The organism is Lacibacter cauensis, assembly GCF_007830055.1.
In the GTDB taxonomy this organism is placed as follows: Bacteria; Bacteroidota; Bacteroidia; order Chitinophagales; family Chitinophagaceae; genus Lacibacter; species Lacibacter cauensis.
In genome coordinates, this window is record NZ_VLLE01000007.1 from 1 (window position 1) to 57,671 (window position 57,671).

At 42.1% G+C, this 57,671-nt stretch carries 60 protein-coding genes (1 of these 60 running past the window's edge); 49 read left to right on the plus strand and 11 right to left on the minus strand.

The window, feature by feature from the left end; genetic code table 11:
* Positions 1-1,988, plus strand: a 1,988-nt coding sequence (locus IQ13_RS19305; protein WP_144888360.1) for a T9SS type A sorting domain-containing protein, incomplete at its 5' end; no start/stop codon positions are given.
* A 109-nt stretch (positions 1,989-2,097) separates the two neighbouring features.
* Here the strand turns inward: IQ13_RS19305 and IQ13_RS19310 are convergent.
* Entirely contained in the window at positions 2,098-3,600 is a 1,503-nt protein-coding gene (locus tag IQ13_RS19310; RefSeq protein ID WP_144888362.1) for an Ig-like domain-containing protein, read from the minus strand.
* Between the two features lie 596 nt (positions 3,601-4,196).
* Between IQ13_RS19310 and rpsJ the strand changes: the two genes are divergently transcribed.
* The 32 genes from rpsJ (at position 4,197) to IQ13_RS19470 (ending at position 26,669) form a co-directional block, all read left to right on the plus strand.
* The gene (gene rpsJ, locus IQ13_RS19315) at positions 4,197-4,502 is read left to right on the plus strand and encodes a 30S ribosomal protein S10 (protein ID WP_129132889.1); all 306 of its coding nucleotides are present in this window, start codon (positions 4,197-4,199) and stop codon (positions 4,500-4,502) included.
* 281 nt (positions 4,503-4,783) lie between these two features.
* A complete protein-coding gene (rplC, locus tag IQ13_RS19320; protein WP_144888364.1) occupies positions 4,784-5,401 on the plus strand; it encodes a 50S ribosomal protein L3 in 618 nt (205 codons plus the stop codon).
* A gap of 22 nt (positions 5,402-5,423) precedes the next feature.
* On the plus strand, positions 5,424-6,056 hold the full coding sequence (gene rplD, locus IQ13_RS19325) for a 50S ribosomal protein L4 (RefSeq protein WP_144888366.1): 633 nt from the start codon (positions 5,424-5,426) through the stop codon (positions 6,054-6,056).
* Positions 6,057-6,088: 32 nt separating this feature from the next.
* Positions 6,089-6,388 carry a 50S ribosomal protein L23 gene (gene rplW, locus IQ13_RS19330; RefSeq protein WP_144888368.1) on the plus strand — a complete coding sequence of 100 codons (300 nt, stop codon included), beginning with the start codon at positions 6,089-6,091 and terminating at the stop codon, positions 6,386-6,388.
* Positions 6,389-6,449: 61 nt separating this feature from the next.
* A complete protein-coding gene (gene rplB / locus IQ13_RS19335) occupies positions 6,450-7,289 on the plus strand; it encodes a 50S ribosomal protein L2 (RefSeq protein WP_144888369.1) in 840 nt (279 codons plus the stop codon).
* Positions 7,290-7,321: 32 nt separating this feature from the next.
* A complete protein-coding gene (gene rpsS / locus IQ13_RS19340) occupies positions 7,322-7,594 on the plus strand; it encodes a 30S ribosomal protein S19 (RefSeq protein ID WP_129132884.1) in 273 nt (90 codons plus the stop codon).
* Positions 7,595-7,633: 39 nt separating this feature from the next.
* A complete protein-coding gene (gene rplV / locus IQ13_RS19345) occupies positions 7,634-7,978 on the plus strand; it encodes a 50S ribosomal protein L22 (RefSeq protein ID WP_144888371.1) in 345 nt (114 codons plus the stop codon).
* A gap of 25 nt (positions 7,979-8,003) precedes the next feature.
* Positions 8,004-8,774, plus strand: coding sequence for a 30S ribosomal protein S3 (gene rpsC, locus IQ13_RS19350; RefSeq protein WP_144888373.1), 771 nt, complete (start codon positions 8,004-8,006; stop codon positions 8,772-8,774).
* A 71-nt stretch (positions 8,775-8,845) separates the two neighbouring features.
* A complete protein-coding gene (gene rplP / locus IQ13_RS19355; protein WP_144888375.1) occupies positions 8,846-9,265 on the plus strand; it encodes a 50S ribosomal protein L16 in 420 nt (139 codons plus the stop codon).
* 34 nt (positions 9,266-9,299) lie between these two features.
* Entirely contained in the window at positions 9,300-9,509 is a 210-nt protein-coding gene (gene rpmC / locus IQ13_RS19360) for a 50S ribosomal protein L29 (protein ID WP_144888378.1), read from the plus strand.
* Positions 9,510-9,561: 52 nt separating this feature from the next.
* On the plus strand, positions 9,562-9,819 hold the full coding sequence (rpsQ, locus tag IQ13_RS19365) for a 30S ribosomal protein S17 (RefSeq protein WP_144888380.1): 258 nt from the start codon (positions 9,562-9,564) through the stop codon (positions 9,817-9,819).
* Positions 9,820-9,918: 99 nt separating this feature from the next.
* The gene (rplN, locus tag IQ13_RS19370; RefSeq protein WP_129132878.1) at positions 9,919-10,287 is read left to right on the plus strand and encodes a 50S ribosomal protein L14; all 369 of its coding nucleotides are present in this window, start codon (positions 9,919-9,921) and stop codon (positions 10,285-10,287) included.
* A 101-nt stretch (positions 10,288-10,388) separates the two neighbouring features.
* Positions 10,389-10,721 carry a 50S ribosomal protein L24 gene (rplX, locus tag IQ13_RS19375; protein WP_144888381.1) on the plus strand — a complete coding sequence of 111 codons (333 nt, stop codon included), beginning with the start codon at positions 10,389-10,391 and terminating at the stop codon, positions 10,719-10,721.
* 27 nt (positions 10,722-10,748) lie between these two features.
* Positions 10,749-11,318, plus strand: a complete 570-nt coding sequence (rplE, locus tag IQ13_RS19380) for a 50S ribosomal protein L5 (RefSeq protein ID WP_144888383.1) — start codon at positions 10,749-10,751, stop codon at positions 11,316-11,318.
* A 9-nt stretch (positions 11,319-11,327) separates the two neighbouring features.
* The gene (gene rpsN, locus IQ13_RS19385) at positions 11,328-11,597 is read left to right on the plus strand and encodes a 30S ribosomal protein S14 (protein WP_144888385.1); all 270 of its coding nucleotides are present in this window, start codon (positions 11,328-11,330) and stop codon (positions 11,595-11,597) included.
* A 92-nt stretch (positions 11,598-11,689) separates the two neighbouring features.
* Entirely contained in the window at positions 11,690-12,088 is a 399-nt protein-coding gene (gene rpsH, locus IQ13_RS19390; protein WP_144888387.1) for a 30S ribosomal protein S8, read from the plus strand.
* 84 nt (positions 12,089-12,172) lie between these two features.
* Positions 12,173-12,727: a 50S ribosomal protein L6 gene (gene rplF, locus IQ13_RS19395; protein ID WP_144888389.1), complete on the plus strand. Its 555-nt coding sequence runs from the start codon at positions 12,173-12,175 to the stop codon at positions 12,725-12,727.
* 53 nt (positions 12,728-12,780) lie between these two features.
* A complete protein-coding gene (gene rplR, locus IQ13_RS19400) occupies positions 12,781-13,140 on the plus strand; it encodes a 50S ribosomal protein L18 (RefSeq protein ID WP_144888391.1) in 360 nt (119 codons plus the stop codon).
* Positions 13,141-13,168: 28 nt separating this feature from the next.
* Positions 13,169-13,687 (plus strand): 30S ribosomal protein S5, encoded by a 519-nt coding sequence (gene rpsE, locus IQ13_RS19405; protein ID WP_144888393.1) that lies wholly within the window; start codon positions 13,169-13,171, stop codon positions 13,685-13,687.
* A 55-nt stretch (positions 13,688-13,742) separates the two neighbouring features.
* On the plus strand, positions 13,743-13,925 hold the full coding sequence (gene rpmD / locus IQ13_RS19410; RefSeq protein WP_144888395.1) for a 50S ribosomal protein L30: 183 nt from the start codon (positions 13,743-13,745) through the stop codon (positions 13,923-13,925).
* 125 nt (positions 13,926-14,050) lie between these two features.
* Entirely contained in the window at positions 14,051-14,500 is a 450-nt protein-coding gene (gene rplO, locus IQ13_RS19415) for a 50S ribosomal protein L15 (RefSeq protein WP_144888397.1), read from the plus strand.
* A gap of 76 nt (positions 14,501-14,576) precedes the next feature.
* On the plus strand, positions 14,577-15,917 hold the full coding sequence (gene secY, locus IQ13_RS19420) for a preprotein translocase subunit SecY (RefSeq protein ID WP_144888399.1): 1,341 nt from the start codon (positions 14,577-14,579) through the stop codon (positions 15,915-15,917).
* A 62-nt stretch (positions 15,918-15,979) separates the two neighbouring features.
* Positions 15,980-16,786, plus strand: coding sequence for a type I methionyl aminopeptidase (gene map / locus IQ13_RS19425; RefSeq protein WP_144888401.1), 807 nt, complete (start codon positions 15,980-15,982; stop codon positions 16,784-16,786).
* Positions 16,787-16,831: 45 nt separating this feature from the next.
* Positions 16,832-18,367, plus strand: a complete 1,536-nt coding sequence (locus IQ13_RS19430; RefSeq protein WP_199758316.1) for a M20/M25/M40 family metallo-hydrolase — start codon at positions 16,832-16,834, stop codon at positions 18,365-18,367.
* A complete protein-coding gene (locus tag IQ13_RS19435) occupies positions 18,367-19,605 on the plus strand; it encodes a BaiN/RdsA family NAD(P)/FAD-dependent oxidoreductase (protein ID WP_144888403.1) in 1,239 nt (412 codons plus the stop codon). The genes IQ13_RS19430 and IQ13_RS19435 overlap by 1 nt, the downstream gene beginning before the upstream one ends.
* Before the next feature lie 90 nt (positions 19,606-19,695).
* Positions 19,696-20,985 (plus strand): aminotransferase class V-fold PLP-dependent enzyme, encoded by a 1,290-nt coding sequence (locus IQ13_RS19440; protein ID WP_144888405.1) that lies wholly within the window; start codon positions 19,696-19,698, stop codon positions 20,983-20,985.
* Positions 20,986-21,033: 48 nt separating this feature from the next.
* A complete protein-coding gene (locus IQ13_RS19445; protein ID WP_144888407.1) occupies positions 21,034-21,594 on the plus strand; it encodes a PepSY-like domain-containing protein in 561 nt (186 codons plus the stop codon).
* Positions 21,595-21,715: 121 nt separating this feature from the next.
* On the plus strand, positions 21,716-22,630 hold the full coding sequence (locus tag IQ13_RS19450; protein WP_144888409.1) for a 1-acyl-sn-glycerol-3-phosphate acyltransferase: 915 nt from the start codon (positions 21,716-21,718) through the stop codon (positions 22,628-22,630).
* Between the two features lie 47 nt (positions 22,631-22,677).
* Positions 22,678-23,460 carry a TspO-related membrane protein gene (locus IQ13_RS19455; RefSeq protein WP_144888411.1) on the plus strand — a complete coding sequence of 261 codons (783 nt, stop codon included), beginning with the start codon at positions 22,678-22,680 and terminating at the stop codon, positions 23,458-23,460.
* A gap of 259 nt (positions 23,461-23,719) precedes the next feature.
* On the plus strand, positions 23,720-25,618 hold the full coding sequence (rpsA, locus tag IQ13_RS19460) for a 30S ribosomal protein S1 (protein ID WP_144888413.1): 1,899 nt from the start codon (positions 23,720-23,722) through the stop codon (positions 25,616-25,618).
* A gap of 168 nt (positions 25,619-25,786) precedes the next feature.
* Entirely contained in the window at positions 25,787-26,293 is a 507-nt protein-coding gene (locus tag IQ13_RS19465; RefSeq protein WP_144888415.1) for a shikimate kinase, read from the plus strand.
* Positions 26,286-26,669, plus strand: a complete 384-nt coding sequence (locus IQ13_RS19470) for a DUF423 domain-containing protein (RefSeq protein ID WP_144888417.1) — start codon at positions 26,286-26,288, stop codon at positions 26,667-26,669. Before IQ13_RS19465 ends, IQ13_RS19470 begins: the two co-directional genes overlap by 8 nt.
* On the opposite strand, the gene IQ13_RS19475 is transcribed toward IQ13_RS19470, so the two are convergent.
* Positions 26,670-28,583, minus strand: a complete 1,914-nt coding sequence (locus tag IQ13_RS19475) for a sensor histidine kinase (RefSeq protein WP_144888419.1) — start codon at positions 28,581-28,583, stop codon at positions 26,670-26,672.
* A 102-nt stretch (positions 28,584-28,685) separates the two neighbouring features.
* On the opposite strand from IQ13_RS19475, the gene IQ13_RS19480 reads away from it, so the two are divergent.
* Positions 28,686-31,229, plus strand: coding sequence for an FtsK/SpoIIIE family DNA translocase (locus tag IQ13_RS19480; protein WP_144888421.1), 2,544 nt, complete (start codon positions 28,686-28,688; stop codon positions 31,227-31,229).
* A 175-nt stretch (positions 31,230-31,404) separates the two neighbouring features.
* A complete protein-coding gene (lolA1, locus tag IQ13_RS19485) occupies positions 31,405-32,070 on the plus strand; it encodes an outer membrane lipoprotein periplasmic chaperone LolA1 (RefSeq protein ID WP_144888423.1) in 666 nt (221 codons plus the stop codon).
* Between the two features lie 77 nt (positions 32,071-32,147).
* On the opposite strand, the gene IQ13_RS19490 is transcribed toward lolA1, so the two are convergent.
* Entirely contained in the window at positions 32,148-33,404 is a 1,257-nt protein-coding gene (locus tag IQ13_RS19490; protein ID WP_144888425.1) for an aminotransferase class I/II-fold pyridoxal phosphate-dependent enzyme, read from the minus strand.
* Positions 33,405-33,549: 145 nt separating this feature from the next.
* Here IQ13_RS19490 and pafA point away from each other — a divergent pair, with 145 nt between their 5' ends.
* From pafA to porQ, 3 genes are all read left to right on the plus strand, one after another.
* Positions 33,550-35,199, plus strand: a complete 1,650-nt coding sequence (gene pafA / locus IQ13_RS19495; RefSeq protein ID WP_144888426.1) for an alkaline phosphatase PafA — start codon at positions 33,550-33,552, stop codon at positions 35,197-35,199.
* Positions 35,200-35,315: 116 nt separating this feature from the next.
* Complete coding sequence (lon, locus tag IQ13_RS19500; RefSeq protein ID WP_144888428.1) at positions 35,316-37,721, plus strand: endopeptidase La; 2,406 nt, start codon at positions 35,316-35,318, stop codon at positions 37,719-37,721.
* A 188-nt stretch (positions 37,722-37,909) separates the two neighbouring features.
* On the plus strand, positions 37,910-38,974 hold the full coding sequence (gene porQ / locus IQ13_RS19505; protein WP_144888430.1) for a type IX secretion system protein PorQ: 1,065 nt from the start codon (positions 37,910-37,912) through the stop codon (positions 38,972-38,974).
* A 79-nt stretch (positions 38,975-39,053) separates the two neighbouring features.
* Here the strand turns inward: porQ and IQ13_RS19510 are convergent, their stop codons facing one another.
* The 5 genes from IQ13_RS19510 to nusB form a co-directional block, all read right to left on the minus strand.
* Positions 39,054-39,725 (minus strand): CPBP family intramembrane glutamic endopeptidase, encoded by a 672-nt coding sequence (locus IQ13_RS19510; RefSeq protein ID WP_144888432.1) that lies wholly within the window; start codon positions 39,723-39,725, stop codon positions 39,054-39,056.
* Complete coding sequence (coaE, locus tag IQ13_RS19515) at positions 39,722-40,324, minus strand: dephospho-CoA kinase (protein ID WP_144888434.1); 603 nt, start codon at positions 40,322-40,324, stop codon at positions 39,722-39,724. The genes IQ13_RS19510 and coaE overlap by 4 nt, the downstream gene beginning before the upstream one ends.
* 103 nt (positions 40,325-40,427) lie before the next feature.
* Positions 40,428-40,760, minus strand: coding sequence for a preprotein translocase subunit YajC (yajC, locus tag IQ13_RS19520; protein WP_144888435.1), 333 nt, complete (start codon positions 40,758-40,760; stop codon positions 40,428-40,430).
* 11 nt (positions 40,761-40,771) lie between these two features.
* On the minus strand, positions 40,772-41,212 hold the full coding sequence (locus IQ13_RS19525) for a DUF1573 domain-containing protein (protein ID WP_158637445.1): 441 nt from the start codon (positions 41,210-41,212) through the stop codon (positions 40,772-40,774).
* Between the two features lie 46 nt (positions 41,213-41,258).
* On the minus strand, positions 41,259-42,185 hold the full coding sequence (gene nusB, locus IQ13_RS19530) for a transcription antitermination factor NusB (protein WP_144888437.1): 927 nt from the start codon (positions 42,183-42,185) through the stop codon (positions 41,259-41,261).
* A 142-nt stretch (positions 42,186-42,327) separates the two neighbouring features.
* Between nusB and IQ13_RS19535 the strand changes: the two genes are divergently transcribed.
* From IQ13_RS19535 to IQ13_RS21660, 5 genes are all read left to right on the plus strand, one after another.
* Positions 42,328-46,410, plus strand: a complete 4,083-nt coding sequence (locus IQ13_RS19535; RefSeq protein WP_144888438.1) for a T9SS type A sorting domain-containing protein — start codon at positions 42,328-42,330, stop codon at positions 46,408-46,410.
* A gap of 37 nt (positions 46,411-46,447) precedes the next feature.
* Positions 46,448-46,936, plus strand: coding sequence for a hypothetical protein (locus IQ13_RS19540; protein WP_144888439.1), 489 nt, complete (start codon positions 46,448-46,450; stop codon positions 46,934-46,936).
* A gap of 177 nt (positions 46,937-47,113) precedes the next feature.
* Positions 47,114-47,395 carry a co-chaperone GroES gene (locus IQ13_RS19545; protein WP_129132843.1) on the plus strand — a complete coding sequence of 94 codons (282 nt, stop codon included), beginning with the start codon at positions 47,114-47,116 and terminating at the stop codon, positions 47,393-47,395.
* 111 nt (positions 47,396-47,506) lie between these two features.
* On the plus strand, positions 47,507-49,144 hold the full coding sequence (gene groL, locus IQ13_RS19550; protein WP_144888440.1) for a chaperonin GroEL: 1,638 nt from the start codon (positions 47,507-47,509) through the stop codon (positions 49,142-49,144).
* 148 nt (positions 49,145-49,292) lie between these two features.
* A complete protein-coding gene (locus IQ13_RS21660; RefSeq protein ID WP_262711298.1) occupies positions 49,293-49,415 on the plus strand; it encodes a hypothetical protein in 123 nt (40 codons plus the stop codon).
* 33 nt (positions 49,416-49,448) lie between these two features.
* Here IQ13_RS21660 and IQ13_RS19555 read toward each other — a convergent pair whose 3' ends face one another.
* From IQ13_RS19555 to IQ13_RS19565, 3 genes are read right to left on the minus strand one after another with little or no spacing between them, the layout of a single operon-like run.
* Positions 49,449-50,015: a hypothetical protein gene (locus IQ13_RS19555; protein WP_144888441.1), complete on the minus strand. Its 567-nt coding sequence runs from the start codon at positions 50,013-50,015 to the stop codon at positions 49,449-49,451.
* A 16-nt stretch (positions 50,016-50,031) separates the two neighbouring features.
* Positions 50,032-50,700, minus strand: a complete 669-nt coding sequence (locus IQ13_RS19560; protein WP_144888442.1) for a lysoplasmalogenase — start codon at positions 50,698-50,700, stop codon at positions 50,032-50,034.
* A 1-nt stretch (position 50,701) separates the two neighbouring features.
* A complete protein-coding gene (locus IQ13_RS19565) occupies positions 50,702-51,613 on the minus strand; it encodes a hypothetical protein (RefSeq protein ID WP_144888443.1) in 912 nt (303 codons plus the stop codon).
* Between the two features lie 139 nt (positions 51,614-51,752).
* Between IQ13_RS19565 and IQ13_RS19570 the strand changes: the two genes are divergently transcribed.
* The 6 genes from IQ13_RS19570 to IQ13_RS19595 form a co-directional block, all read left to right on the plus strand.
* Positions 51,753-52,094 (plus strand): hypothetical protein, encoded by a 342-nt coding sequence (locus IQ13_RS19570; RefSeq protein ID WP_144888444.1) that lies wholly within the window; start codon positions 51,753-51,755, stop codon positions 52,092-52,094.
* A gap of 26 nt (positions 52,095-52,120) precedes the next feature.
* Positions 52,121-52,651, plus strand: a complete 531-nt coding sequence (locus IQ13_RS19575; RefSeq protein ID WP_144888445.1) for an FKBP-type peptidyl-prolyl cis-trans isomerase — start codon at positions 52,121-52,123, stop codon at positions 52,649-52,651.
* 80 nt (positions 52,652-52,731) lie between these two features.
* Positions 52,732-54,159, plus strand: a complete 1,428-nt coding sequence (locus IQ13_RS19580; RefSeq protein WP_144888446.1) for an L-serine ammonia-lyase — start codon at positions 52,732-52,734, stop codon at positions 54,157-54,159.
* A gap of 246 nt (positions 54,160-54,405) precedes the next feature.
* Positions 54,406-56,079, plus strand: a complete 1,674-nt coding sequence (locus IQ13_RS19585; protein WP_144888447.1) for a peptidase domain-containing ABC transporter — start codon at positions 54,406-54,408, stop codon at positions 56,077-56,079.
* 33 nt (positions 56,080-56,112) lie between these two features.
* Entirely contained in the window at positions 56,113-57,474 is a 1,362-nt protein-coding gene (locus IQ13_RS19590; RefSeq protein WP_242009592.1) for an HlyD family secretion protein, read from the plus strand.
* 20 nt (positions 57,475-57,494) lie between these two features.
* A protein-coding gene (locus tag IQ13_RS19595; protein WP_158637446.1) for a TolC family protein crosses the window boundary here: on the plus strand, positions 57,495-57,671 show its start. The gene runs 1,230 nt beyond the window's last position; the window shows 177 of its 1,407 coding nt (coding positions 1-177); its start codon is at positions 57,495-57,497; its stop codon lies beyond the right edge, outside the window.

The following is a 57,671-nucleotide window of genomic DNA, read 5'->3' on the forward strand; positions in this document are numbered from 1 at the left end:
CACCATACAGTGCAGCTTCATCCGGTAAGTACACCATCGTTGCAACTGATGCAAATGGTTGTACAGATACCAAAGAAGTAACGATTACGATTCCAGATCGGGTTATTGTTACAGCAAATGACGCATCTGTTTGTACAGGATCAAGTAAGCAACTTACTGCAAGCCCTGCAGGTGGAACATGGAGTGGAGCAAACGTTAGTGCTTCAGGTCTGTTCAATGCGTCTAATCTTGCTGCGGGTATGTATGAAGTAACTTATACCTACACCAATGAGAATGGCTGTATTAATTCAGATAAGGCAACTGTGACAGTAAATGCTTTGCCGGTTGCTGTATGTAGCGCAACACCTTCATTAATTGATATCAAATCAGCAGCGCACAGTTCACAGCTCGATGTTGATTTAAGTGGTAATGCAGATACAGATCCTACGCATTATACCTATTCATGGACAGAGGATGGTGCAGGTTCGTTCAACTTCAGCAACATCAAGAACCCTGTTTATACAGCAGGCGTACTTGATGCTGGACAAACCGTAAGCTTTACTGTAACTGTTACAAATACTATTACAGGTTGTGTAACTACATCCAATTGTTCTGTTAATGTAAGTACGACAGGCAGTTGTCCGGAAGTTCCGACTTCAGAAGTATGTAACGGTTCAACCAATACATATAAAGCAGGAAGAGCTCCAGGTGCCAATGAAACATGGAAGTGGACAGTAAATAACGGCGCAACCATAGTTGGTGCAGATAACGGCCAGTCCGTAACTGTAACAGCAGGTGGCCAGAACTTTACATTAACACTGACTGTAACTTATGCAAACACAGACTTAAGTCCAACAGAATGTAAATACGATGTTACAGTTACACCTTGTGGTGGTTATTGTACATACACACAAGGTAAGTATGGTAACACCAGTCCTGCATGCGATGGTGATGGCGTAAACGGCAGAGGCCCTGCAATTACTTATCCAACAGTGCTGGATATGATCAAGGCTATGCTTGGCGTTGGCGGTTCAGCTAATCCATTGGTTATTGGAAGTGGTAGTAATACCGTAACGATCCCTGCAACTGCAACTGCAGCAGCATTGCTGAACAAGTCAATGCCGGGCGGTGGTGGTGCAAGAGAACTGTTAAGTGGAAATTGCGTGGTTGACAATGTGCCAAGTCTGTCATCTTGCTGGACTCCTGGTACAAACACCGCAACAACTTATATTACAAAACAGGGAAGGATTAATAACGTGCTCTTGTCACAAACAATCACCCTTGGATTGAATATGCGTGTAAGTTCCGGCTTAACAAACTTTGTACTGCAGGCTGGCACATTTGCAACAGCAGCGGGCGAAGGTGGTTGTGGTTCAACTATACCAAAACAACGCAGCTGTTATTACAACGAACTGGGGCAACTGGTAGTTGTAAATGAGTACACTTACAAGTCCATTCCTCAAAGCGTTATTAATGCACTCAATAACAAAGGCTATGCACTTACTGTAGGTGGCTTATACCAACTAGCAAATGATGCGTTGGGTAATGCAGATGGAACAAAAGGTACAGAAGGCGGCGCAAGCTTGTCTGATATTAACCAGGCAGTTTCATCCATCAACGAAGGATTCGACGAATGCAGAATCTTTATTGGTTGGGATGTAAAACCATGTTCAGTTCCATCAACAAAAGTAAATCTTGGTGGTTTAGGTCTGGTAACAACGCCAACTGTTACAGCTGAGCCAATTACTAAGCTTACGGTTGCAGCTTATCCAAATCCATTCGTGGATAAAGTGAATTTCGTGATTGCAACTCCTGTTTCAGGTAAAGCATCGCTCGAAGTTTACAGCATCTTCGGACAGAAATTGCAAACTGTTTTTGAAGGCTACCTCACTGCGGGAAGATCGCAGGTGGTAGAATTCAGACCGGGAGCAATTGCTGCAGGAACCTTGGTTTATCGTTTCACCATAAACGGCAAACAGGTTACCGGTAAAGTAATGAGTACCAGATAAAAATCAGCGAAGAAAAACCGACTGATAAGGCTGCCCGAAAGGGCAGCCTTTTTTGTAAAAGAAAACCCCGGTAAGCTACCGGGGTTTGTTAATTTATATCGTTGCTGTTTTAATTGATTGCATAGCAATAGGTACCTGTTCTTGTGAGGAAGAAATCATAGTCGATCCAGCTGTAACCGGCATCGCCCCAACCTGTTCCCCATGAGTTCATTACCAGGTACGCATTTTTAGCATCATCGTAACCGCAGATAACAATACAATGTGCCAGTGAACCAGAGCCGGAATAGGTTTTCCAGATAAAGCCCGGTTGTGCTGCAATAAACGAATTATCTGCAATTACATTAATGATCACTGGATGCTTTTGTGCAATCATCGATTGTATAGCGGCACGATCAGTACAATACATTTTTACATAGCTGCTGATCTTGAAATTAGCAGCTTCGGCACTTTGTGTAGCTGATGGAAGCAAAGAGCAGCCGTTGGTACTGCTGTACGGCATAGACTGATAGGTGCAAATGCCATTTAGTTTCAGAAAATCGAGTGCTGTTTGCATAGCTGAACCAGAACCACAATCGGTACTGAATTTGATCTGGTTGTACAGAAACTCGGGGCTGAATATGTTGCTGCTGTTGCTATAGCTTGAAGCCCCGGTTCTGTAAAATTGCTCGGCAGAACGGGTTGCATAACCTACTGCAAATGCCACACAGGATCCCTCGCTGCCCTGGTTTAAAACCGGCGGCATTGTTAAACGTAAGCCTGAAACGGGCGTAGGCTCTATAACTACTGTGTTAATAGTAACAGAAACCGTTTTTGATGATTGGTTGCCAGCGGCATCTTTTGCAGTGGCAGTAATCTTGTGTACGCCGCTTGCCACGGTACCGGTATTCCACGAATATCCGATTGAGGAAGTGGAGGATGCCGCAACAACAGTACCATCAATACTGAGACTGAGAGCGGTAATGCCCACATTGTCAGAACCGGAACTGTTTATTGAAATCGTTGTGTTTGCATCGTACGAAGTACCATCGCCGGGTGATGAAATGTTTACAACCGGGGCTGTAATATCACCCACAGTTTGGTTGCTTACGGTTACCTGAACAGAAGCTGATGTTTTGTTACCTGCAGCATCTCTGGCTGTAACAGTTAAAGTATGAAGTCCGTTACTTACCGTTGCAGAGTTCCAGGTATTGGTAAATGGTGAGCTGGTGCTGTTGCTTACAGCTGTTCCGTCAACACTTAAAGCAACTGCAGAAACACCGATGTTATCTGTAGCCGAAACCGTTACGCTTACTGCGCCGCTTACTGTAGCGCCGTTTTCGGGAGTTTTAATACTCACTACAGGTGCAATAGCATCTCTGCGACCTTTTCCTGAAATACCCGGATAGGCTGCGGTAGTTGAAATATTTCCATTTTTCAGGAATCCTGAAGAAACGATCATGGGAACTTTCGCCTGGAGGGCAGAATCATCGTCGATCGCCCCACCGGTACGAACCTGAAAAACAGCTGGCTCTTCTGGTGCCTGTTGAGCAGATTTCTCTTTCGAACAGGAAATTAAAACAGCCGAGAACAGGAATAGGGATGCCAGGGAATTGGGTCGGATTAAATTTTTCATTTACGGATTTTTTGGATATTGAAATTAAGATTCTCCTTTTTGGGTATTACCCGGGTGTTCGTTGCGCCTCTTCGGGGATAGCCATCAGAAACGCCGCAGCTTTCAAAACTGCATCAACCAATAAATTGCTGTAAAACTGAAATTGAGCCAGTGGAGAATGGTTCTTCTTGGGGTTCGGATATTGGGCTATCGATTCTGAATGTAAAGGTAGAGAACCTTCATTTTCTGCACAAGTTTATGCCCTAGGACAAACTACGTCGTTTTTGTCGTAGAAAAACGAATTGTATTTAAGGGGCGGAGAGGGCTTTTACTAATTGTTCTTCTCTATTTTTGCGGCCCGGCTAAACAAGGCGCTCCTATTTATTATAATAGAGCAAGCGCTAAGGGAGACATGTTCGGCTGCAGGAGCTTGTATTTTTAGATCTCGATGCCATTTTGGGGAGATGGAGCTTGTGCCGAAAAGCCCTTGCCCGGAACTTTTTAAAGAAAATGGGCCATTATTGCTGAATTTTGCAAAAAAACTTCCTCAAACTTTTTGCAGGGAATATTTGAAACCCTACCTTTGCGCTCCCAATTGAAAATTTGGGACAGATCTTATGGCTCAACGTATCAGAATTAAATTGCAATCATACGACCACAATCTGGTCGATAAATCTGCAGAAAAAATCGTGAAAACGGTTCGTAGTACAGGTGCAGTAGTAACAGGTCCTATTCCTTTACCTACTCGTAAAAGAATCTTTACTGTGTTACGTTCACCGCACGTAAACAAAAAGAGCCGTGAGCAATTCCAATTGTGCACGCACAAGCGTTTGCTGGATATCTACACCAGCAGCAGCCGTACAGTTGATGCACTGAGCAAGCTCGATTTGCCAAGTGGTGTTGACGTAGAAATCAAAGCATGATGAATGTCCGCCCGGCGGACAACTCGTGTAAGTTCTTAAAATAGAATTCTGTTTCATCTCTCAATCATTCCGCTGCGGTGGAAGCGAAAAAAGAGCTCTGAATAAAAAATATTTCCGGATAAAACCGGAAACACATATAAACTAGCCCTTCGTGGTTAGTTTACCATCGGTACTTCCGATCCGAAGTGGAAAAAAGGAAAAGGTCGATGGTAAACGGGGATTGAATGACGCTCGCCGGCGTTATGTCTCAACAACCTTACAGGGCATAAACTGTAAAAAAAATGAAAGGTATTATTGGTAAAAAGATCGGCATGACCAGCATCTTCAGTCCCGATGGTAAGCAACAAAGCTGCACCATCATTGAAGCTGGTCCCTGTGTTGTTACGCAGGTTAAAACACAAGAAGTTGATGGTTACACCGCACTTCAATTAGCTTTTGGCGAAAAGAAAGAAAAGAACACTACTTCTGCTGAAAAGAATCACTTCGCAAAAGCAAACACTTCTCCTAAGAAATTCGTAAAAGAATTCCGCAACTATTCTCTCGAAAAAAATATTGGTGAAACTGTAACTGCAGAAATTTTCGCAGAAGGCGAAAAAGTTGATGTAGTTGGTACCACAAAAGGTAAAGGTTTCCAGGGTGTTGTTAAACGCCACGGCTTTAGCGGTGTGGGTGATGCAACACACGGTCAACACGATCGTCAGCGTGCCCCAGGTTCACTCGGTAACTCTTCTGATGCTTCACGTGTAATGAAAGGTATGCGTATGGCTGGCCGTATGGGTGCAGAAAGAGTGAAAGTAAAAGGATTGAAAGTCCTGAAAATTTTCCCTGAAAAGAATTACATCCTTGTGAGCGGTTCTGTACCGGGTCATAACGGTTCAATCGTATACATCCAGAAGTAATCACAAACTAATTTAAGAAGTCATGCAAGTTGAAGTTTTAAATAAAGCAGGAAAGGCAACAGGTCGTACGATCGAATTACCGGAAGAAATCTTCGGTATCGAACCTAATGACCACGTTATTTACCTTGCTGTTAAGCAATACCAGGCTGCACAACGCCAGGGTACTCATAAAGTAAAGACACGTGCTGAAGTAAAAGGTGCAAGCCGTAAGCTTCACCGCCAGAAAGGTACGGGTGGTTCACGTAAGGGTAATATCCGTAACCCATTATACAAAGGTGGTGGTACTGTATTCGGACCTAAGCCACACGGTTACGATTTTAAATTGAACCGTAAAGTAAAAGACCTCGCTAAAATGAGTGCTCTCTCTTACAAAGCAAAAGAAAACGCTATCGTTGTTGTTGAAGATATCAACTTCGAAACTCCAAAAACCAAAGAATTTGTGAGTGTGTTGAACAACCTCAATATCGGTAACAAAAAAGCACTGGTGGTTATTCCTGATTACAACGATAACCTTTACCTCAGCCTCCGTAACGTTCCTTCTGTAGTTGGTTCTTTACTGGCCGATGTAAATACATACGACCTCATCAACAGCGATGTACTCGTATTAACTGAAAGTGCTGCTAAAGTTTTTTCTGAAGAAGAAGCTGCAGCTTAATTGAATCATTGAACTGAATAAACAACGTCCAGATGAGACAGAGTGAAATTTTAATAAAGCCGATTGTTTCTGAAAAAAGCAATCGTTTAACAGAAAAGAAAAACACATACGCTTTCCGTGTTGGTCGTAAAGCTAACAAGCTCGAGATCAAAAAAGCTGTAGAAGAATTCTACAATGTGAAAGTGGCTGATGTGCACACCATGGTGGCTCCTCGTAAAGCGAAGAACCGTATGACCAAAGCAGGTTATATCCAGGGTAGCAAACCGGCTTACAAGAAAGCTTATGTAACTGTTGCCGAAGGCGAAACAATTGACCTGTACGGTACAGTATAATTCTGAAACAAAGAATGGTAGATCAACTACCGCAAAAGTTGAACAATAAAAGTTTTTTAAAATGGCATTAAAGAAATACAAACCGGTAACCGCAGGTACCAGATGGAGAATCGGGAATGCGTATGCCGAGATTACTACAGATACTCCTGAAAAGTCTTTGCTTGAATCAGTAAAAGCCACAGGTGGTCGTAACGCACAAGGTCGTCGTGCAATGCGTTACATCGGCGGCGGTAACAAAAAGAAATACCGTGTAATTGATTTCAAACGCAGTAAAAAAGATGTTCCTGCTAAAGTAGCATCTATTGAATACGATCCAAACCGTACAGCATTCATCGCATTGCTGAACTACGTTGATGGTGAAAAGCGCTACATCCTTGCTCCAAACGGTTTACAGGTTGGTGCCACAGTAGTAGCAGGTGATGCAGTAGCACCTGAACTGGGTAATGCTCTTCAAATGAAGAACATGCCTTTGGGTACTATGATTCACAACATTGAAATGCAGCCTGGTCAAGGTGGTAAGTTGGTACGCAGTGCAGGTACAAGTGCACAGTTAACCAACAAAGAAGAGAAATACGCTGTATTGAAAATGCCAAGTGGTGAATTGCGTAAAGTACTCATTAACTGTTATGCAACAGTGGGTGTAGTATCAAACAGCGATCACAGCCTTGAAACAGCCGGTAAAGCGGGTGTTAACCGTTGGAAAGGTATTCGTCCTCGCAACCGTGGTGTAGCGATGAACCCTGTAGATCACCCGATGGGTGGTGGTGAAGGCCGTAGTAGCGGTGGTCACCCACGCAGCAGAACCGGTAAATATGCAAAAGGTGAAAAAACACGCTCTAAGCATAAGGGTTCTAACAAGCTCATCATCCAACGTAAGGATGGTAAAAAACTGGCTAAGTAATTCAATCAGCAAATCGAAAACTAAAATAAATCATGGCTCGTTCGATTAAAAAAGGTCCTTATGTAGCAGCTCACCTCGAAACAAAGGTGCTCGCTATTAACGAAGGCAAAACAAAAAGAGGTGTAATTAAAACCTGGAGTCGTCGTTCAACAATCACTCCTGATTTTGTAGGTCACACTTTTGCAGTGCACAACGGAAATAAATTTATCCCTGTTTACGTAACAGAATTTATGGTAGGTCATAAACTTGGTGAATTTGCTCCTACAAGAAACTTTAAAGGACACTCAAGCAAAAAAGTAGGTTAATGGTAAAAGGCCAATGGTCTTAACCTTAAAATAAAAGAAATGGAAGCAGTAGCAAAACTCAGAAATTATCCCACATCGCCCCGCAGAATGCGTTTGCTGGCTGATGAGATCCGTGGAATGGATGTTGAAAAGGCATTGGCTTTATTGGATTTTCATCCTCAACACTCTGCCACTCCGCTTGGTAAACTTTTAAAAAGTGCTATCAGCAATTGGGAACAAAAGAACAATGGTCAAAGTGCAGCTGATGCATCATTGGTTGTGAAAACAATTTATGTTGATGGTGCACGTATGATTAAGCGTTTGCGTCCTGCACCACAGGGCCGTGCTTACCGTGTAAGAAAGCGCAGCAATCACGTAACCATTATCGTAGACACAAAAAATTAATTGATAAAATTTTATAAACCATTCTATGGGTCAGAAAGCAAATCCAATTGGTAACAGGTTAGGGATCATCCGCGGATGGGAGAGTAACTGGTATGGTAGCAAAAAAGACTTTGCCGGTAAATTGATCGAAGACAACAAGATCAGAACCTATCTCAATGCCCGTATCAATAAAGGTGGTATCGCTAAAATTGTGATTGAGCGTACACTCAATAAATTGATTGTAACTATTCACACTTCTAAGCCTGGTATCATCATCGGTAAAGGTGGTGGCGAAGTAGATCGTATTAAAGAAGAGTTGAAGAAATTGACTGGTAAGGATGATGTACAAATCAACATCCTCGAAATCCGTCGTCCGGAAGTAGATGCAACCATCGTTGCAGATACTATCGCCCGCCAGATTGAAAACCGTATCAATTACAAGCGTGCTGTAAAGATGGCGATTGCTTCTGCATTACGTATGGGTGCTGAAGGTATCAAAGTAAAAGTAAGCGGTCGTTTGGGTGGTGCTGAAATTGCACGTACTGAAGAAATTAAACAAGGACGTACTCCTCTGCATACATTCCGTATGGATATCGATTATGCAAACCTGTATGCATTAACTGTTTACGGTAAAATCGGTATCAAAGTATGGATTTGTAAAGGTGAAGTTTTAACCAAGCGTGATTTGAACCCCAACTTCGTTGGTGGTAAGAGCGACGTGAGCGACAGAAAAGATGATCGCCGTGGTGGTGGAGACAGAAGAGATGACCGTCGTGGTGGTGGTGGCGGCCAGCGTAGAGACAGCCGTAAAGGATAATAATCAAGTACCAATTACGAAGTAAGAAGTACGAAGCAAACAACAAACAGTAACAAGAAACATATAAAGCAATGTTACAGCCGAAAAGAACAAAACACAGAAAATCACAGAAAGGACGCATCCGTGCTGTGGCTAAGCGTGGTACCAGCATTTCATTTGGTTCTTACGCACTGAAAGCGTTGGAGCCAGTATGGTTAACCAACCGCCAGATTGAAAGTGCCCGTCAGGCAATGACACGTGCCATGAAGCGTGAAGGTAATGTGTGGATCCGTGTGTTCCCCGATAAAGTAGTAACCCGCAAGCCTGCAGAGGTACGTATGGGTAAAGGTAAAGGTAACCCAGAAGGTTGGGCTGCTATTATCGAGCCAGGACGTATTTTGTTTGAAGCTGATGGTGTTCCTGAAACAGTAGCAAAAGCTGCGATGGAACTGGCAGCACAAAAGCTCCCCATCAAAACAAAATTCATTGTACGCAGAGACCTGGTTGCGTAATTAACAAGTTGAAGAACTGAATAAACTGATTAACATGGCAAAGACAACTGATTTTTTAAAGAGCATAAAAGAGCTGAACGTTACAGATCTGGCTGCACGCATCAAAGAAGATGAGCTGCGTTTGAAGAAGCTGGAATTTGCACACGCTATTTCTCCGCTGGAGAATCCCGTGAGCATCCGTGGCCTTCGCCGTGATATAGCCCGTTTAAAAACAGAGTTAAGAAAAAAGCAACTGGGTATTTAATCCATTTGAATAACTGTGACGCTTTTCGTCATCAACTGAAAAATAGCAAAAAATGTTAGAAAGAAATTTGCGCAAAACGAAGACAGGTGTTGTAACCAGCAGCAAAATGGATAAAACCATTACCGTAGCTGTTGAACGTAAAGTAAAGCACCCTATCTATGGAAAGTTCGTTAAGAAAACGACTAAGTTCCACGCACACGATGAAAAGAACGAGTGCGGTGTAGGTGATACTGTACGTATTATGGAAAGCCGTCCTCTGAGCAAAACAAAGCGTTGGAGACTGGTAGAAGTAGTAGAAAAAGCGAAGTAATATTCTACGCATGCTTCCGGTACGCAGCCGCAAGCCTCTGCACACAACCAGATTTTTTAAATACTCAGTGTTAATAACCCGAGTTAAAAGTTTAAGAAAATGATTCAGCAAGAAAGCAGATTAAACGTAGCCGATAACAGCGGTGCAAAAGAAGTGCTTTGCATCAAAGTATTGGGAAACAGCGGCCAGGACTATGCAAAGATTGGCGATAAGATTGTGGTAACTGTAAAAGATGCATTACCAGGCGGCGGTATCAAAAAAGGTACTGTAGCAAAAGCTGTAATTGTGCGTACTAAAAACAAATTGCGTCGTAAGGATGGTTCTTACATCCGTTTCGATGACAATGCGGTAGTAATCCTCAACGCTTCAGACGAGCCACGTGGTACACGTATCTTCGGGCCGGTAGCAAGAGAGCTCCGTGATAAGGGTTACATGAAAATTATTTCATTAGCACCGGAAGTACTTTAAAGCCAAGAGCTGATAGCTGAAAGCTTTCAGCCACGAAATAAAGAAATTAATCAGCCGGGTTATTAGCAAGGCTAGTAGCTCAAAGCTCAAAGCATAAAAAAATGAGTAACAGATTTAAACCCAAGTTTAGCATCAAAAAAGGCGATACAGTAGTTGTAATTGCCGGTGATGATAAAGATGTAAAGAAGCCTCGTACGGTTCTGGAAGTATTTCCGGATGATGCACGTGTATTGGTTGAAGGTGTAAACATCGTAACCAAGCACACAAAGCCGAGTGCTCAAAATACAAAAGGTGGTATTGTAAAGAAAGAAGCACCTATCCACATTTCTAACGTGATGTTGTGGGATGGCAAGCAAGCCACTAAAGTAAAGCGTACACGTGAAAACGGTAAGCTGGTAAGGGTTTCAAAAAAATCAGGTCAGCCTGTAAAATAATTGAACGAAGGTTAAAACATTAAGAAAATGAGTACTGTAAAATATACACCCCGTTTGGCAAGCAAGTACAAAAGCGAAGTAGTACCTGCTTTAATGAAACGTTTTGGTTACAAAAGCATCATGCAGGTTCCCAAGCTGGAAAAAATCTGCCTGAACCGTGGCGTGAACGGTGCGGTGAATGATAAGAAACTGGTTGATATTGCAATTGATGAATTGACTACCATTACAGGTCAGAAAGCAGTTGCAACAATGTCTAAGAAAGACATTTCAAACTTTAAGTTGCGTAAGAACATGCCAATTGGCGCACGTGTTACATTGCGTGGTGTAAACATGTACGAATTTTTAGACAGATTGATTTCTGCTTCTTTACCTCGTGTACGTGACTTTAAAGGTATCAACGATAAATCGTTCGATGGTCGTGGTAACTACACTATGGGTGTTACCGAGCAGATCATCTTCCCTGAAATTGATATCGATAAGGTGAACAAAATCACTGGTCTGGATATCACTTTCGTAACTACCGCTACAACTAACGAAGAAGCGTATGAGTTGCTGAAAGAACTGGGTATGCCTTTTAAAAATGCTAAAAAAGACTAATCATAAGTTATGGCTAAAAAATCAGTAACAGCCCGTCAAAACAAAAGAGAAAGAATGGTAGCTCAGTATGCTGAAAAGCGTGCTGCATTGAAAGCTGCTGGTGATTATGCTGCTTTGGATCAATTACCAAAGAATGCATCGCCTGTACGTTTGAAAAATCGTTGCCAACTCACCGGACGTCCGAAAGGTTACATGCGTTACTTCGGTATTTCCCGTGTTATCTTCCGTGACATGGCGCTGAACGGTAAAATTCCAGGTGTAAAGAAAGCAAGCTGGTAATACCGGGCTGCAAAACAGCAGTTGTGCAGGTATTGAATATGATGCACAACAAGTAAACAATATTTCAAAAAAATCATTCAATTACAAATACAATGGTTACAGATCCTATTGCAGATTTCCTTACCCGTGTTAGAAATGCCCAAATGGCAGGACACCGTATTGTAGAAATTCCTGCTTCCAACCTGAAAAAACGTATTACCGAAATCTTGTACGATCAAGGTTATATTCTTAAATACAAATTTGAAGACGACAGCAAACAAGGCGTTATCAAAATCGCTTTGAAGTACGATCCACAAACACGTGTTCCGGCTATCCAGTCTTTGGAGCGTGTGAGCCGTCCGGGTCTTCGTCAATATGCTAAGCCAGAAGAGTTCCGTCGTGTGAAGAATGGTTTGGGTATCGCTATCATCAGCACATCAAAAGGTGTTATGACTGATAAGCAGGCGAAAGCAAACAATGTTGGTGGCGAAGTACTTTGCTACATTTATTAATCTTAACCGTTGCTGATACATTAAGCTGAGACTATACTAAGCTGACCGGTTAGCAACAAACTCAAAATATAAAACTAAGATACTATGTCTCGTATAGGTAAAAAACCGGTAGCAGTTCCTCAGGGTGTTACTGTTACAGTTGGTAAAGACAACGTGGTTACTGTGAAAGGACCAAAAGGTGAATTGACAGAAGCAGTTGATCGTGATATCATCGTAGAAGTAAAAGATGGTGAAGTTACTTTCGGTCGCCCTACAGATCAAGGTCGTCATCGTGCAATGCATGGTTTATACCGTGCACTCGTTGCCAACATGGTAAAAGGTGTTACTGATGGTTTCGAAAAGAAACTTGAACTGGTGGGTGTGGGTTATAAAGCTGCAAACCAGGGTAACCTCCTCGATCTTTCTTTAGGTTATTCACATAACATTGTTGTTGAAGTGCCTAACGAATTAAAAGTTGCTACTGCACAGGAGAAAGGTCAAAACCCAACAATTACACTTACAGGTATTGATAAGCAATTGTTAGGTGCTGTTGCAGCAAAAATCCGCAGCTTGCGTAAGCCTGAGCCATACAAAGGAAAAGGTGTTAAATACGTTGGTGAGTACATCCGTCGTAAGGCAGGTAAAGCAGCTGGTAAGTAATAAAATTTTCAAATTCGTCTTCCGGCAGCATCGGAAGAACTAAATAAAGAAAGATGAAAACAGATAACAAATTAGTCAGAAGGCAAAAGATCCGCTACTCAATTCGCAAGAAAGTAGCAGGTACATCTGCAAAGCCACGTTTAAGCGTGTTCCGCAGTAACTCTGATATTTATGTTCAGTTGATTGATGATGTTACAGGTGTAACAATTGCTTCTGCATCTTCAAGAGACAAGGATATTCTGGCACAGAAAGTAACCAAAATTGAGAAAAGTAAACTGGTAGGTGCTGCAATAGCACGCAAAGCAACTGAGTTGGGTTTAACAACTGTTGTATTTGACCGTGGTGGTAACTTATACCATGGCCGTGTGAAAGCGGTTGCTGATGGCGCACGTGAAGCCGGTTTAAATTTCTAATCAATCGTAAACATTTAATAACAGATAAATGTCGAAAGTAATTACAAACAAAGTAAAAGCAGGTGACCTGGAACTGAAAGAAAAAGTAGTTGCCATTAACCGTGTTGTAAAAACAACCAAAGGTGGCCGTGCCTTCAGTTTCTCTGCACTGGTTGTAGTGGGTAACGAAAATGGTGTTGTAGGTCATGGTTTAGGTAAAGCCAAAGAAGTACAGGAAGCTATTTCTAAAGGAATCGAAGATGCGAAGAAAAATCTCATCAAAGTTCCTGTAATGAAAGGTACTATTCCTCACGATCAGCTGGCGAAAGAAGGTGCTGCAAAAGTACTCATTAAGCCTGCTGCACATGGTACTGGTGTAATTGCCGGTGGTAGCATGCGTGCAGTATTGGAAAGCGCTGGTGTTACCGACGTATTAGCAAAATCACTTGGTTCTGCTAACCCGCACAACGTGGTAAAAGCAACGTTCAAAGCATTGGCGTTATTACGTGAGCCGATCTCTGTATCGAAAGTGCGTAACCTCGGATTAAAGAAAGTATTTAACGGGTAATTGAATACAGTCGTCAGTCGTCAGCCGGCAGTCGACAGTTTAAAAAGACGGAGATATGAAAAAATTAAAAATCACTTTAGTAAAGAGTCCAATTGACAGACCAGAGCGTCAGAAGTTAACGCTGAAAGCACTTGGTTTGAACAAAACAAACTCAAGCAAAGAAGTAGAAGGTACTCCTCAGGTTCTTGGTATGATTCAGAAAGTGAATCACCTGTTGAAGGTTGAAGAAGTAGCTTAAGAATAATTGATAATTGGTTAATGGATAATTTGAGAAGATCGGTTAGCATTATCAATTATTAATTTCAGAATTATCAATTAACAAATGCGAGGGGTGATTCCCCGAAAGTTCAAAATCATTTACAAATGAAACTGCACAATTTAAAACCTGCTGAAGGTTCTACACACAAGGAAAAACGTTTAGGTCGTGGTGAAGCATCTGGTAAAGGTGGTACATCAACAAGAGGTAACAAAGGTGCGCAGAGCCATGCGAGCTTTAAGCGTAAAATAGCTCACGAAGGTGGTCAGATGCCAATTCAGCGTCGTGTACCAAAACGTGGTTTCAAAAATCCGGATCGTGTTGAATACCGTGTGTTCAACCTCGGACAAATTGAACAACTTGCTGAAAAATATAGCCTCACTGAATTTTCTCTCGAAAGCCTGTACATTAATGGTCTTACCAACCGTACAGATAAAGTGAAAATTCTTGCAAATGGTGAGCTTAAAAGCAAACTTACTTTCAAGGTAAATGCACTGAGCGAAAAAGCCAAATCGGCAATTGAAGCAGCAGGCGGTACCGTTGAAATTGTAAAGTAATTTTTCCCGATATTTGCCCGACGCATGAAAATGCGTCTTTTTTCTTTTCAGCAAATTTTTAAAAAGATTTTTTCCAGTGAAAAAACTCATTCAAACCCTAAAGAATATCTGGAGCATCGAAGAGTTACGCAGTAAAATTGTGTACACTCTTTTGTTGCTTTTGGTATACCGTGTGGGTTCTCATATTGTATTGCCAGGTGTTGACCCCAATGGATTAGAACAATTAAACTCTAAAGCAAAGGAAGGTATCCTCGGTATCTTCGATTCATTTGCCGGTGGTGCCTTTTCAAGCGCTTCTATTTTTGCATTAGGTATTATGCCTTATATCTCTGCATCAATCTTTATGCAGCTGATGAGCATTCTTGTTCCGCAACTGCAGAAAATGCAGAAGGAAGGAGAGAGTGGTCGTAAAAAAATCAATCAATGGACACGTTACCTCACTGTAATTGTTACCATCTTCCAGGCGAGTGCTTATGTAACTTACCTGAAGAGTCCTGAAATTGCAGGTGCAGCTATCATTCCTTCGTTCACAAGTTTCTTCTGGTTATCAACTACCATCGTATTAACTGCAGGTACATTGTTTGTAATGTGGTTAGGCGAGCGTATTACCGATAAAGGTTTGGGCAACGGTACTTCACTCATCATCATGATCGGTATCCTTGCACGTTTCCCCGCATCTATTGCAGCAGAATTTACTGCAAAGAGCGGTAGTGCCGGTGGTGGTTTATTGAAGTTCACAATTGAAATTGCGATCCTTATTGCAATCGTAATGGGACTCATCATTCTTGTACAAGGTGTACGCAAAATCGCTATCAACTATGCGAAGCAGATTGTTGGCAACCGCCAGTTTGGTGGTGCACGCCAGTTCTTACCAATTAAGGTAAACAGTGCGGGTGTAATGCCAATCATCTTTGCACAGGCAATCATGTTCTTACCAACCTTGCTTACCGGTTTCAATGCAACAAAAGGTATTGCAGCCACATTGAGCGATCATGGTAACATCTGGTACATGGTAGTGTATTCAATTCTCGTAATTGGGTTTACATTCCTGTATACAGCGTTAATCTTCAATCCTAAACAGATTGCAGATAACCTGAAGCAGAACAATGGTTTTATTCCGGGTGTTCAGCCTGGTCAGCCTACAGCTGATTATATTGGTCACATCATGGATCGTATTACTTTACCCGGTGCGGTGTTTCTTGCAATCGTTGGTATTTTACCGGGTATTGCTAAGAACTTAGGTGTATCAAGCGGTTTCTCTACTTTCTTCGGTGGGACTTCATTGTTAATCATGGTAGGTGTAATCCTCGATACCTTACAGCAAATTGAAACACATTTGTTGATGAGACAATACGATGGCCTCATGAAAGGAGGAAAGATCCAGGGACGCCAGACCGTATCTTCATCTGCTATTTAATTGAACACATTTACATAGAAACCCTGGCCAAAAAGCCGGGGTTTTTTAATACAACTGATTTTATGATTCATTACCGTTCACCTTTAGAAATAGAATTGATCCGCAAAAGTGCATTGCTGGTTGGCGATGCATTAGCCGAAGCAGCAAAAATGCTGAAGCCCGGCGTTACAACAATGCAGGTTGATGCACGTATTGAACAGTTTATCCGTGACAATGGCGCTGTGCCATCGTTTAAAAATTACCAGGGAACGTATCCTTTTGCTACCTGTATATCGGTAAACGATGCAGTGGTGCATGGTTTTCCTACAAACAATGTATTGAAGGATGGTGATATTGTTTCTGTTGATGTGGGTGCTTTTATGAATGGTTATCATGGCGATAGTGCTTACACATTCATCATTGGTACAACAACTGATGAAGTAAAGAAACTGCTGCGTGTAACCAAAGAATCGTTGTACAAGGGCATTGAAAAGGCTGTACACGGCAATCGTGTTGGTGATATTTCTTTTGCGATACAGGATTATACAGAAAAGCAACATGGCTATGGTGTGGTGCGTGAACTGGTAGGGCATGGATTAGGACGTAACCTGCATGAAGATCCACAGGTGCCTAACTATGGAAAACGGGGAACAGGAACTAAGCTGAAAGAAGGAACAGTGATAGCTATTGAGCCAATGATCAACTTAGGCAAGAAAGATATTTATCATGATGAAGATGGCTGGACAATCCGCACTGCAGATGGATTACCATCGGCACATTACGAACATGATGTTTGTATTAAGAAAGGTAAGGCAGATATTCTTTCATCCTTTGCATCTATTGAAGCTGCAGAGAAAGCAAATGCAAACTTGGATGCAACGTATTATTGATGCACGTTGAAGTAAATATTTAACTTACAGAAACAATACAACTGTATGATGCGAAAATTAATATTGATGAGTGTTGTGGTTTGCAGCACTCATTTTTTATTGGCACAAAGCCCTGATGTTTTAAAGATCAGGCAATACCGCCAGGCAAATGAGCATGCCATCATTAACGAGTTTGTTTCTTTTTTGAAGTTACCGAACATTGTTGGCGATTCTGTGGGCATTTATAAAAATGCAACATTCATTATGGATGCAATGAAGAAGCGGGGAATTGCCAATGTTCAATTACTTACTCCCGCATCCAATAGAAATGTACCTGCTGTTTATGGCGAAGTAAATACACCCGGTGCTACACAAACCATTATCTTTTATGCGCACTACGACGGGCAACCGGTGAATGCGGCACAATGGGCAAAAGGTCTTTCGCCGTTTGAACCAAAGTTGCTGACTAATTCGCTGGAGCAAAACGGAAGCATGATTGATTTTCCAACTACTGATAAAGCATTTGATCCTCAGTGGAGAATATATGGCAGAAGTGCAAGCGATGATAAAGCAGGAGTAATGGCTATTTTAAATGCTTACGATGCCATCGTTAAAAGTGGTATGAAGCCAACCGTAAACCTGAAGTTCTTTTTTGAAGGTGAAGAAGAAAAGGGATCTGATTTTCTGCATGAAATTTTGCAGCAGTACAAAAGTTTATTGCAAAGCGATCTGTGGTTGATTTGTGATGGACCTGTTCATCAATCGGGTAAAAAGCAAGTGGTGTTTGGCGTAAGAGGCGATGCGCATGTTGATCTAACTGTGTATGGTTCTAAGCGCCCGCTGCATAGTGGTCATTACGGCAACTGGGCACCTAATCCGGCAATGATGCTGGTTCAATTATTAGCATCAATGAAAGATAAAAACGGAAGGGTTACAATTAAAGATTTTTATGCCGATGTAATTCCGTTGAGTGAAATGGAAAAGAAAGCACTTGCAGCAGTGCCACCCGTAGATGAACAAATGAAAAACGAACTGGGCTTTCGTAAACGGGAAATGACGGATTACAATCTTGCACAGTCAATTGGTTTACCATCGCTCAACATTAATGGAATGAACAGTGCCAATGTAGGGAAGAATGCCAGCAATGTAATACCTACAACTGCAACAGCTGTTCTGGATCTGCGCCTTGTTGCGGGTAACGATTGGAAAAGGCAACAACAGCGTGTTGTTGAACATATCAAAAGCCAGGGCTATTATGTTACAACAGCAACACCTACTGAAGAAGAAAGGAACAAGTACGATAAAATTGCGAAAGTAGAATTGAGCAGTGGTTATAATGCACAGAAAACAGCGATGGATCTGCCGATTGCAAAAAAAGTAATTGCGGCAGTACAATCAACAACAACAGAACAAATTGTTTTACTGCCGACAGCTGGTGGCAGTCTGCCGTTATTTTTATTTGAACAATATCTCAAAGCAAAAACAATCTCTGTTCCTATTGCCAATCACGATAACAATCAACATGCAGAAAATGAAAATATCCGTTTGCTGAATTTGTGGAATGGTATTGAAACAATGGCTGCTTTAATGATGATGAAGTAATGAGTGCTGCAACACATCAACAAACATTATTGGTAATCGGTGGAGGTGCTGCCGGTTTTTTCTGTGCCGTCAATGCTGCAAGAATGAATCCGTTACTGCGTGTGATTATTCTTGAAAAATCAAGCAAGGTATTATCGAAAGTAAAAGTAAGTGGCGGTGGCCGCTGCAATGTTACGCATGCCTGTTTTGATGTACAGGAGTTGAGTAAGCGCTATCCACGTGGCGAGCATTTTGTTCGCAAAGCGTTTCATCAATTCTTTACAAAGGATACCATTGCGTGGTTTGAAGAAAGAGGCGTAAAGCTGAAAGCAGAAGCCGATGGAAGAATGTTCCCGGTTACTGATTCTTCGCAAACGATTATTGATTGTTTACTGCGTGAAGTAAATAAGTATAAAGTAGAATTATTACTGAACAGGGAAGTGAAAAAACTGGAAGTGGAAAATGAGAAGTGGAAAGTTGAACTAAACAACAGTGACAGTATTACTGCCGATTATGTTTGTATTGCCAGTGGTGGTTTCCCTAAACTGCAGCAATTCGATTGGTTAAAAGGAACAGGGCATACGATTGTGCCGCCTGTTCCATCACTGTTTACGTTTAATATTCCGCAACATCCGATCACACAACTGATGGGAGTGGTTGTGCCTGAAGCCACGATAAAAATTCAATCAACGAAATTGAAAAATACCGGGCCATTACTCATTACACATTGGGGCATGAGCGGACCATGTGTATTAAAACTTTCAGCTTGGGGTGCGAGAGAATTGCAGGAACGGAACTATGATTTTACGATCAACGTTAACTGGCTCAATGATGCAAAAGAGCAGGACGTAAAAGAAGAGCTCCAGCTCATTCGCAATACGAATGGTTCACAAAAAATAGTGAATAACAATCTGTTTCATTTGCCCAACCGTTTGTGGGCATTCCTGTTGCAGGAGGCAGGCATTAAAGACGAAGGACGTTGGGCCGATCTTCCATCGAAAGAACAGAATAAGTTGATTCAGCTTTTGTGTAATCATCCATTCCACGTAAAAGGTAAAACCACCTTTAAAGAAGAGTTTGTTACTGCAGGCGGTGTAGACTTGAAACAGGTTGATGCGAATACGATGCAGAGTAAACTGCATCCCAATCTTTTCTTTGCAGGCGAAATACTGGATGTGGATGGCATCACCGGTGGCTTTAATTTTCAACACGCATGGACCAGTGGATTTATCGCTGCCAAAACAATTGCTCAGCTGTAAGCAACACAGTTATATAGTTAGAATACTCGCTCAGTTTTTTTGTAAAACACAGTTTGTTTAAATAAGTACCTTTAATTAAACCCAACTGCGATGTCATCGAGACGAAATTTTATACAGCAGCTTACTGCAGCAACAGGTGCATTCACTTTTTTACCATTTACCAATAAAGCATTTGCAAACGAAGCGGAATCCCGGTATGCGCAGTTTCGTGCAATGAATGATGCAGATGCGGTAGCCGATGAAGATTTCTGGGGTTGGGTAAAAGAACAATATACTGTATCGCCCAATTTATTAAACCTCAACAACGGCGGGGTTAGTCCGCAACCGAAAGTAGTACAGGATGCACACATCCGTTTTTATCAGTATGCCAACGAAGGACCTTCGTATTACATGTGGCGTATACTCGACGATGGCCGTGAAGCATTGAGAGGTAAACTGGCAGATCTTGCCGGCTGCGATGCAGAAGAAATAGCCATTAACCGCAATGCAACAGAAGGATTGAATACGGTGATCTTTGGTTTGAATTTAAAAGCAGGTGATGAGGTTGTATTGACAAAGCAGGATTATCCGAACATGATCAACGCATGGAAGCAACGTGAAAAACGTGACGGCATTAAATTGATTTGGCTGAACCTGGAATTGCCTATTGAAAATGAAGATGCAATTGTGCAGCAGTATGTCAATGCATTTACCTCACGAACAAAAATTGTACATGTAACACATCTCATTAACTGGACGGGACAAATTCTGCCCATCCGAAAAATTGCGGATGAAGCACATAAACGTGGCATCGAAGTAATTGGCGATGGTGCCCATACATTTGCACATATAGATTTTAATATTCCTGATCTTGGATGCGATTATTTTGCCAGCTCTTTACATAAATGGTTGTGTGCTCCATTTGGCAGCGGGTTGTTATGGATTAAAAAAGAGAAGATCAAAAATATTTGGGCATTACTCAGCAATAACGAGCCTGATGGTACTGATATCCGCAAATTCGAATCGCTCGGTACAAGATCGTTTGCCAGCGAAATGGCTATTGGTAATGCAGTAGATTTTCACAATGTCATTGGTTCGAAACGAAAAGAAGAACGACTTCGGTATTTAACCGATTACTGGAACAATAAAGTAAGCGATCTGAAACAGGTTTCATTTCTTCAGCCAAAATACAAAGCGGGTTATTGTGCCATTTCTAATATTGCCATTGAAGGAATAAAGCCATTTGCATTAATGGATACGCTGCATAAAAAGCATAAAATTCATACTGTAGCGATCGATTGGGAAAATGTACACGGTGTAAGGATAACACCGCATGTATACACCTCCATCAAAGATCTCGACAGGTTGGTAAATGCTATCCGCACAATTGCTGTTGGTTAATTCCTCTTATTTGTTTTGCTGTTTGTAACTTTAACTAAAACAAAGCATATGAAAAAGCTATTGATTGCTGCATTGTTTATCTTTTCTTCTGTTGCAGTTTTTGCGCAGGCAGGTAAAGAAAAATCGAAAGCCAAAGAAAAAGGTAAACCGGCTACAGAAAAAGTAAAAAAGCAAACCGATAATGATGCCGACAACGGTAATAAGCAAGATGCAGATGGTAAGCAAACCGGCAATACCAAAACACGTGTCAATCTTCCAACAAAAGTAAAAAGTTCGTTTGCTGCAGAATATCCCAATGCTGCCAATGCTACGTGGACAAAAAACAGAGGCGACTGGACAGTTGTATTTGGTAACGGTGTGTGGCGCTCAACTGCTACTTACCACAGCAATGGCGACCGTGTAGATACCCGTACGCCCATGACCAGAGAACAGGCACCACGACCAGTACTTGACGAAATACTCCGTCGTTATCCAAAACAAAATCCGAAGGATATTATCAAAATCGAAAAGCCCAAAAATCCGAATCTGTTCCAGATCATTGTTGAAGAAGCAGGTAAGAAACGAACATTACTGCTGGATGAAACCGGTAAGCTGGTTTCTGAACAATAAAACGCTGAGGCCATCGTAAATGATGGCCTTTTTATTTACAGAAATGACGGTTGGTTCATTACAGTTTTAAGCAGATGCGTATTTTTTCAGTTACTTTGCCGCACTTAATTACCAAGAGCCGATGTACGTTTTTACCAAACTCCTCACCAATCTCTATTTCTGGATTTTTGCAAAGCGATTGGGCATTTTTAATCCTGCCGCAAAAAAGATTACCACTCCAATGATCCTGGGAGTGAACCATCCCAATTCATTTCTTGATGCAATTATTGTTGGTGCTGTAATGGATCACCGGGTGCATTTTATTACAAGAAGCGGTGTGTTTAAAAATCCGGTTGTACGAAAAATTTTACGCTCGGTTAATATGATTCCTATTTACCGGATGACGGATGGTAAAGATCAGCTGGCAAACAATGATGCCACTTTTGAAGAAGTGCGTGCAATCTTAAAACGTGGTGAGCATGTGTTGATATTTGTGGAAGGATTCTGTCGCCACCAAACCACGCTTCAGCTGCCGTTAAAAAAAGGTGCACCACGTATGTTGCTGCAAGCCTGGGCCGATGGGTTGGATGTTACCTTTTTACCGGTATGGGTGCGTTACAATTCCTTTGTCGATTTTCCTAAATCGTTCGACATCAATTTCGGTAAGCAGTTTGGAAAAGAAGTAGTGCGGGAAGGAATGGAAACAGGTGCTGCCATGATGGCTATCAATAAAGCCGCCGAAGTACAGTTGCAACATCTGTCGGAAAAAATAAATGCAGATACACGCATTAAGATTCCGAAGTTCTTGCTGTTTATACCCGCCATGTTAGGTGTACTTACACATTTTCTGTTTTATGTGCCGTTAGAACGGTTAGCCTGGAAGCTGCGTGGCGAACAGTATTACGATAGTATTTTGTTTTGCCTGATGGCTTTTCTTTATCCTGTTTATCTGCTGCTTGTATTTTTTGTGGTGAAAGCATTTGCAGGCACAGCTATTGCACTCGCTTCAATTGTTGCGTTACCGCTGTTAGCTAAGAGTTATGTGATGTGGAAGTAATGAACATCTGCAGCTTTCTTTTGTTTTAACGTAGTAACTTCAACGGTATGATTACAAATACAAAGGCACTGGTTGTTTATCAATGGGTATTTTTTGCATACATGCTTACCATGAATGCGTTGGCCAATGGCTTACCGTTAAACGGATATACGACTGCCGATGTAAGTGCCATGTACCCGAATTTATTTGTACCTGCAGGCTTTACATTCAGTATATGGGGAATTATTTACCTGCTGTTGTTGGGGTATATGGTTTACAGTACATCGTTATTGTGGAAAGGCAACACGGGTGACTCCTTGTTACAACCAGTTACTTACATCGCCAATTATTTTACACTTACTTGTGCATTAAACGGCACTTGGATTATTACGTGGCATTTGCTGCAGATCGAATTATCATTGCTGTTTATGCTGGCTTTGTTGGTAACACTGCTCGTTATTTATCGAAAGTTGCAACAGGTAAGAGAACAAGTGAACGGCATGCAGTATTTGTTGCTGTACGTACCTTTTGTTGTTTACCTTGGCTGGATCAGTGTAGCAACCATAGCCAATACAACGGCCTTGCTGGTGCATTATAACTGGAATGGCTTTGGGGTGGGTGCTGTTATGTGGAGCTGCATCATGATTACTGTTGCAGCATTGCTGGGTGCTTATTTTTCTATTTTCAGAAAAGATATTGCTTACACATTAGTTGTTGCCTGGGCGTTATATGGCATTTCGTTTTCGCAGCAGGCGCACAGCGAAATTGTAACCATTGCTTACGGCGGTATTACCCTTTGCCTGGTGATGGTTGTTATTGCATTGATCCGTAAACGAGCCCTTGCCCGATAGCTGGTTGGACGGTTCTGATGCCTGGCTGTTGCATTTTTTGATGTTGCTCAAAGGCTGCCGGACAGCAGCGGTAGCTCCAGCCTGAAAGAGCGGGACTACAAGCGAATGGCCGGAACCACTGCTTAAACAAGGCCTTATTTACCGAAAGCCCCGATTTTCTTGTGTTTTAGCTTAAAAAACAGCTCCAAAGCCCTTGCCTGCACGGCTTTTTGGCCTACCTTTGCCGCCCCGAATCAATTAAACAAATCGGGGTTATTTTATGTCAGAAAATCAAATTGTTAACTCAAACGCTGATGCACAGGAGAATGTTCCTGCAACTGAGGTTGCCGAAACATCTACAGCGACAACAACTGCACCTGTGGCTGTGCAAACTGCACACGATGATTTTGATTGGAGCGTTGACAAGCGCAACGTAGCAATCTACAGCAAAGAAGAGCGTGAAAAGTATGATGCTGTTTACGATGGCACTTTCAAGCAAGTAAACGATGCTGAAATTGTTGATGGCCAGGTTGTGGCATTAACAAAAACAGATGTTGTAGTAAACATCGGCTTCAAGAGCGATGGTCTTGTTTCTTTGAACGAGTTCCGTGATTTGCCAGGTTTAAAAATCGGCGATACTGTTGAAGTAATGGTGGTAGAGAAAGAAGACAGAGAAGGTCACTTACACCTCAGCCGCAAGCTTGCACGCATCACTCGTGCATGGGAGCGCATTATGGAAGTACATAAGACAGGTGAAATTGTTACAGGTACTGTTACCAGCAAAACTAAAGGTGGTTTGATCGTTGATGTTTTCGGTATGGAAACATTCTTACCGGGGTCACAAATTGATGTGAAGCCTGTAACAGATTACGATCAGTTTGTAGGTAAAACAATGGAGTTTAAAGTGGTAAAGATTAACGAGACCATTAAGAACGCTGTTGTGAGCCACAAAGCCCTCATTGAAAGCGATATCGAAGCACAACGTGCGGTGATCATGGGTAAACTGGAAAAAGGTCAGGTACTGGAAGGTACTATCAAGAACATTACCGACTTCGGTGCGTTCCTTGACCTGGGTGGTGTTGATGGTCTGTTGTATATCACTGATATCAGCTGGGGCCGTATCAACCATCCTTCAGAAGTACTGAAGATGGATCAGAAGTTGAACGTTGTAGTTCTCGACTTCGATGATGATAAGAAACGTATCAGCCTTGGTCTGAAGCAGCTCACTCCGCACCCATGGGATACACTCAGCGAATCAATCGTTGAAGGTAACACCGTGAAAGGTAAAGTGGTGAACATTGAAGACTACGGTGCGTTCCTCGAAATCATGCCAGGTGTTGAAGGTCTGGTTCACGTAAGTGAAATCAGCTGGGCTAACACACCGGTTAATGCAAAAGAATTCTTCAAAATGGGTGATGAGCACGAAGCAAAAATCGTTACGCTCGATAAAGATGCCCGTAAGATGAGCTTGAGCATTAAGCAAATGAGCCAGGATCCTTGGAGCACTATCGAAGAAACTTTCCCAGTAGAAAGCAAGCACAAAGGTTTGGTGAAGAACATTACTCCTTACGGTGTGTTTGTTGAACTGAAAGCAGGTATCGGTGGTATGATCCACATCAGCGATCTTAGCTGGACCAAGCGTTTCAACCACCCAAGTGAATACACAAAGGTTGGTCAGGATATCGAAGTAATGATCCTCAGCATCGATAAGGAAAACCGTAAGCTGCAGTTAGGTCATAAACAACTCGAAGAAGATCCCTGGAATGCATTGGAAGAAACATTCGCAATTGGTACAACACACGAAGGTCATGTAACGAAGAAGGATGACAAAGGTGCAATTGTACAATTACCTTACGGTATCGAAGGTTTCGCTCCAAACCGTCATCTGAACAAGGAAGATGGTAAACAAGTACAGGCTGATGAAACTGCACAGTTCGTAGTGATCGAATTCGATCGTAACGAAAAGCGTGTGGTAGTAAGCCATGCACGTTTGTGGGAACAGGCGATCATTGAAGAAAAGAACGCTGAGCTGAAAGAGAAGAAAGCAGACGCTGCACGTACTAAGAAAGCAGTGAAAGACGTACAGAGCAAAGTAGAGAAAGCTACACTTGGTGATCTGGGTGTTCTTGCTGATCTGAAGAAAAAGCTCGATGGCGGTTCTGATGCTGCTGCTGAGTAAGACAGTTATAACTGATCTTTATACAGGCCCATCGTTGCAAAACGATGGGCTTTTTTGTGATCAGTAATGAGTAATGAATGATGAGTATGCAGGGTGTTGATAACTCATCATTCATCATTCATCATTCATCGTCCATCGCTCATTACCTTCGTAACAAACAACAACTTCATGCGGTACTTCATTATTGGGTTTATGGGCAGTGGTAAAACATATTGGGGTAAGCAATGGAGCGAGGCAAGTGGTCTGCCTTTTTACGATTTGGATGAAGAGATTGAAAAGAAAGAAGGCAAATCTGTATCGGCTATTTTTGCAGAGAAAGGCGAAGACGCTTTTCGCAAAATGGAAGCAGAGATGCTTGCGTTGTTTTATAAAAAAGAGGATTTTATTTTAAGCTGTGGTGGTGGTACACCTTGCTTTCATAATAACATGAAGCAGATGAATAACCACGGTGCTACCATTTACCTGCAAAGCACAGTAGAAGAACTGGTGCAACGCCTTCATGCAGAAAAAGAAACCCGGCCATTAATTGCAGGTATGAATGACGAAGTGCTGGCAGAATTTATCAGCAATAAACTCAACGAACGCAGTTCGTTTTATAACCAGGCCATGTATCATTTACCAACCCGGTACATGCACATCGACAACTTTCAGAAAATTATTCGCAGACATGGGTAAACAAACATTGTCACTCGCTTTTTTACTGGGTGCACTTGCTGTTGCATTGGGTGCATTTGGTGCACATGCTTTAAAAGAAATGGTAGATGAAAAAGCAGTACAAACCTATCAAACAGGAGTACAGTATCACTTCTATCATGTACTGGCACTTGTACTAACAGGCATCTTGTTGAACAGTAATGCAAACAGCTGGTATAAGCGTGCAGCAGGGTTATTTATTGCAGGTATTTTTATCTTCAGCGGATCGTTATATACGCTTACTTTTTTTAAAGCAGCAGGTGTTACCGGTATGAACTGGTTAGGCGCAATAACACCAATAGGAGGTGTATGCTTTATTGCCGGCTGGCTTTGTCTTTTTGTTGGAACAAGAAAGTAATTAAAGCGGAACTTCCAGCGTTACACGTGTACCGTTGGTGCCGGTAATAGTAAATGTGCCGCCAATGCTTTCCATCCGTCGTTTCATATTTTTTAAACCATTGCCAAACTGGTTTAATTTTTCTGCATCAATTCCTTTTCCGTTATCTGCAATTTCAACAATCAGCTGGTTGTTGTCGCTGAAGTGAACATTGATGGTAACCTCTGTTGCACCAGCATGTTTCATAACGTTGTTAATGGACTCTTTCAGCACAAGGAAAATATTTCTACGCTTTACCCCCGATACTTCCAGCTTGGGTAAGTTGGAAGGTGTGTTGATGCGATATAGCATATCAAAATTATCGAGGTATTCAGATGCATAAGAGCGGATATAAGCAACAAGACTATCAACGGTATCATTGCCTGCGTTCATACTCCAGATGATGGCGTTCATCTTTGTCATCAGCTCATTGGCGTTGTAAGAAATTCTGTCTATTTCCTCAACCGGACGATCTTTGGTTTTCTTCCTTGCAATTTCACTCAACAGTCGAATGGCGGTAACGCCACTTCCCAATTCGTCGTGCATATCGGCAGAGATGCGGCTCCGTTCATCCTGCTGTGCACTGAGTACAGCAATCTGTTTGGCATACTCCTGTTTCTCTGCTTCCAGCTTCATGGCTTCATCCATCTTTACTTTTTCAATCAGCTCAATTTTGTTTTTATACACTAAACCCAGAAGGAAAAAGATCAGTTCAAGGAAAATGCCAACTTCAAAATACACAAGCGATTGACGGAATAATGGCGCATCGGGAAATAAGTTAGAACTCGGGTAGCTGATGAGGTATTGCGACATACCGCCAAACAGCAGGTTAGCGACATTACCGGCGAGTAAATAATTCATTAACCTGTTGCGTTTTACAATACCAAGAATCACATACATGATACCCAGGAAAATCAAAAAGTATTTACTGGAATTTTCTACGGCAACGAGGTTGGGGTAAGCCGATCCTGTAAAATACAAAGCAGAAAATACTGCCAGGAATAAGCCAAGCACAATTTCTGCAATCACAAACATTTTATTGAGAGTAGGATATTGCACAGGGGTATTTAAAAACATGCGTGTGAAGCCGATGTAAAAGATATACCCACTCATTTGCAGAAAGTAATCCAGGTATTCTTCGTAAAAGAAATTAAATGGCGTTGAACGTTCGTGGAGTGCCGCTTTTAAAAACAACAACGCACCGATGAGCAATGAGTAGAGAGAGTAGTAAAGAAACGAACGCTTCAGGTTTTGTACATAGTTGGCAAAGGAATATAGCATCATCATCAGCAATAATCCACAGAGTAAATATGTAAATACGTTTACACCATGCCATTCGTTGTGGTTTTTGCTGATGTGATCGTCAAGATATATTGGGTTAATGAGGTAAGGCTTAAAAACAATAACGTTTGTGCGGGCATAACTGCAGCGCACCAATATCTGCATTTCGGTGCCGGGAGGTACGGTAAAATAACGGTAAGCATTTTCGTTTTTATCGGGAACAACCTGTCCGGGAATTTCTTTCCACGGGTAATCGTTATTAATGCGTGTGTACAGAATACATTCTTTGGCGTAAATGCCCGGGGTTACAAAAAAATCACGTGGTTTATCCTCATCGTTATTGATCCAGAAAAGAAGATACATTTTCGAATCGATCATGTATTTCTTAAAGCCCTTGGGTCTGGGCCGTTCGTTGAGGTGCATAAACATAATTCCCCGTAACAGCTGCAGATCAACATTGTTATTGGAGTCGATGAACACATGCATATTCTTATCGAGGTAATGCAGGTTCTTAACCGATGACGTATAGATAACGGAAAGGCTCGTGTCCTCGTGGGCAAAGAGTTTTGTAAACGACGTAAGGAAAAGGACGCTGAGCAGCCAGTATTTTTTCATGAACAGGGAGCAATGAGTTGCCTGTTAAGATAGATATTTTTTACAGAAACAGACAGGGTTTTGGCAGTTGGTGGGTTACAGGCATTCTTTATCTTTGTTTTTATGGCTGCAAACCGCACAAAAGAGAAGAAGAAAAAGGAAAGCCCTGTGGAGGAACTGAAACAGGAAAAAGAGGAGCAGGTATCTGTGAAAGAACTTGTGAAGGATGAACGCACCCACAAGATTACCGGGATTGCCTTTTTAATCATTTCGCTCATTTTATTTTTTGCTTTTACATCATACCTCTTTACCTGGAAAGAAGACCAGGATAAAGTACTGCAGAATGCTTCGGGTGTTTTGTTTAATGATGAGTTGCTTGTATCAAACTTGCTGGGCAGGTTTGGCGCATGGATATCGCACCTGTTTTTCTACAAAGGTTTTGGAGTTGCTTCCTATCTTATTTGCAGTATCTTTTTCATTGCAGGTGTAAACTTTTTATTCGGTAAGAAAATATTCTCGCTACCCCGCAACCTGAAGTATGTGTTGGTAGGGTTGTTGGTTTTACCGGTGAGCTTTTCATTCTTTCTTAATGCATTTGGTTTTCCATGGGGTGGGGCATTCGGTAATTATGCTGCCGGTTGGTTAAGCGGTTTCCTTGGTAAAACTGGTACAGGTCTGTTGTTGTCATTAGCGGCTATTTCATATATCATCTGGCGTTTTAATCCAGTGTTTAGTTTACCGCAACGTAAACCCAAAGAAGTAACCGTTGAGCCTCTGCCCGAAGAAATTATTGAGCGCATCGATTTAAATGAACCGGTGGTTAAAGAAAAGCCTGTACCCGTTAACCAGTTGAAAAAAGAATCGGGCTTTACGCCAATACCATTACAGCAGGAAGAAGAGAATCCGTTACATAGTTTTTCTGTAACGGAGAAAGAGGAAGAGCCTGTTTACGAGGACGAGGAAGAAGAATACGAAGAGGAAGAAGAGGAAGCAGATGAACCGGTTGAAATGACCATTCCTGTTGCAGAGAAACCTGTTAGACAGCCAAAAACAGATATGCCGGTTGAAGGACCTGCTTTAGAAATTAAGAATGCAGCCGATGAGGAAGAAACGGAAGAGGACGATGCTGAACCATCGGTAAAAAAAGTGGTAGAAAACTTACCACCTTACGATCCATTCCTCGATTTGAAAGATTACAAATTTCCATCGCTGAATTTGCTGGAGAATCATGGTAGCGAAAAAATTGTACAGGATCCACATGAATTGGAGAATTATAAAAACCAGATCATTAACACGCTCCGCAACTACGATATTGAAATACAGAAAATATTTGCAACAGTTGGTCCTACAGTAACACTGTACGAAATTGTTCCGGCAGCAGGTGTACGCATTTCCCGTATTAAAAACCTGGAAGATGATATTGCATTAAGTCTTGCAGCCTTGGGCATCCGTATCATTGCTCCAATCCCAGGTAAAGGAACCATTGGTATTGAAGTGCCAAACGTGAAGAAGACGGTGGTGAGTATGAAGACTTTGTTGTCATCGGAAAAATTCCAGCATAACAACTTTGGTTTGCCGATTGCCATTGGTAAAAAGATCGATAACGAAAACTTTATTGTTGATCTTACCACTATGCCGCACTTGTTGATGGCAGGTGCTACAGGTCAGGGTAAATCGGTAGGTTTGAATGCGATCCTTGTTTCGCTGCTTTACAAGAAACATCCATCACAATTAAAACTCGTTTTGGTCGATCCAAAGAAGGTGGAGTTGAGTTTGTACCGCCATATCGAAAAGCATTTCTTAGCCAAATTGCCCGGCGAAGACGAAGCGATTATTACCGATACCAAAAAAGTAATCAATACGCTCAATGCCTTGTGTATTGAAATGGATAACCGTTACGACCTGTTGAAGGAAGCCGGTTGCCGCAACCTGCGTGAATACAACGAGAAGTTTGTAGCCCGTAAACTCAATCCGCAAAAAGGCCACCAGTACCTGCCGTTTATTGTGTTGGTAGTGGATGAGTTTGCCGATTTGATTATGACTGCTGGTAAGGAAGTAGAGATGCCGATTGCCCGCTTGGCACAGCTGGCACGTGCCGTAGGTATCCACCTTATTATTGCAACACAACGTCCTTCTGTAAACATTATTACCGGTACAATTAAAGCCAACTTCCCTGCAAGGATTGCGTTTAAGGTATCGTCTAAAGTCGACAGCCGTACCATCCTCGACACAGGTGGTGCAGAACAGTTGATTGGTAAAGGTGATATGTTGATCAGCTACAACGGAGAATTAACCCGTTTGCAGTGTGCGTTTGTTGATACACCGGAAGTTGACGAAATCGTATCCTTCATCAGTAAGCAGAGAGGTTATCCGCAGGCCTTTTTGTTACCGGAGTATGTGGATGAGAAAGAATTGGAAGGAAAAGATTTCGATCTCAGCGACAGGGATGCCTTGTTTGAAGACGCTGCTCGTTTAATTGTGCAAAACCAGGTTGGCTCCACATCGCTGCTGCAACGCCGGATGAAGCTGGGCTATAACCGTGCCGGCCGTTTGATGGATCAGCTGGAAGCAGCTGGTATTGTAGGTCCAAGCCAGGGGAGTAAAGCAAGAGACGTATTAATTAAAACCGAAGTGGAATTGGAGCAACATTTGCAGATGATGGGCTAACGGCCTGGTGAAGAGCCTTTTCCCTTGCAGATACCTATCTTTGCAGCCGCACCTGAACAATCACCTTTAGAAATTATTAAGTTTTTGTATTGCAACCAACACAGCTTTTGGCAAATCTGAAGTTGTGAAAGGATGTTCAATCGATCCATAAATAAAAACAGATAATAACGTTAGAATGAAGACAATTGTAACTTTTTTGATAAGCGCATTGATAACAGTTGCAGCAGTAGGTCAAACTCAAAGCCTGGGTAAAAGCGATCCGGCTGCCAAAAAAATTCTTGATGCAGTAAGTGCAAAGTTTAAAACATACAAAGCCGTACAGGCCACATTCACATTTAAAAGTGAAGATGGCAAGGGTAAGGTATTAGGCGTTAAAAAAGGTACCCTCTATACAAAAGGAAATAAGTATCGTGTAACAATTACCGGTGGTCAGGATATCTTTTGTGATGGTGTAACCGTATCAACCTACGATAAAACTGCAAACGAAGTAACCATTTCGAAGTTTGAAGCTTCAGCTAATTCAATTACTCCGCAAAAGCTGTTCACTAATTTTTACGATAAAGATTTTCTGTACAAATTAAACGGTGAGAAAAAAGAAGCAGGTAAAACACTTCAGGAAATTGAGTTAACACCTGTCGATAAATCGAAATCGTTTTTTAAAGTATTGGTATGGGTTGATAAAGCAACACAAACCATTTACAGTACAAGAGTAATGGAAAAGAGTGGTAACAAGTATACCTATACCGTTGGAACACTTAACGGAAATGCAAACATAACTGATGCACAGTTTGTGTTTAATAAAGCAAAATATCCCGGTGTTGAGGTGGTGGATCTGCGGTAAGTTCGTTTATAACTTTACTTAAATAAGAGAGGCGGTTGCATTGCAACCGCCTCTCTTTATTTTAACCATTTGGCTTATTACGCATTTGCCATATCCGGAATTGCTTCTACTTTGTAAGCTCCTGCATCCAGTTTTGCTTTTGTTTCAGAGAACGCCGTGAGTGTTTCTTCAATATCAGCATCTGTATGTGCAGCAGAAGGAATTAAACGGTAAATGATGTGGCCTTTTGGAATTACAGGATATACCACAATCGAAGCAAAGATGTTGTAGTTCTCACGCAGATCCATCACCATTGCTGTTGCTTCTTCAACACCACCTTTCATGTAAACAGGAGTAACGGGGCTATCTGTTTTACCAATATCAAATCCTCTTTCTTTTAAACCATTCTGCAGCTTGCGTGCATTGCTCCAGAGTTTTTCTTTTAACTCAGGCATGGTTTTCAGCATTTCCAAACGCTTCAGGTTACCAACCACAATCGGCATAGGTAAGCTCTTTGCAAATATTTGTGAACGGATGTTGTAACGGATGTAATCAATAATTACACGTGGACCAGCTAAGAACGCACCAATCGATGCCATTGATTTTGCAAATGTGCTGAAGTAAAGATCGATACCATCCTGGCAACCTTGCTCTTCACCTGCGCCTGCACCTGTTTTACCCAAAGTACCAAAGCCATGTGCATCATCAACCAATAAACGGAATTCGTATTTCGCTTTTAAATCACAAATCTCTTTCAACTTACCCTGATCGCCTGCCATACCAAACACACCTTCTGTAATAACCAGAATACCACCTGCACCTTGCTTTTCAATTAAAGCAGTTGCACGTTGCAATTGCTTTTCGCAATCTTCTACATCGTTGTGCTTAAACACATAACGGTGGCCGGGGTGCAAACGTAAACCATCAATAATACATGCATGACTTTCTGCATCATATACAATTACATCGTGGCGACCACACACTGCATCAATTGCACTCATGATACCCTGGTAACCGAAGTTCATCAGGATTGCATCTTCTTTCATTTCAAACTCTGCCAGTTCTTTTTCCAGTTGTTCGTGCAGGTTGGAGTTACCACTCATCATACGGGCACCCATTGGGTAAGCAAGACCCCACTGTTGTGCAGCTTCCGCATCTACCTTTCTGATTTCGGGGTGGTTGGCAAGACCGAGATAGTTATTAAGACTCCAAACGATTTTTTCTTTGCCACGGAACTTCATTCTGCTGTTGATGTCGCCTTCCAGCTTAGGGAACGCAAAGTAACCATGTGCACGTTCTCTGTGCTGGCCAATCGGGCCATAGTTCTTAATAAGCTTCTCAAAGATATCTGCCATATAAAGAAATTGTTAAGGGTGAAAAATTTGCCGCAAAGGTAAGGATTTACGGCCGATTGATGAAGGGTTTTAGCCCGTTCCCCTTCGTGTAAAAATGCTTTTCGGTGAGGACTGTAACGGTATCTTTGCCCTTCAAATCAATCATATGCGTTTCGTTTTTTCAGTACTCTTTCTCTGCACTTTTTTTGCTGCAGAAGCTCAGCAAAATTCAACCCCTAAACAAACAGCACCTGCCAACATTCAACGTCCTAAACTGGTGGTGGGCATCATGGTAGACCAGATGCGTTGGGATTACCTTTACCGCTATTACCAGCGTTATGCAGCAACCGGAGGCTTTAAGCGGTTACTGAACCAGGGCTTTAGTTGCGAAAATGCATTTATCCCATACACGCCAACAGCAACCGGCTGCGGACATGCTGCGGTTTACACAGGATCGGTTCCTGCAGTAAATGGAATTACAGGCAATAACTGGTGGGATGCCAAACAGCAACGCAATATGTATTGTGTAGAAGATAAAACGGTTAAAACAGTTGGTTCCGATACCCGTGATGGCGAAATGAGTCCACGCAATTTGATGACGAACACGGTTACAGACGAATTAAGGTTAGCTACCAACTTTCAAAGCAAATCAATTGGTATTTCTATCAAAGATCGTGGTGCAATTCTGCCGGCAGGTCTTTCCGGAACTGCTTATTGGTACGATGAAGCACGTGGCCTGTTTGTGAGCAGCACCTATTACATGAACGATTTACCCCAATGGGCAAAAGAGTTTAATGCTCGCAAGTTGCCCGATGAATATTACAAGCAAGGATGGAATACCTTGTACCCTATTAGCACCTATTTACAAAGTGGTAAAGACAGTGCAGTACACGAACGCAGCGATTTGTTGAACAAAACAACTTTCCCCTACGATACAAAATCGTATGCAGGAACAAACTATGGAAAGCTTCCTTATTTGCCTCAAGGCGCTACCTATACTTTTGAAATGGCAAAAGCGGCTATGAAAGGTGAGCAGTTGGGTAAGCGTGGTATAACCGATTTTCTTGCTGTAAGTATTTCTTCTCCCGATTACATGGGCCATACGTACGGACCTAATTCGGTTGAAGCAGAAGATACTTACCTGCGTTTGGATAAAGATCTGGGTGATTTTCTTAACTATCTCGATGAAACGGTAGGTAAAGGACAATACACGGTTTTTCTAACGGCCGATCATGGTGCAGCGCATGTACCTGATTTTTTAAAGTCGAATAATCTGAAAGGAGGTTCAATTCCATTATCAACACTTATAAAAAAAGTGAATGACGAAATTGCAACCAAGTTCAACGTAAAAAATGCGGTGATCTTTTCTGCGTATTACAATCTTGCTTTAAACACAAAAGCATTTGATACGCTGCAGACAGATGTTGCTGTAATTAAAAAATATGTGATTGCTTTCATGGAAAAACAGGATGGCATTTATCGTGTAATTGATAAGGAGAACCTGGATAATTCATTGTTGCCAAAACCTATCCGTGAACGTTTGATCAATGGCTACTATCCTTACAGAAGTGGCGACTTGCAGGTAATTCCCGAACCACAATGGTTTAAAGATAATCCTAAAGGAACCGACCACAGTGTGTGGAATCCATACGACAGTCACATTCCGTTGTTGTGGTATGGCTGGGGTATTAAACCGGGTAAGAGCAACCAGGAAGTGTACATGACAGATATTGCTCCAACAGTAGCAGCTCTCTTACGCATACAAATGCCAAATGGTTGTGTAGGAAAACCCATCTTACCCGTACTGCAACAGTAAACAATATGAAGATTTTGCAGTTGCCGGCTGGCTGGCATTAATATTGGCAGTATAAAGAAATTATCAGAAAGCCCCTTTGTAAGGGGCTTATCTGTCAAATTGACTAAATGAAATCTATGAATGAAAAGAGTTTGTTTTTGAGGCCGGGCGATGAAGATGTTGATTTTTTACCCATCATCCCTTTAAACGAAGCAGAGTCTGATGGCGACGATATAGCAGATTTTCCTGCAGAACTGCCGATTCTTCCTTTGCGGAATACAGTCTTGTTTCCGGGTGTAGTATTGCCCATTACTGTTGGCAGAGATAAAAGTATACAAGCTGTAAACGAAGCGTACAAAGCAGATAAGTTGGTTGGTGTGGTTGCACAAAAAGACAGCAACATTGAAGACCCGACAGTGAACGACCTGGAAGATGTTGGCACCATTGCCAAAGTGGTGAAGCTGATTAAGATGCCCGATGGTGGTACTACTGTAATCATCCAGGGCAAAAAGCGTTTCCGCATCAACAGTATTACATCTGACGATCCGTTTTTTAAAGCCAGCATTGAAGTGTTGAATGAAGAAGCAACACCCGAAGATGACAACTTTAAAGCGATTGCAGGTTCTATAAAAGACATGGCGGCGCAGATCATTCAGCTTTCGCCAAACATTCCAAGTGAAGCTTCTATAATTCTGAAGAATATCGAGAACCCTGTTTTTCTTGTACACTTTGTAAGCAACAATCTCAACAGCGATATTAAAGAGAAACAACAGTTGCTCGAAACGCAGAATATCCGTCAGCGTGCAGAGTTGTTGTTATCGTTACTGCAAAAAGAATTGCAGTACACCGAGCTGAAGAATAAAGTAACCAACAAAACAAGAACAGAGTTAGATAAACAGCAGCGTGATTACTTTTTACAGCAACAGTTAAAAAGTATTAAAGAAGAGTTAGGCGGCGACAGTAACGACCTGGAGATCCAGGAAATGAAGAAGAAAGCCGAAACAAAAAAATGGAGTGAAGCTGCAAAAGAAATGTTCCGCAAAGGAATTGAAAAACTAGAGCGGATGCATTCGTCAACGCCTGATTATTCGGTGGTGTACAATCATCTCGATCTGATGCTTGATTTGCCTTGGGGCGATTACAGCGAAGATCAATACGATTTAAAAAAGGCGAAGAAAGTTTTAGATCATGATCATTACGGTATACAAAAAGTAAAAGAACGTATTCTCGAATACCTGGCCGTATTAAAACTGAAGGGCGATATGAAAAGCCCCATCCTGTGCTTACTCGGTCCTCCCGGTATTGGTAAAACATCGTTGGGTAAAAGTATTGCGAGTGCCCTTGGCCGTAAGTATGTACGTATAAGCCTTGGTGGTTTACATGATGAAAGTGAAATACGTGGTCATCGCAAAACGTATATTGGTGCAATGCCCGGTCGTATTTTACAATCGTTACGCAAAGTAAAAACGTCGAACCCGGTAATGATTCTTGATGAGATCGATAAGATCGGAAATGATTTTCGTGGCGATCCTTCAAGTGCTTTGCTGGAGTTGCTTGATCCGGAACAGAACCATACTTTCTACGACAACTATCTTGAGCTGGAATACGATCTGAGCAAAGTATTGTTCATTGCAACTGCCAACAGTTTATCATCTATACAACCTGCTTTGCGTGATCGTTTGGAAATAATTGATCTGAGTGGTTATGCAGTTGAAGAGAAAATAGAAATTGCAAAAAACTATCTCGTTCCTAAACAGAAAGAAGCGCATGGCTTAGAGAAGTTTTCGTTTAAAATAAGTGATACTGTATTACGCAAAGTAATTGAAGAGTATACACGGGAAAGTGGTGTGCGTGAACTCGACAGGCAATTGGCTTCCATCATGCGTTCGCAGGCGAAGGAATATGCATTAAAAGAAAAACTGAAGCCTACGCTTACTGCAACTGATATTGAACGTATACTCGGAAAAGCACGTTACAGTAACGAACTGTATAAAACTGCAAACATGGCCGGTGTTGCTGTTGGTCTGGCATGGACAGCTGTGGGTGGCGATATTCTTTTTATTGAAACAAGTTTAACCGAAGGGAAGGGCGAGTTGCGTTTAACAGGTAACCTTGGTAATGTAATGAAGGAAAGTGCTACCACAGCGTTGAGTTACCTGCAGGCGAATTACAAAAAGCTGGGCATTAATCCCGAAGACTTTCAGAAGAAAAATATTCACCTGCATGTACCCGAAGGTGCAGTGCCAAAAGATGGACCAAGTGCAGGTATTACTATGCTGTCGGCAATCAGCAGTGCGTTTACAGGCCGCAGGGTAAAGCCCTTCCTTGCAATGACAGGCGAGATTACGTTGCGTGGGCAAGTATTGCCGGTTGGCGGTATTAAAGAAAAAATTCTGGCAGCAAAACGTGCGGGTATTAAAGAAGTAATTCTTTGCTGGCAAAACGAAAAAGATGTACAGGAAATCAATTCGCAATACATCAAGGGTATGAAGTTTCATTATGTAAAAACAATGCAACAGGTACTGGATCTTGCATTGCTGTAATTTTTTTTACAGCTTTTGTGAACTAATTTTTTTCTGCCCTGTTATTATTGCAACGAACACGAATTATTTCATGTTGGTTGTTTTAAGGGTTAAAGACATTCCCCCATTTCAATGGGGGAAATTTTTTTATCGGCAGTTCTGTCTGCAGTCTTACTCTTTTCTGTTTAAATTACAGCATTGAAAATGTTATGCGTGCTGTTGTTTGTTTAATCTTTTTACTATGTAGTACTGCTCAGTTGCCTGCACAAACTCTGGGTGGACAGAGTGCGTATAATTTTTTAAAGTTTCCGGCATCGCCACAAGTCTCCGCATTAGGAGGTATTAATGTGAGTAATGTGTCGAACGATCTGTCGCTTGCCTTCAGCAATCCTGCACAACTCGATTCGGCCATGCATACGCAAATGGTAGCCAATTTTAACGCATTATATGCAGGAGTGAAAAATCTGCATTGGATGATGGCTTTCCGTAATGCAAAACTCCAAACCAATTTTGCAGCCGGTATTTTGTATTTCGATTATGGAACTACCATGCAAACAGATGCGTCCGGAAACATTGAAGGCACTTATCGTCCACGTGATTTTGTTGTGCAGCTGATGGCCAGCCGGGAATACCTCAACCGTTGGAAATACGGCGTATCATTAAAATTCTTAGCCAGTAATTATGGTCCTTACCGTTCGTCTGCAATTGCTGCAGATGTAGGTGTGTTGTATCGTGATACGGCTAATTTTTTGCAGACAAGTGTTGTGGCGGTGAATATGGGTGGACAGTTGAAGCGTTATAACCCTGCCGAGCCGGAAGAACTTCCATTCGATTTACAGGTTGGTATATCGAAACGATTGGCAAAAGCGCCCATCCGTTTTTCGTTAACCGCACATCATCTGCATCGTTTCAACATTATGTACAACGACACGCTGTTTAACAATGAAAATGGATTTGAAAATGCATCTGCAAAGAAGTTCACATTCGATAAATTGTTTCAGCACTTTGTTTTCTCTACACAAATTCTCATTGGTGGGAGGGTAGAAGTAACTGCTGGTTTTAATGTGTTGCGTAACCAGGAACTGAAAGTAACTACAGGTGGGAATGGTTTAACCGGATTTTCGTTAGGTGCAGGTGTGTTGTTTTCGAAACTGCAGTTGCGTTATGCACGAACTTATTTTCAAAACAATGTTGCGTATAATCAGCTGGGCTTAACCATGCCGTTGAACCAATATTTTGGCTTGGGTAGTTGGGGAGAAAAAGTAGGATGGTGAGGAGAGGTAAACCCTGAGCGAAGTCGAAGGGCGGTGAAATATATCGAGCGCTAGTCGAGATGGACAAAACTGAAACCACTCAGGAAGCATCCGCTTTTATTTTATCGCCGAAGAGTAATTCAACAAGTACATTGTAAATAAAATGCGCAATCATCGGCAGCAATAATCCTCCGCTTAGTAAAACCAACAATTGAAAACCGATCGCAAATGGAATAATCTGTACAATCGCTTTTTCTCCTTGTGTTCCATGACCGAAAGCAAATACAACCGCACTCAGCACCGCAGCGATCCACCAAATATTTTCTACATAATCGCCCACCATCTGAAACAAGACGCCACGGTAAATATATTCTTCGCAAAAAGCCGCAACAACGCAAGCGAGAATCCATACAAAGCGTTCAAGATTGGTATCGGGTAAAATATGATGCAGCGTGCCACCATCTTCTTTTTCTTTCGAGAATTTTTGCGACAGCCATGCGATCGTTAAAGCAACCACAATCAAAGCAACAGCAGCACCAACCGATTGTAACGTAAAGCTGCTTTTAAATGAAATAGTTATTTCTTCACTTCGTGCGGCAAAAAAAGCAAGCGTGCATAAGATAACCTGCATAATAACAGACTGCATGTACACCGGAATTTTTGCCAGCTGCACACCTTCCATTTCGGCTTCCATTTTACGGATGTTCTTATAGCTCTGCGCTGTAAGAAACGGAAGACCTGCGGCAATAATAATCATGAACAATAAACTCATAGGGTAGCCTCCTTTGCTTTTTGTAAAAGCTGTTCGTGCAATGCAGTAATCTGTGGCAACAGTAATTGCTGATCGTTGTTGTGTAATACAAAGTCGCACAATTTCATTTTCAACTGCTCGTCTATTTGATTAGCCATTCTGCGTTTTACTTCTTCTGCAGTTACATGATCACGGTCCATTACACGTTTCAGGCGCACTGTTAACGGAGCTGTTACACCAATAACATAATCCAGTCCTTCTGCAGTACCGCTTTCAAAAAGCAATGCTGCTTCTTTAATAACATACGGTGCTGTTTGTTTGGTAAACCATGCTTTGGCATCTGCAATGGTTGCAGGGTGTACGAGGCTGTTGAGTACTGCAAGCTTTTCTTTGTTGTTGAAAACAATTGCAGCAAGATGTTTGCGGTTCAGCTCACCGTTTTCGAAGTAGGTGTCTTTACCAAACTCAGCAATAAGCTGCTGCTTTAATGCTTCATTGGTATTCATCAGTTGCTTTGCAGCATCATCGGCATAATAAACAGGTATGCCCAGTACTTCCAGTACTTTGGCAACAGTGGTTTTACCACTGCCGATACCGCCTGTTAAACCGATTTTCAACATTGTATATTTCTTTAAAAGCCGATAGCCGATAGTTGTTAGTAGTTAGCCCGAAACACATCGACTATCTCACTAATAACTACCGGCTATCTGTTATCGGCTTTGATTATTTTTTCTCGTCTGCAGTTTTGTTGATCTGCTTAGTCCAGTCTAAACTGATTGAACTTTTTTCGATCTTAATGTAACTGCCGGGATTAATTTCCAAAGAAAGTGTACCGTCTTCGTTTACTTTGTTAATTACACCATGAATACCTGCAATGGTTACAACTTTATCACCTTTTTGCAGATCATCAATGAACTTCTTTTGCTCTTTTGCTTTTTTAGCTTGCGGGCGAATCATGAATAACCAGAAAACAACAATCATTAAACCAAGAAATACTAACTGAATACTTCCGCCACCTGATTTCGGATCGCCTGCGAATAATAGAAATTGATACATGTTTATTTGTTTTATTTTTTAGGAAGTACCTCACCTTCAAAGAACAAGGTTGCGATGCCCTCTTTTGTATTTGCCTGAACAGTTAAATTCTTTATTGCTTTACCTACACGGCCTTCGCTGTTAAACTCAGCTGTAATTTTTCCTTCAGCACCCGGAGCAATAGGTTCTTCGGGTTTAGCAGGTACGGTACAACCGCAGCTGGCCTGTACGTTAGAAATGATCAGTGGCTTTGTGCCCGTGTTTTTAAAATGAAAAGTGATGATCACTTTTTCCCCGTCTACCACTTTGCCGAAATTCTGTGAAGAATCAAGCCATTGTACGGTGGTTAAGTTTTCTGCATCTACAGCGGCTGTGCCGTTTGTTGTTGCATCGGGTGCTGCAACTTTTTTATCGTTGCTGCCGCAGGATGCGAGCAGTACAACCAATGCAGATAAAACAATCAATTGTTTCATATTCAGATTGAGTTTATAAGATTGCAAATGTAATGGAAAGCTTTTACTAAGATTTCTTAAAAGATACTTTGTGCAGCTTGTTTTGGGTAGCCAGGTCTTTATGAATGCTGTCCAGGATACCATTTACGAAATGACCACTTTGTGGTGTACTGTAATCTTTTGCCAGGTCGATGTATTCGTTAATAGTAACCTTTGGCGGAATGGTTTCGAAAAACAGGAACTCGCAAATGCCCATGCGCATCAAAATCATATCCAGTGCAGCTGTACGCTCGGGGTCCCAGTTCTGCAGTTTTTCTTTGATGTAGTCATCGCAGACTTCTTCTTTTTCAATAACACTCAGTAACAGATCTTTCGCAAATTTTAATTTTTCGTTACCTACAAATTGCTGAAAATCGCCCGATTGTGGTTTTTGCAGCAGGTTCAGCATCAGCAAATTCATCATATCTGCATCATCTTCCCAATGTAAAAAGCGCTCCTCAACAAAGCTGATGAAGTCTTCGTTGGGCAGCATCAGATCGGTAAAAATGAATTCGATGATCTCTTTTTCCTTTTTCTTTTCTCTGCCTTCCACCTGGATGTATTCTTTGTACAGGTCGGAAGCAACCAGTTCGCTGTACAGTTTTTTGATCCAGTCTTCACCTCCGAGTAATTCGGGTTTTATTTCGGCCAGTACCTTTACGAAAGATGGCTGTTCCAGTATTTGCCATAAAAGCTGGTTGCCCGCAATTTTTGTGTTTACGGCCAGGTCGGCAGCAGTAGGTAAATGCTTCGAAGCCCGCTGCCTGGCATTAGTTTCGGCATAACGTGCTGTTTCGGTCAGTATGTAAATAAGGAAAACAAAAAGCTGGCGGCTTTGGTCGATGTGCTTATCGAGCGTACGGATGGCTTCCTCTTTGGTAATATCGCCTTCCCTTGTAAAACAGGTATAAAGCGTTTGCATCACCTTTACCCGTATGTTTCTTCTGCTGATCATTCTAAAGAACTTTATTGAAATACGGCAAAGATAAGCATTGCTTTCCCTTAAATTTGACAGATAGCGATTTTTTAAATTTCACCAACGTAAAAAGCAGGCTGTTCAAGTATTCGTAAAACCGGCCACTGCCTTTAGAAAAAGCATGAGACGTATTACTACTATTTTAGTTTTAGTGGCATTAACGGGTTTAGCCGGGTGCCGTTTTTCTTCCAACAAAATTGTTGCCGAGAAATATGAAACCCGCAATGAAGAAGAGGATGAAAAGGAAGATGGTTTGCGGGAATCGCAGGAGATGGATTTTGAAATGATTAGAGATAACAGGTTAGGTTATATACCGGCTGAGCGTCTTGTAAGGGCTTATGATAATATTTATCAGGCCAGAAGGGCGGGGCGTTATCCGGCAAGACTTACTGCTTTAAATTGGGTTGAGCGTGGTCCAAACAGTAATACTATCGGGCCCAGCAATGGCAACACCAGAGGCATAACAGGTTCGGTGGTGAGCGGTCGTATGCGAGCTGTACATGTAGATCTAAATGACCCCACCAACAAAACGGTTTGGGCTGCCAGTGTCAGTGGTGGTCTTTGGAAAACGACTAACATTGCCGCCAACCCTGCCAATTGGGTACTGGTAAACGATTTTTTAGGCAACCTCGCTATCTCAAGTATCTGCCAAAATCCTGTAAATAAAAACATCCTGTATTTTGCCACAGGGGAACGCAATGGAAATATTGATGCTGTAAGAGGTGGGGGTGTATGGAAAAGTATCAACAATGGAGATACGTGGGAACTTTTACCTTCCACTACCGGCTTCTGGAATGTTTCCAAGGTTGTATGTGATGCTGCAGGGAACGTTTATGTTGGTACGAATGGTAATGGAAGAGGCTTGCAGCGTTCAACCGACGGAGGTACTACGTGGACCAATATCACCCCTTCAAATCTGGGGTTACTCAATGCAAGCACAGGCCAATATGTTCCCAGTACAGCCATTACAGATATTAAAGTAAGTAGTACCGGGCGTATGCATGTTACAATGAGTAGTACCGGGGCAGAAGGATCTTATTATACCGATGCGCCGGCTACAGTTACTTCGGCTTCGTGGTCTGTACCATCACTTCCTATAACCAATCTTTCTCTCAATTGCGAAATCGCAGTTGCAGGAAATGTTTTGTATGCTTTGCCCGAAAGATCGGGAGGTTTTACACCGCAGATATTTAAATCAACCGATGGTGGAGTAACATGGGCTGCTACCGCAACATCTCCACCCGGCACCGCAACAGAGCCAACAATTAATGCTGGCCAGGGCTGGTATGATCTTGCAATAGGCATAGATCCTGCTAATCCGGATATTGTAGTTGCAGGTGGTTTGAATTTTTACCGCACAACAGATGGAGGTGCTACTTGGTCACAGATTACCCGTTGGGTGGGCACATCTTTGAACTATGTGCATGCCGATCATCACGGTGTGTTTTGGAATGGCAGCCAGGTGCTTTTATCTACCGACGGAGGAATCTTTTACTCCGATAATAACGGACTCAGTTATACAGAAAGAAACGTTGGGATCCGGACGCTGCAATTTTATTCATGTGCAATACACCCCGTTAGCACAAACTACCTGTTAGGTGGAACACAGGATAATGGCTCTCATTCGCTCAACAATGCAGGTATGGGTGCCAGTATTGAAGTGCATGGTGGTGATGGTGGCTTTACACATATTGACGAAGATGAGCCGCAGTACCAGTTTTCTGCAACTACCCGCAGCCAGTACAGACGAAGCGTAAACAACGGAGTTAATTGGGCCGGAATAACTTTTTCTTCAACTATTGGGCAGTTTATCAATCCTACAGATTACGACGATATTAATAACCGCATGTACTGCAGTGCTGGTGCAGGTTCTTTTGTGCGTTGGGATAATCCGCAAACGGGTAGCAGCTTTACTACCGTTTCGGTTTTGTCTGCTACATCCAATTCAATACGTAGTTTTAAAGTATCACCCTATACGCCTAACAGAGTGTTTATGGGAACTGCAGGCGGGGCAATTGTTCGGGTAGATAATGCAGATGCGGTTTCTCCAACTGCTGTTAACATAACAGGTGCAGGTATGCCCCAGGTGAACAATAATATTATAAGCTGTGTCAATACAGGGTCAAGTGATAATAGTTTGATTGCAACTTATTCCAACTATGGATTGCAACATGTGTGGTATACGATCGATGGTGGAACCACATGGATGAATGTGCAGGGCGATCTGCCGGATATTCCTGTACGCTGGGCAATGTTTCATCCTGATAGCGATGATAAAGCGATTATTGCAACGGAAATGGGTATTTTCGAAACGGATAATTTAAATGGAGTTTCAACTGTTTGGGTGCAGAATAGCTCTTTTCCGAATGTAAAAACCAACATGCTGCAGTATCGCTACTCCGACAGAACTCTCTTAGCGGCAACCCATGGAAGAGGGTTATGGACCACTGTTGTTCCAACATCAAACCCGAAAATCCGTTTTGCTTCTTCTTATACATACAGTAAACCAGTTGACGAGACTACAGCTGCAACCGATGGCTGTCGTGGATACAGAGATATTACGCTTAACATGAATATTGATGCTGCTCCTGCCGGCAATGCTGTGGTTACTTTAAGCGTAGGAACAGGAGGGAGCACTGCGGTTGAAGGTGTAGACTATGATATTACAACCAATAGCAATTTTACAACACCGTCTAAAACATTACAGTTTGTAAACGGGAGTGCAGCACAGATGCCTGTAACTGTTCGTATTTATGATGATGCAGCTGTTGAAGGCAGTGAATTTTTTGTGATCAATTACAGCGTTGGCGGATCAACTAACGCCATTGCAGATGCCGGAGGTAAGTACACTGTTTATATTGGCGATAATGACGCTGCTCCGCAATCAAGCTCTTCTGTCAATTTCACTATTGGTAATGGTGCGTATGGTTCTTATATACAACCCTTACGAGGCCAGTTTGCAAAATCAAAAAGTCAGTATTTGTACACTGCTGCCGAACTTACCGCAGCTGGTTTTGTGGCAGGGCCTGTAAATGCTATCAGCATTAATGTGGCTTCAAAAGCTACAACACAAGGATACAGCAACTTCAATGTTTCGTTAAAAAATACAACCAGAACAGATCTTACGTCCGATTTTGAAACGGGAACAACACTGTTTCATTCAAACGCTTTGTATAATTCTGTTGCAGGAACAAATACATTTGTTTCTAATCAAAATACTTTTAGTTGGGATGGTGTAAGTAACCTGTTGGTAGAGTTTTGTTTTGACAATGCGAGTGCAGGTACCAGCAGCGATGGGGTTACTTCCAGTACCACAGGTTTTGTATCGGGGGTATGGGCAAGAGATAATGGCGCTGTTGCAGGTTGCAATCTGGATGCGTCGAGTACAACACTATACAGAGGTGTGCAGAATGCAAACGGAGGAACCGATTATGTAAGGCCGGATATTACCATCAATACAACAATTACAACTCAAATTGAAACAGTTGCAAATCGTAATAAAACAAATTTTGTAGGTGGTGCCGGTACTACTTATTTCTTCTCGCAGGGTGCCGGTAACCTGATCAGCAATGTGAGCAACGCCGCAGCATCGTTTGGATGTGTTACGTTTACTATTCAGGAGGCTGGTAATACATGGGTTAACTACTTTAACGGTCTTCGTTCTCAAAAAGTAATTGATGTTGTGCTTGCAGCTAACACATCGGCTGGTTATACCGTTGGCCTTTATTTTACTACAGCAGAGCTGGGAGGTAAATCTCCGTCAACATTGCGTGTAGCAAAAACAACAGCAGCAACGGCAACGGGTGCTGCAAGCAACAATACAACATTCTACGAAACCTCTTTTGCTGCTTTCGGGAATGGCTATCTGTTTACTGCAAACGTAACAGGCGACGGTCGTTATTTTATGACCGATGCGGTGGTAACAGGGCTTGTTGACGTTACCCGAACATCGGAGGCTTTTGTAAAACTTATTCAAAATCCTGTTGTGAATAATCTGCGTGTACATATCAGCAACGAACAGCGCCTGTCGGTATCTGCAAACCTGTATACCAATACCGGACAACTTGTATACAGCTGGAATTTGGGTAAGATAGCAGGTATGCAGGAGCTTTCGCTTAAGGGTACATCGCTTGCGGCAGGAACGTATGTTTTACGGGTAGTAGCTGCCAATAAAGCACAGAGTTTAAAAATTATTAAACAATAAACCAAACAGCCCTAAAACAGGGCTGTTTCTTTTTGATATGAAACGATTCAGAAAAGCTATCCGGTTGCCTGTTTTGGGATTTTTGTTCCTGTTGAACAGTTGTTCGTCTGCCAACAAAATGTTGATTTCTGGTGAAGCATTTTCTGTAGAGGTGCAGAAAGGAAATGTGCAGGTGAATGAAACCGGAGAGGAATTAAATCCAACGGCAACAAAAGTTGTTACAGTATATCTGCATACCAAAACCGATAAACTGCTTATTGATAGTGCCTGGCTGAATAATATTCCCTATACTTTCAACATACAGCCAATTGCACAGGCTTTTGAAATAGGCTACAATAGCCGAAACGAAAAAGTTACCGTGAAGCCAACAGATAAAGGATTCCTGTATCAGGTAACTATTGTGCCATTACTGAAAGCTGGGGAAGAGGCCCTTGCTGAAGTTCGCCTACGATACCGTTATCGAAATAAGGTCTTTTACAAAACCGTAGCTCCAATAGTAGCCATTCGGCCTTTTGATGCCCAATGATTTGATGCAAAATTGTCAAAGCCTTTTGGCTTTAGTTCTGACAGATTGGGAGTAAGAGCTTCGTTTTCTGAAAATTTTACACATTTCGGCCCCTCGGCACTGTATTCGCTTACCTTCGCATGCCTGCCAAAGCGGGCTAGTATTAAATTTCATTTCAAAAACCAAAAAAGTATAACTATGGCTAAGAAGGTAAGTGTTACCCCTTTACACGACAGGGTAATTGTGAAGCCTGCCCCTGCTGAAGAAAAAACAGCCGGCGGTATCATCATCCCCGACACTGCAAAAGAAAAACCCCAGCGTGGTACCGTAGTGGCTGCCGGCCCCGGTAAAAAAGACGAACCCGTTACTGTAAAAGTTGGCGACGTTGTTCTTTACGGTAAATATGCAGGTACAGAAATTTCTATTGATGGTGCTGATCTGCTCATCATGCGTGAAAGCGACATCCTGGCAATTGTATAATTTGAAAATTTGAAGATTTGAAAATTGGCTTGCGCCGGTTCATCAACATCTTCATTTTTCTTAAATGCGATTCTCAAATTTTCAAATTAATTAATTTTCAAATTTAATATTATGGCAAAGCAAATCTTCTTCGATATTGAAGGAAGAAATAAAATGAAGAAAGGTGTTGACGTATTGGCCAACGCTGTAAAAGTTACCCTTGGTCCTAAAGGCCGTAACGTGGTAATTGAAAAGAAATTCGGTGCACCAGCTGTAACAAAAGATGGTGTTACTGTAGCTAAAGAAATCGAACTGGAAGACCCAATTGAAAACATGGGTGCGCAGATGGTGAAAGAAGTAGCTTCTAAAACTGCAGATATTGCAGGTGATGGTACTACTACTGCAACTGTATTGGCACAAGCGATCATCGCTGAAGGTTTGAAAATGGTAGCTGCCGGTGCAAATCCAATGGATCTGAAGCGTGGCATCGATAAAGCGGTTAGCCTGGTTGTAGCCAACCTCAAAACACAATCGCAAACTGTAGGCAGCGACAGCAAAAAAATTCAGCAGGTTGCTACTATTTCTGCAAACAACGATGAAACAATCGGTAAACTGATTGCAGAAGCGTTTGCGAAAGTGGGTAAAGAAGGTGTAATCACTGTTGAAGAAGCAAAAGGTACTGATACTACTGTTGATGTAGTAGAAGGTATGCAGTTCGATCGTGGTTATATTTCTCCTTACTTCGTTACCAACAGCGAAAAAATGGAAGCTGAATTGCAGAACCCATACATCCTTATCTACGATAAGAAGATCTCTGCAATGAAAGATATCCTCCACATCCTGGAGAAAGTTGCACAAAGCGGTCGTCCTCTCTTGATCATCTCTGAAGATCTGGAAGGTGAAGCATTGGCAACATTGGTAGTAAATAAACTCCGTGGTACACTGAAAGTGGCTGCTGTAAAAGCTCCTGGCTTTGGCGACCGTCGTAAAGAAATGTTGACAGATATCGCTATCCTCACTGCAGGTACAGTTATCAGCGAAGAGCAAGGTTACAAACTGGAGAATGCAGATTTGACTTACTTAGGTCAGGCTTCTTCTGTAACCATCGATAAAGACAACACAACAATCGTTGGTGGTAAAGGAAAGAAAACTGATATCACTGCACGTGTAAATCAGATCAAAGCGCAAGTAGAGAACACAACTTCTGACTACGATAAAGAAAAATTACAAGAGCGTTTGGCGAAGTTAGCAGGTGGTGTTGCTGTATTGTACATTGGCGCTGCTACTGAAGTTGAAATGAAAGAAAAGAAAGACCGTGTAGATGATGCATTGCACGCAACTCGTGCTGCGGTTGAAGAAGGTATCGTTCCTGGTGGTGGTGTTGCTTACATCCGTGCATTAGATGCATTGGAAGCAAAAGTTCGTGGACAGATTGAAGACGAACAAACCGGTATGCAAATCATCCGTCGTGCACTCGAAGAACCTATCCGTACATTAACTTCTAACGCAGGTATCGATGGTTCTATCGTGGTACAAAAAATTAAAGAAGGCAAAGGCGACTTTGGTTTCAATGCACGCACTGAAACATACGAAAACATGTTTAAGGCTGGTGTAATTGATCCAACTAAAGTAAGCCGTGTTGCTTTGGAAAATGCAGCTTCTATCGCCGGTATGTTGTTAACTACCGAGTGTGTAATTGCTGACAAGCCAAAGAAAGAAGAAGCACACGCACATGGCGCTCCTGATATGGGCGGCATGGGTGGTTACTAAGCAAGTACGAGTTGAGAAGTTAGAAGTACGAAGTGCGTTAAATTTCGTCACTCAAGTAAATAGTAACAGCTTAACATACAAACAAAGTCCTCTGGTAAAACAGGGGACTTTGCATTTCAATAATTCATCACGATTAAAAACATGCGACATGAAGACAGGAAACATGCTTTTAGCGTTTATGCAACAATTGAAAAGCAAGTTGAAACAGTTATTACAAAAGATTAATCGAAAGGATGATGATTCATTTGATAATCCTTACCTGATTTTTTGATGAATAGCTCCCGCTTTGGCGGGAGTTATTCATTTAATGAACATAAGGATTAAAGTTTTCAGCAGACCAATCATCATCGGCTTTCAGTAAAACAAAATCTTTATGATTGACAATAAGTTGGCATTTGGGAAAGCGTTTTGCAAGTATGGTTAAATTGTTCAACTCTTTTTCAGTATCATCAACACTCACCAGCAATGTTTGCAGGGGATGGTCTGCACTTAACTGCAGCAAACCATTTATACTGATGGATGTGCCACCGAGGTGCAACAGTTCAAGTCCTTTGATGTTGTTGATATGAACAATAGCGCCATCATTAATATCGGTACAACCTTTCAACCGTAATTCTTTAATGAAGCTGAGTTTTGTTAACTGTTCAATTGCATCGTTTGTAATTTCTGTTTCATCAAGATCAAGCATGTTGATGGATCGAACATGTGTAACCATCAGTTCAATTTCTTCATCAGTAACACTGTTCCAGATACGGAAGTTTACACGCTCAAGATGTGTAGGAACGCAATCGGGCAACTGCGGTTTGCTGAAGAACGCAAACGTGCTCCAGAATTGCTGCTCTTTCAGTTTTTGTTTTTTCTTTTTTCGCAAGTGGTATGGCGGTGATTTATCGATCCTGGTTTGAGATAGCTCCTTTCACAATTAGGTATTGTGCAGCGGAATAAGTAGCCATAACCACTAAACTCAACAGCAGATGCTTGTATGCAAACAGGTTAACAGCAAGAACAGAATCGGATATCACAAATAAAATTGCACCTGTAATAAAAAGCGACGCTGTTTGATTCTTCAATTGATGTTTCGTATTGAGTGCCAGCAACAGCATAGTGCCAATGGTTATACCATAAATTGTAACAGGAATTTTTAATGCATTAAGGTAGGGGAACAACAACCACAGAAAAAGGAGAATGTACAGCAGTACAGGTAATGCAACAAGGGGTTTCAATTGTAGGAGTCCTTTTTTTCCTTGGCCTGTTTTCGTAAAGTAAAGTATGTAGCAAATATGTGCCAGCAGAAACGATACTAATCCCGGAATAAATAAACCTTCTATTTGCAGCAACACATCACCACACCATGAAAGAAACAAAGCGGCGAGTATAAGATAGAATAATGTGCCGCTTCTCCTAACTGATGCGGTATAAAAAGCCAGCATCAGTAAGGGCATCAGCAAAGGCTTCGTAAACCAGCGCAATTGCACCTGATTCAGATAAATAAAAAGTAACTCAAGCAAAACCACCAACGCATAGATTCGAAAGATGAGTTTTGACTGTTGCTGCATATTAATTGCCCGGCTTTATTACTTGTGCTTTAATACCATACCAGTTACGTAACGAGTCTTTTACTTTACTGCTGTCGGAAAGCGGTTTTTGTACCAGTAAAATCAGTTGATAAGTGCTGCTGTCTTTTACATTTAACGAAAGCTCCCTGTTTCTTGATTGATGAAATGCTAACCTTGCATCTGCTTTAGCTTTTGATGAAACGGTTTCAACAACCAATTTAAACGAAGTAGTATCAACAACTGTAGTTGCGGGTGCAACAGCCTGTACAGTATCTTTTACAACAGCAGAAGTATCGGGCTGCTGCATAACAGGTGTATCGGCTGCAGTTGTTTGTTCTGTATTTTCTTCAACAGTTGGAGTTGCCTGTTTTTTGGGTAAGGCCAGCCATACTGCCCAGCCAACTAACGCAAGTGCTACAATTAATCCGAAAATTAAAATCGGTTTTTTCGAGCTCTTCCGTTCTTCGTGCGAAAAATCAATTTCTGTTTCGCCTTCAGCTAATACAGTGCGGTCACGCACATGATCGGTGCTGATCGAATCAATTTTTTCCAGCACAGGATTTCCCTGCTCAAACTGTAATTGCGCTGTTTGGTTTTTTGAAAGCGAGCCGATTCCTTTTATTAAAAAAGGTTTACCGATGTTAATCAGCTGCATGCCGCTGCTGATGTATGATTCAAGGTCGCTCAGGGCCAACGGCTTCATTTTTCCGCTTTGCTGCACAAGAAAAGTAAGGAGCTCGTCGGGTAACTGCGCCTGCCGGTCCATGGTGAATGTAATAGCACCCTCGGGCCAAACCTGTTCTTTGGTATCGGTTAAGATTACAGAAGGATCGAGTTCAAATCGACCCAGTCCGGGTAATGTAAGCGACTTCTCTTTGTATAAGTATTGGGCTAGTAATTCCTGAATTTTCACGGATATTTTTTTCCAAACTTACTTAAAAACCTTCTTTTCTCATACAGTTCGCTAAAACAAGCGATTAGTACTTGTTAAAACATCGTAGAAACACCATTATGGCAGCCCTTACTTACCTACATTTGCACAAAAGCTGGTTATGTTGTCGAAGGAGGATAAAGAATTTATTACCTGGTGGGAAGCAAACAGTAAACGGGAAAAAAAACTGGTTACACAATTATCGGTAGGCTTACCGCTTGGTCTTGCGTTTGGGTTTCCTATTCTGTTGAGTGTAATGTTCAGGGGATGGTACAAAAACATGCCGTATGTATCTGGTTCGCAGCTTACGGTTATTTTAATTGCTGTTTTACTCATTATTGTTTTTTATGCCATCTTCCGCATGCGGTTAAAATGGGAGTTGAATGAGCAACGTTACAACGAGCTGAAAGAAAAACAGGAGAGCGAGGCAACGGTAACAGAAAATGAATTGTCAAATCTATAATAAAAGGAAACGTTATTTAAACAAATATGAAAAGAGTAAACTTAAAGTTGGTGGTTGCAGTAGTGGTTGCTGCATTTTTGATTAGTGCCTGCGGAAAAAAAGATACAAAAGCTTGTACCGCTACTCCCGGTACCACAGTAGCATCCGATGCAGAAAAAGCAATGGTGATCAAGTATCTCGATTCGATGGGGATTACGACCAGAACTGAATTGAGTGGAAGTGGTTTGTATTATGTAATTGATACTGCAGGTAACAGTAAGCGTGCCGGCATGTGCACCAGTGTTACTGTGGCGTACAAAGGCTATTATCGTAATGGGAATGTTTTCGATCAGGCAACTGCTGCAAGTCCGGCAACATTTCCTGAAATTTCTAACCTCATCGAGGGTTGGAGAAGAACACTGCCATTAATTGGTGAAGGTGGTGTGATCCGCATGTTTATTCCGCCATCGTTAGGCTACGGTATTAGTGGCTGGCAAAATCCTAATACAGGGCTTTATTACATTTTGCCCAATGCGGTTTTAATTTTTGAAATGAAACTGATTGCGATAAACGGTTAACAATAAGCTTTCGATACAAAGCTCTCCGCAAACAACGGAGAGCTTTTTTGTTTACCTACATTTGTAAAAACTATTTGATTGTGGCCTACGAACCTATTTCCGTTTTCGACATGTTTAAAATCGGCGTTGGCCCATCCAGCAGCCATACACTTGGCCCATGGAGGGCAGCGCAACGTTTTGTACTGTCTGTTGAACAGTTGCAGCCTTTGCAAAATGTACAGTCGGTACGTGTGCTTTTGTATGGTTCCTTAGCGAAAACAGGAAAAGGACATGGTACTGATGTTGCCATTGAATTGGGTTTGTGCGGCGATGATCCGGTTACGTTTGATGTAACCGCTATCGATAGCAAGATCAATGATATTGCTGCCATGAAGAAAATGATACTGGGTGGCCGGCACGAAATTGATTTTGATCCGGCAGAAGATATTGAGTTTTTAATGAGTGAGAGTTTGCCCTTTCATCCCAACGCCGTTACATTTCTTGCTGCGTTCAAGAATGGTCAATCAATTGCTGAAACCTACTATTCCATTGGCGGAGGTTTTGTGGTGAAGGAAAATGAAACCACTATCGGTAAAGCACAGGTGCAGTTACCTTTTCCGGTTGATACAGCCCAGGATCTGTTGCACTGGTGTATGAAAACCGGGATGAGCATCAGCGAAATTGTAATGGAGAATGAAAATGCCTGGCGCAGCGAAGACGAAACAAAGCAGGGTATACTCAACATCTGGCGGGTAATGCACCAATGTATTTTCAAAGGATGCCATACCGAAGGTTACTTGCCGGGCGGACTCAATGTAAAACGCCGAGCATCAGGACTCAATAAAAAATTACTGCAGCAACATTCGTACAAAGATTTTAGTGAGTGGGTAGAAGTGATCCGTAAAGGCGGCAATGACTTTAAATACACACTCGACTGGGTAAGTTGTTTTGCACTTGCAGTTAATGAAGAAAATGCATCGTTCGGCAGGGTGGTAACAGCTCCAACCAATGGTGCAGCCGGCGTAATTCCTGCCGTGCTCATGTATTATGTTTGTTTTTGTAATGGGCACGACGAGGAAAAGATCATTCGCTTTTTAGCAACGGCTTCAGAAGTTGGCAGCATCTTTAAAAAAGGCGCTACCATTTCGGCTGCAATGGGTGGATGCCAGGCCGAGATAGGTGTATCCAGTGCTATGGCAGCAGCGGCCTTAACCGAATGTATGGGCGGTACCCAAAAACAGGTGTTGATGGCTGGTGAAATAGCCATGGAGCATCACTTGGGTTTAACCTGCGATCCGATTGCCGGGCTGGTACAGGTGCCCTGCATTGAACGTAATACAATGGGAGCCATCAAGGCTATTACCGCATCGCAGCTGGCCTTGCAAAGCACGCCCGATTTTGCCAAAGTGTCGCTGGATGCTGTGGTTAAAACCATGTGGGAAACCTCGCAGGACATGAATCACAAATACAAAGAGACTGCCGAAGGTGGTTTGGCCATAAACATCCCCATTGCCTTACCTGAATGTTGACGAAAATCAGCTCGGCTGTTGAACCTTTTTTGTTTTTTTAGTGTTACTTGTTATTCAAAACCTGTTGCTCGGTGTTTGCTGCAGCGAATACAGTCCGCCTGTGTTCGTAGTTGTTAAAAAACTTAAAAGTTGTGTACAACAGAAAAGCTATTTCAGCGAAATACCTTTTTTTTGCACAACTTTTTTGAGAGCGGTTCAGCGGAACAGCACTCGCAGCAACTTTCTTTAACATAACGGTCAGGCACAATGGCAAACGAACAGGCAGAAAAGGATCTGAGTCGTCCTCTACAGCGTTTATTACAGGTAATAAACCTCGAGAGGAAGGAGATCGGGGCAATTTATTTTTACGCAATACTTGCAGGTCTATTGCAATTGGCTGTGCCGTTGGGCGTTCAGGCAATCATCAACTTTGTTCTGGCCGGCCGTCTTTCCACTTCTATTGTTGTTTTAATTATTATGGTTGTATTAAGTGTGTTCGCAACAGGTTTACTGCAGGTAAACCAGATGCGGATTATTGAAAAAATACAACAGCGTTTATTTGCACGCTATTCGTTTGAATTTGCATGGCGCATTCCAAGGCTCGATCTAAAACAGATTGATGGGTATTACCTGCCCGAATTTGTAAATCGTTTTTTCGATACCATTAATCTGGAGAAAAGTCTTTCCCGTTTGCTGATTGATATTCCGGCTGCTTTAATACAGGTTATTTTCGGATTGGTACTGTTATCGCTTTACTCCAATGTGTTCATCATTTTCAGTTTAATGGTGTTTTTTATCATTGTGGTTATTCTTCGCCTTACTTATAAGCGTGGGCTTGCAACTAGTTTGCTGGAAAGTGATCGTAAATATGCGGTAGCGGGCTGGCTCGAAGAAATAGCAAGAGTGTTGAAATCGTTCCAGTTTTCAAGAGGCTCTTCTTTACCCGTCGATAAAACTGATCACTTAGTAACAGATTACCTGCATGCACGAACAGGCCATTTTAAAGTACTTATTTTTCAGTACTGGGCATTGGTTGGATTTAAGATTTTGATTACTGCCGGGATGTTAATTGTGGGAGCTGCATTGCTGGTGGGTAATCAAATCAACGTAGGTCAGTTTGCAGCGGCAGAAATCGTGATCATTACTGTTTTGGCTTCGGTAGAAAAGCTGATCAAAAGCCTTGACAAGGTGTATGATATTTTAACCAGTGTAGAAAAGCTGGGAAAAGTAATTGATAAACCGCTCGAACCCGAAGGCAGTTTACGCCCCGATGCCGGATCTAAAGGATTAGCTATCCAGTTCCAGGATGTAACATTTGGCTACAACGATCGGGCAACCATTCTTTCCAATCTTTCGTTTAAGGTGGGTAAAGGGCAAAAGCTCTGCATCAGGGGAAGCGACGGATCAGGTAAATCTACCTTACTGAAAATGCTTACAGGTGCTTATGCCGATTTTAAAGGAGCCATTACCATTAATGATATTCCTATTGGTAATTACAGCCCAACCTTGCTGCGTGCCGAAACTGGAATCCTTTTTCATCAACAGGATATTTTTGAAGGAACGTTATACGAAAATATTTCACTCGGCGATACCAATGTAACCACCACCCATATTACCGAGCTGGCGGAGAAGCTTGGTGTCAGCGATTTTATTTCATCCTTAAAGCATGGTTTCGATACACGTATTGATGCCGCAGGAAAGCGGTTGTCCAGCGCCGTTATACGGAAAGTGCTTTTACTCCGGGCTTTGGTATCGGAGCCCAAGTTATTGCTGCTCGAAGAACCCTGGCTGGGTTTTGATGAAACCTGTAAACAAAAAGTTCAGCATTACCTGTTGCACGAAACACCTGCAACCACGGTATTGGTTATAACAAACGATGTGCATTTTGCCCGCAGTTGCGATGAGGTGCTTGAAATACAGGACGGCAGCATTGTAAAATAAAATTATCCTTATTAAACAGCTAATGTATTGCGTATGGCTATGGAGTTATTAAGTGAAGATATTGAGGCAAAAGTTGGTAAGCCCCTGCGTTCGTTTACCGAAATATACAGGCACAATAAAACCAGCAAGGTTCGCCGTTACTTTTTTATCATCATCGGCATTATTGTGTTGATCATGTTTATTCCATGGACACAAAACATCCGCAGTACAGGCGCAGTTACTACTCTTCGCCAGGAGCAACGTCCGCAGCAGTTGAACAACATCATTGCCGGCCGTATTGTAAAATGGTGGGTGAAGGAAGGCGATTTTGTAAAGAAAGGCGATACTATTGTTCAACTGGCCGAAATAAAAGATGACTATCTCGATCCGCAATTGCTGGAACGTACAGGCCAGCAACTTTCTGCAGAGCAGTTAACCATCGATTATTATGAGGGCAAAGTGAAAACCACCGATGATCAGATTACAGCGATGGAAAATGAGCAGGAGCTTAAACTCAGCTCAATTGATAATAAGCTGGTGCAGACAAAACGTAAAGTACAAAGCGACAGTATGAAAGTGGTGGCTGCAAAAAACGAAATGACGGTTGCTGATCGTCAGCTTGATGCTGCTACTAAAATGTTTGAACAAGGTGTTATTCCTTTAACCGAATACGAACGACGAAAAGTGCAGCATCAAAACGTGAATGCAAAACTAGTTGGTGCGCAAAACGATTACAATAACAGCAAACAGGATCTGCTGATTCTGCAATTAGACCGTAGTGCAACCATCCAGGGGTATGCAGAAAAAATTGCAAAAGCAGCAGGCGATCGTTTTCAATCGCAATCGCAAATAGCAGCAGGGCAGGGTAAGGTAGCAAAGCTTCGCAACCAATACGAAAACTACCGCATCCGTAACGGACAGTATTATGTATTGGCGCCGCAGGATGGACAAGTGATTAAAGCACGCAAAGCAGGTATCAATGAAATTGTAAAAGAAGGGGAGATGATTGTAGAGGTGGTGCCCCAAAATTATCAACTGGCAGCAGAAGTATGGGTAAAGCCAATGGATTTACAATTGCTGGCTATTGGTCAGAAAGTACGATTTACGTTCGATGGTTTTCCGGCAATTATCTTCAGCGGATGGCCGCAGGCGTCGTACGGAACATTTGGTGGTAAAATTGTAGCCATCGAATCAAACCTCAGCGAAAATGGTTTATTCCGTGTGCTGGTTGCAGAAGATGAAGATGATCGCAAATGGCCTGCCGATTTAAAACTCGGTACCGGTGCTGTAAGTTTTGCGTTGTTAAAAGATGTACCTGTGTGGTACGAACTGTGGCGGCAGGTGAACGGTTTCCCTCCCGATTATTATAAACAATCGGCAGGCAAAAGCACAGGCGGCGAAAAAGAAAAAAAATAAGAAGAGCAGAAACCATGCGTATGATAAAGAAAGGATTGTTGTTGTGTTTTGTTTGTATGCTTGCACGGTTATTACCGGCACAGGATACGCTGCGTGTGTTTACTGAAGAAGATTTTTTAACTGCAGTACGCAATAATCATCCTGTAGCAAAGCAGGCCGGTTTGTTAGTTGATCTTGCAAGAGCCGGATTGTTATCT

What these genes read in the sequence shown, in the direction of transcription:
- IQ13_RS19310 (WP_144888362.1), bottom strand. Translation starts at nt 3,600, where the DNA reads ATGAAAAATTTAATCCGACCCAATTCCCTGGCATCCCTATTCCTGTTC.
- rpsJ (WP_129132889.1), top strand. Translation starts at nt 4,197, where the DNA reads ATGGCTCAACGTATCAGAATTAAATTGCAATCATACGACCACAATCTG.
- rplC (WP_144888364.1), top strand. Translation starts at nt 4,784, where the DNA reads ATGAAAGGTATTATTGGTAAAAAGATCGGCATGACCAGCATCTTCAGT.
- rplD (WP_144888366.1), top strand. Translation starts at nt 5,424, where the DNA reads ATGCAAGTTGAAGTTTTAAATAAAGCAGGAAAGGCAACAGGTCGTACG.
- rplW (WP_144888368.1), top strand. Translation starts at nt 6,089, where the DNA reads ATGAGACAGAGTGAAATTTTAATAAAGCCGATTGTTTCTGAAAAAAGC.
- rplB (WP_144888369.1), top strand. Translation starts at nt 6,450, where the DNA reads ATGGCATTAAAGAAATACAAACCGGTAACCGCAGGTACCAGATGGAGA.
- rpsS (WP_129132884.1), top strand. Translation starts at nt 7,322, where the DNA reads ATGGCTCGTTCGATTAAAAAAGGTCCTTATGTAGCAGCTCACCTCGAA.
- rplV (WP_144888371.1), top strand. Translation starts at nt 7,634, where the DNA reads ATGGAAGCAGTAGCAAAACTCAGAAATTATCCCACATCGCCCCGCAGA.
- rpsC (WP_144888373.1), top strand. Translation starts at nt 8,004, where the DNA reads ATGGGTCAGAAAGCAAATCCAATTGGTAACAGGTTAGGGATCATCCGC.
- rplP (WP_144888375.1), top strand. Translation starts at nt 8,846, where the DNA reads ATGTTACAGCCGAAAAGAACAAAACACAGAAAATCACAGAAAGGACGC.
- rpmC (WP_144888378.1), top strand. Translation starts at nt 9,300, where the DNA reads ATGGCAAAGACAACTGATTTTTTAAAGAGCATAAAAGAGCTGAACGTT.
- rpsQ (WP_144888380.1), top strand. Translation starts at nt 9,562, where the DNA reads ATGTTAGAAAGAAATTTGCGCAAAACGAAGACAGGTGTTGTAACCAGC.
- rplN (WP_129132878.1), top strand. Translation starts at nt 9,919, where the DNA reads ATGATTCAGCAAGAAAGCAGATTAAACGTAGCCGATAACAGCGGTGCA.
- rplX (WP_144888381.1), top strand. Translation starts at nt 10,389, where the DNA reads ATGAGTAACAGATTTAAACCCAAGTTTAGCATCAAAAAAGGCGATACA.
- rplE (WP_144888383.1), top strand. Translation starts at nt 10,749, where the DNA reads ATGAGTACTGTAAAATATACACCCCGTTTGGCAAGCAAGTACAAAAGC.
- rpsN (WP_144888385.1), top strand. Translation starts at nt 11,328, where the DNA reads ATGGCTAAAAAATCAGTAACAGCCCGTCAAAACAAAAGAGAAAGAATG.
- rpsH (WP_144888387.1), top strand. Translation starts at nt 11,690, where the DNA reads ATGGTTACAGATCCTATTGCAGATTTCCTTACCCGTGTTAGAAATGCC.
- rplF (WP_144888389.1), top strand. Translation starts at nt 12,173, where the DNA reads ATGTCTCGTATAGGTAAAAAACCGGTAGCAGTTCCTCAGGGTGTTACT.
- rplR (WP_144888391.1), top strand. Translation starts at nt 12,781, where the DNA reads ATGAAAACAGATAACAAATTAGTCAGAAGGCAAAAGATCCGCTACTCA.
- rpsE (WP_144888393.1), top strand. Translation starts at nt 13,169, where the DNA reads ATGTCGAAAGTAATTACAAACAAAGTAAAAGCAGGTGACCTGGAACTG.
- rpmD (WP_144888395.1), top strand. Translation starts at nt 13,743, where the DNA reads ATGAAAAAATTAAAAATCACTTTAGTAAAGAGTCCAATTGACAGACCA.
- rplO (WP_144888397.1), top strand. Translation starts at nt 14,051, where the DNA reads ATGAAACTGCACAATTTAAAACCTGCTGAAGGTTCTACACACAAGGAA.
- map (WP_144888401.1), top strand. Translation starts at nt 15,980, where the DNA reads ATGATTCATTACCGTTCACCTTTAGAAATAGAATTGATCCGCAAAAGT.
- IQ13_RS19430 (WP_199758316.1), top strand. Translation starts at nt 16,832, where the DNA reads ATGATGCGAAAATTAATATTGATGAGTGTTGTGGTTTGCAGCACTCAT.
- IQ13_RS19435 (WP_144888403.1), top strand. Translation starts at nt 18,367, where the DNA reads ATGAGTGCTGCAACACATCAACAAACATTATTGGTAATCGGTGGAGGT.
- IQ13_RS19440 (WP_144888405.1), top strand. Translation starts at nt 19,696, where the DNA reads ATGTCATCGAGACGAAATTTTATACAGCAGCTTACTGCAGCAACAGGT.
- IQ13_RS19445 (WP_144888407.1), top strand. Translation starts at nt 21,034, where the DNA reads ATGAAAAAGCTATTGATTGCTGCATTGTTTATCTTTTCTTCTGTTGCA.
- IQ13_RS19450 (WP_144888409.1), top strand. Translation starts at nt 21,716, where the DNA reads ATGTACGTTTTTACCAAACTCCTCACCAATCTCTATTTCTGGATTTTT.
- IQ13_RS19455 (WP_144888411.1), top strand. Translation starts at nt 22,678, where the DNA reads ATGATTACAAATACAAAGGCACTGGTTGTTTATCAATGGGTATTTTTT.
- rpsA (WP_144888413.1), top strand. Translation starts at nt 23,720, where the DNA reads ATGTCAGAAAATCAAATTGTTAACTCAAACGCTGATGCACAGGAGAAT.
- IQ13_RS19465 (WP_144888415.1), top strand. Translation starts at nt 25,787, where the DNA reads ATGCGGTACTTCATTATTGGGTTTATGGGCAGTGGTAAAACATATTGG.
- IQ13_RS19470 (WP_144888417.1), top strand. Translation starts at nt 26,286, where the DNA reads ATGGGTAAACAAACATTGTCACTCGCTTTTTTACTGGGTGCACTTGCT.
- IQ13_RS19475 (WP_144888419.1), bottom strand. Translation starts at nt 28,583, where the DNA reads ATGAAAAAATACTGGCTGCTCAGCGTCCTTTTCCTTACGTCGTTTACA.
- IQ13_RS19480 (WP_144888421.1), top strand. Translation starts at nt 28,686, where the DNA reads ATGGCTGCAAACCGCACAAAAGAGAAGAAGAAAAAGGAAAGCCCTGTG.
- lolA1 (WP_144888423.1), top strand. Translation starts at nt 31,405, where the DNA reads ATGAAGACAATTGTAACTTTTTTGATAAGCGCATTGATAACAGTTGCA.
- IQ13_RS19490 (WP_144888425.1), bottom strand. Translation starts at nt 33,404, where the DNA reads ATGGCAGATATCTTTGAGAAGCTTATTAAGAACTATGGCCCGATTGGC.
- pafA (WP_144888426.1), top strand. Translation starts at nt 33,550, where the DNA reads ATGCGTTTCGTTTTTTCAGTACTCTTTCTCTGCACTTTTTTTGCTGCA.
- lon (WP_144888428.1), top strand. Translation starts at nt 35,316, where the DNA reads ATGAATGAAAAGAGTTTGTTTTTGAGGCCGGGCGATGAAGATGTTGAT.
- porQ (WP_144888430.1), top strand. Translation starts at nt 37,910, where the DNA reads ATGCGTGCTGTTGTTTGTTTAATCTTTTTACTATGTAGTACTGCTCAG.
- IQ13_RS19510 (WP_144888432.1), bottom strand. Translation starts at nt 39,725, where the DNA reads ATGAGTTTATTGTTCATGATTATTATTGCCGCAGGTCTTCCGTTTCTT.
- coaE (WP_144888434.1), bottom strand. Translation starts at nt 40,324, where the DNA reads ATGTTGAAAATCGGTTTAACAGGCGGTATCGGCAGTGGTAAAACCACT.
- yajC (WP_144888435.1), bottom strand. Translation starts at nt 40,760, where the DNA reads ATGTATCAATTTCTATTATTCGCAGGCGATCCGAAATCAGGTGGCGGA.
- IQ13_RS19525 (WP_158637445.1), bottom strand. Translation starts at nt 41,212, where the DNA reads ATGAAACAATTGATTGTTTTATCTGCATTGGTTGTACTGCTCGCATCC.
- nusB (WP_144888437.1), bottom strand. Translation starts at nt 42,185, where the DNA reads ATGATCAGCAGAAGAAACATACGGGTAAAGGTGATGCAAACGCTTTAT.
- IQ13_RS19535 (WP_144888438.1), top strand. Translation starts at nt 42,328, where the DNA reads ATGAGACGTATTACTACTATTTTAGTTTTAGTGGCATTAACGGGTTTA.
- IQ13_RS19540 (WP_144888439.1), top strand. Translation starts at nt 46,448, where the DNA reads ATGAAACGATTCAGAAAAGCTATCCGGTTGCCTGTTTTGGGATTTTTG.
- IQ13_RS19545 (WP_129132843.1), top strand. Translation starts at nt 47,114, where the DNA reads ATGGCTAAGAAGGTAAGTGTTACCCCTTTACACGACAGGGTAATTGTG.
- groL (WP_144888440.1), top strand. Translation starts at nt 47,507, where the DNA reads ATGGCAAAGCAAATCTTCTTCGATATTGAAGGAAGAAATAAAATGAAG.
- IQ13_RS21660 (WP_262711298.1), top strand. Translation starts at nt 49,293, where the DNA reads ATGAAGACAGGAAACATGCTTTTAGCGTTTATGCAACAATTGAAAAGC.
- IQ13_RS19560 (WP_144888442.1), bottom strand. Translation starts at nt 50,700, where the DNA reads ATGCAGCAACAGTCAAAACTCATCTTTCGAATCTATGCGTTGGTGGTT.
- IQ13_RS19570 (WP_144888444.1), top strand. Translation starts at nt 51,753, where the DNA reads ATGTTGTCGAAGGAGGATAAAGAATTTATTACCTGGTGGGAAGCAAAC.
- IQ13_RS19575 (WP_144888445.1), top strand. Translation starts at nt 52,121, where the DNA reads ATGAAAAGAGTAAACTTAAAGTTGGTGGTTGCAGTAGTGGTTGCTGCA.
- IQ13_RS19585 (WP_144888447.1), top strand. Translation starts at nt 54,406, where the DNA reads ATGGCAAACGAACAGGCAGAAAAGGATCTGAGTCGTCCTCTACAGCGT.
- IQ13_RS19590 (WP_242009592.1), top strand. Translation starts at nt 56,113, where the DNA reads ATGGCTATGGAGTTATTAAGTGAAGATATTGAGGCAAAAGTTGGTAAG.